46 protein-coding genes (2 of these 46 cut by a window edge) are annotated in these 57,671 nt (G+C 59.5%); 15 read left to right on the top strand and 31 right to left on the bottom strand.

What is annotated here, in order from left to right; translation table 11 throughout:
- A protein-coding gene (locus tag HMPREF2878_RS02425) for a histidinol-phosphate transaminase (RefSeq protein ID WP_016422951.1) crosses the window boundary here: on the bottom strand, positions 1–687 show its 5' portion. 456 nt of this gene lie to the left of the window's left edge; only the first 687 of its 1,143 coding nucleotides appear in the window; it begins with the start codon at positions 685–687; its stop codon lies off the left edge, out of view.
- Positions 687–2,036 (bottom strand): histidinol dehydrogenase, encoded by a 1,350-nt coding sequence (hisD, locus tag HMPREF2878_RS02420; RefSeq protein ID WP_016422952.1) that lies wholly within the window; start codon positions 2,034–2,036, stop codon positions 687–689. The genes HMPREF2878_RS02425 and hisD overlap by 1 nt, the downstream gene beginning before the upstream one ends.
- 296 nt (positions 2,037–2,332) lie before the next feature.
- On the opposite strand from hisD, the gene HMPREF2878_RS02415 reads away from it, so the two are divergent.
- The 3 genes from HMPREF2878_RS02415 to HMPREF2878_RS02405 are packed head-to-tail and all read left to right on the top strand — an operon-like array spanning position 2,333 to position 6,533.
- On the top strand, positions 2,333–4,039 hold the full coding sequence (locus tag HMPREF2878_RS02415; protein ID WP_070652777.1) for a hypothetical protein: 1,707 nt from the start codon (positions 2,333–2,335) through the stop codon (positions 4,037–4,039).
- 41 nt (positions 4,040–4,080) lie between these two features.
- Positions 4,081–5,907 carry a hypothetical protein gene (locus HMPREF2878_RS02410; protein ID WP_246821889.1) on the top strand — a complete coding sequence of 609 codons (1,827 nt, stop codon included), beginning with the start codon at positions 4,081–4,083 and terminating at the stop codon, positions 5,905–5,907.
- Positions 5,908–5,957: 50 nt separating this feature from the next.
- The gene (locus tag HMPREF2878_RS02405; RefSeq protein ID WP_048734664.1) at positions 5,958–6,533 is read left to right on the top strand and encodes a hypothetical protein; all 576 of its coding nucleotides are present in this window, start codon (positions 5,958–5,960) and stop codon (positions 6,531–6,533) included.
- Positions 6,534–6,567: 34 nt separating this feature from the next.
- On the opposite strand, the gene nadC is transcribed toward HMPREF2878_RS02405, so the two are convergent.
- From nadC to bioB, 6 genes are all read right to left on the bottom strand, one after another.
- Positions 6,568–7,449: a carboxylating nicotinate-nucleotide diphosphorylase gene (gene nadC / locus HMPREF2878_RS02400; protein WP_048734667.1), complete on the bottom strand. Its 882-nt coding sequence runs from the start codon at positions 7,447–7,449 to the stop codon at positions 6,568–6,570.
- A gap of 6 nt (positions 7,450–7,455) precedes the next feature.
- Positions 7,456–8,967: an L-aspartate oxidase gene (locus HMPREF2878_RS02395; protein WP_246821891.1), complete on the bottom strand. Its 1,512-nt coding sequence runs from the start codon at positions 8,965–8,967 to the stop codon at positions 7,456–7,458.
- A 58-nt stretch (positions 8,968–9,025) separates the two neighbouring features.
- Positions 9,026–10,102 (bottom strand): quinolinate synthase NadA, encoded by a 1,077-nt coding sequence (gene nadA, locus HMPREF2878_RS02390; RefSeq protein WP_070438948.1) that lies wholly within the window; start codon positions 10,100–10,102, stop codon positions 9,026–9,028.
- Between the two features lie 292 nt (positions 10,103–10,394).
- Positions 10,395–10,973: a hypothetical protein gene (locus HMPREF2878_RS02385; protein WP_070438944.1), complete on the bottom strand. Its 579-nt coding sequence runs from the start codon at positions 10,971–10,973 to the stop codon at positions 10,395–10,397.
- Positions 10,974–11,048: 75 nt separating this feature from the next.
- Positions 11,049–11,351, bottom strand: a complete 303-nt coding sequence (locus HMPREF2878_RS02380) for a biotin synthase auxiliary protein BsaP (RefSeq protein WP_070652774.1) — start codon at positions 11,349–11,351, stop codon at positions 11,049–11,051.
- The gene (bioB, locus tag HMPREF2878_RS02375) at positions 11,338–12,345 is read right to left on the bottom strand and encodes a biotin synthase BioB (protein WP_049193982.1); all 1,008 of its coding nucleotides are present in this window, start codon (positions 12,343–12,345) and stop codon (positions 11,338–11,340) included. Before bioB ends, HMPREF2878_RS02380 begins: the two co-directional genes overlap by 14 nt.
- Positions 12,346–12,538: 193 nt before the next feature.
- On the opposite strand from bioB, the gene HMPREF2878_RS02370 reads away from it, so the two are divergent.
- On the top strand, positions 12,539–13,207 hold the full coding sequence (locus HMPREF2878_RS02370; RefSeq protein WP_224783712.1) for a TetR family transcriptional regulator: 669 nt from the start codon (positions 12,539–12,541) through the stop codon (positions 13,205–13,207).
- Between the two features lie 40 nt (positions 13,208–13,247).
- Here the strand turns inward: HMPREF2878_RS02370 and HMPREF2878_RS02365 are convergent, their stop codons facing one another.
- From HMPREF2878_RS02365 to HMPREF2878_RS02345, 5 genes are all read right to left on the bottom strand, one after another.
- Complete coding sequence (locus HMPREF2878_RS02365; RefSeq protein WP_049193985.1) at positions 13,248–14,612, bottom strand: Na+/H+ antiporter family protein; 1,365 nt, start codon at positions 14,610–14,612, stop codon at positions 13,248–13,250.
- A gap of 89 nt (positions 14,613–14,701) precedes the next feature.
- A complete protein-coding gene (locus HMPREF2878_RS02360; protein WP_016422964.1) occupies positions 14,702–15,061 on the bottom strand; it encodes a biotin/lipoyl-containing protein in 360 nt (119 codons plus the stop codon).
- A 71-nt stretch (positions 15,062–15,132) separates the two neighbouring features.
- Entirely contained in the window at positions 15,133–15,438 is a 306-nt protein-coding gene (locus tag HMPREF2878_RS02355) for a hypothetical protein (protein WP_016422965.1), read from the bottom strand.
- The gene (locus HMPREF2878_RS02350) at positions 15,438–17,051 is read right to left on the bottom strand and encodes an acyl-CoA carboxylase subunit beta (RefSeq protein ID WP_070652773.1); all 1,614 of its coding nucleotides are present in this window, start codon (positions 17,049–17,051) and stop codon (positions 15,438–15,440) included. The genes HMPREF2878_RS02355 and HMPREF2878_RS02350 overlap by 1 nt, the downstream gene beginning before the upstream one ends.
- A gap of 23 nt (positions 17,052–17,074) precedes the next feature.
- Positions 17,075–18,571 carry a methylmalonyl-CoA carboxytransferase subunit 5S gene (locus HMPREF2878_RS02345; RefSeq protein ID WP_070652772.1) on the bottom strand — a complete coding sequence of 499 codons (1,497 nt, stop codon included), beginning with the start codon at positions 18,569–18,571 and terminating at the stop codon, positions 17,075–17,077.
- Positions 18,572–18,845: 274 nt separating this feature from the next.
- Between HMPREF2878_RS02345 and glgX the strand changes: the two genes are divergently transcribed.
- Positions 18,846–20,987, top strand: a complete 2,142-nt coding sequence (glgX, locus tag HMPREF2878_RS02340) for a glycogen debranching protein GlgX (protein ID WP_048734718.1) — start codon at positions 18,846–18,848, stop codon at positions 20,985–20,987.
- Positions 20,988–21,159: 172 nt separating this feature from the next.
- Here the strand turns inward: glgX and HMPREF2878_RS02335 are convergent, their stop codons facing one another.
- Positions 21,160–21,402 carry a HigA family addiction module antitoxin gene (locus HMPREF2878_RS02335; protein ID WP_005510305.1) on the bottom strand — a complete coding sequence of 81 codons (243 nt, stop codon included), beginning with the start codon at positions 21,400–21,402 and terminating at the stop codon, positions 21,160–21,162.
- Between the two features lie 323 nt (positions 21,403–21,725).
- Between HMPREF2878_RS02335 and HMPREF2878_RS02330 the strand changes: the two genes are divergently transcribed.
- The 3 genes from HMPREF2878_RS02330 to HMPREF2878_RS02320 all read left to right on the top strand — a co-directional run bounded on the left by HMPREF2878_RS02330 (position 21,726) and on the right by HMPREF2878_RS02320 (position 27,101).
- Entirely contained in the window at positions 21,726–23,369 is a 1,644-nt protein-coding gene (locus HMPREF2878_RS02330) for an exonuclease domain-containing protein (protein ID WP_070652771.1), read from the top strand.
- A gap of 113 nt (positions 23,370–23,482) precedes the next feature.
- Positions 23,483–25,945 carry a malto-oligosyltrehalose synthase gene (gene treY, locus HMPREF2878_RS02325; RefSeq protein WP_070429576.1) on the top strand — a complete coding sequence of 821 codons (2,463 nt, stop codon included), beginning with the start codon at positions 23,483–23,485 and terminating at the stop codon, positions 25,943–25,945.
- Positions 25,935–27,101: a GTP pyrophosphokinase gene (locus HMPREF2878_RS02320; RefSeq protein ID WP_070429575.1), complete on the top strand. Its 1,167-nt coding sequence runs from the start codon at positions 25,935–25,937 to the stop codon at positions 27,099–27,101. The genes treY and HMPREF2878_RS02320 overlap by 11 nt, the downstream gene beginning before the upstream one ends.
- Here HMPREF2878_RS02320 and HMPREF2878_RS10955 read toward each other — a convergent pair.
- Together HMPREF2878_RS10955 and HMPREF2878_RS02315 are read right to left on the bottom strand one after the other, a co-directional pair.
- Positions 27,049–27,441, bottom strand: coding sequence for an RNA-binding S4 domain-containing protein (locus HMPREF2878_RS10955; protein ID WP_083276350.1), 393 nt, complete (start codon positions 27,439–27,441; stop codon positions 27,049–27,051). The genes HMPREF2878_RS02320 and HMPREF2878_RS10955 overlap by 53 nt on opposite strands.
- Positions 27,442–27,687, bottom strand: a complete 246-nt coding sequence (locus HMPREF2878_RS02315; protein ID WP_005510313.1) for a hypothetical protein — start codon at positions 27,685–27,687, stop codon at positions 27,442–27,444. It abuts the gene before it with no gap.
- Positions 27,688–27,839: 152 nt separating this feature from the next.
- Here HMPREF2878_RS02315 and HMPREF2878_RS02310 point away from each other — a divergent pair, with 152 nt between their 5' ends.
- The gene (locus HMPREF2878_RS02310) at positions 27,840–28,586 is read left to right on the top strand and encodes a helix-turn-helix domain-containing protein (protein ID WP_016422973.1); all 747 of its coding nucleotides are present in this window, start codon (positions 27,840–27,842) and stop codon (positions 28,584–28,586) included.
- 6 nt (positions 28,587–28,592) lie between these two features.
- On the opposite strand, the gene HMPREF2878_RS02305 is transcribed toward HMPREF2878_RS02310, so the two are convergent.
- A complete protein-coding gene (locus tag HMPREF2878_RS02305; protein WP_370449640.1) occupies positions 28,593–29,294 on the bottom strand; it encodes a YigZ family protein in 702 nt (233 codons plus the stop codon).
- 129 nt (positions 29,295–29,423) lie between these two features.
- Here HMPREF2878_RS02305 and treZ point away from each other — a divergent pair, with 129 nt between their 5' ends.
- Complete coding sequence (gene treZ, locus HMPREF2878_RS02300) at positions 29,424–31,340, top strand: malto-oligosyltrehalose trehalohydrolase (RefSeq protein WP_070652770.1); 1,917 nt, start codon at positions 29,424–29,426, stop codon at positions 31,338–31,340.
- On the opposite strand, the gene HMPREF2878_RS02295 is transcribed toward treZ, so the two are convergent.
- The 3 genes from HMPREF2878_RS02295 to dnaE all read right to left on the bottom strand — a co-directional run bounded on the left by HMPREF2878_RS02295 (position 31,337) and on the right by dnaE (position 40,033).
- Positions 31,337–35,017, bottom strand: a complete 3,681-nt coding sequence (locus HMPREF2878_RS02295; RefSeq protein ID WP_070652769.1) for a hypothetical protein — start codon at positions 35,015–35,017, stop codon at positions 31,337–31,339. The two genes, treZ and HMPREF2878_RS02295, sit on opposite strands and share 4 nt — an antisense overlap.
- Before the next feature lie 106 nt (positions 35,018–35,123).
- Positions 35,124–36,419, bottom strand: a complete 1,296-nt coding sequence (gene ilvA / locus HMPREF2878_RS02290; protein WP_049190440.1) for a threonine ammonia-lyase IlvA — start codon at positions 36,417–36,419, stop codon at positions 35,124–35,126.
- Positions 36,420–36,475: 56 nt separating this feature from the next.
- Positions 36,476–40,033: a DNA polymerase III subunit alpha gene (gene dnaE, locus HMPREF2878_RS02285; protein ID WP_016422978.1), complete on the bottom strand. Its 3,558-nt coding sequence runs from the start codon at positions 40,031–40,033 to the stop codon at positions 36,476–36,478.
- Between the two features lie 243 nt (positions 40,034–40,276).
- Here dnaE and HMPREF2878_RS11245 point away from each other — a divergent pair, with 243 nt between their 5' ends.
- The 3 genes from HMPREF2878_RS11245 to HMPREF2878_RS02275 all read left to right on the top strand — a co-directional run bounded on the left by HMPREF2878_RS11245 (position 40,277) and on the right by HMPREF2878_RS02275 (position 43,235).
- Positions 40,277–40,441, top strand: a complete 165-nt coding sequence (locus HMPREF2878_RS11245) for a hypothetical protein (RefSeq protein ID WP_016422979.1) — start codon at positions 40,277–40,279, stop codon at positions 40,439–40,441.
- Positions 40,442–40,521: 80 nt separating this feature from the next.
- Positions 40,522–41,811, top strand: coding sequence for an alanine racemase (locus HMPREF2878_RS02280; RefSeq protein WP_070652768.1), 1,290 nt, complete (start codon positions 40,522–40,524; stop codon positions 41,809–41,811).
- Complete coding sequence (locus tag HMPREF2878_RS02275) at positions 41,808–43,235, top strand: D-arabinono-1,4-lactone oxidase (RefSeq protein ID WP_070652767.1); 1,428 nt, start codon at positions 41,808–41,810, stop codon at positions 43,233–43,235. The genes HMPREF2878_RS02280 and HMPREF2878_RS02275 overlap by 4 nt, the downstream gene beginning before the upstream one ends.
- On the opposite strand, the gene rarD is transcribed toward HMPREF2878_RS02275, so the two are convergent.
- The 4 genes from rarD to lspA all read right to left on the bottom strand — a co-directional run bounded on the left by rarD (position 43,232) and on the right by lspA (position 46,595).
- Entirely contained in the window at positions 43,232–44,200 is a 969-nt protein-coding gene (rarD, locus tag HMPREF2878_RS02270; RefSeq protein WP_049190448.1) for an EamA family transporter RarD, read from the bottom strand. The two genes, HMPREF2878_RS02275 and rarD, sit on opposite strands and share 4 nt — an antisense overlap.
- A gap of 123 nt (positions 44,201–44,323) precedes the next feature.
- Positions 44,324–45,049 carry a hypothetical protein gene (locus HMPREF2878_RS02265; protein ID WP_048734791.1) on the bottom strand — a complete coding sequence of 242 codons (726 nt, stop codon included), beginning with the start codon at positions 45,047–45,049 and terminating at the stop codon, positions 44,324–44,326.
- On the bottom strand, positions 45,046–45,957 hold the full coding sequence (locus HMPREF2878_RS02260; RefSeq protein ID WP_042389388.1) for an RluA family pseudouridine synthase: 912 nt from the start codon (positions 45,955–45,957) through the stop codon (positions 45,046–45,048). The genes HMPREF2878_RS02265 and HMPREF2878_RS02260 overlap by 4 nt, the downstream gene beginning before the upstream one ends.
- 68 nt (positions 45,958–46,025) lie before the next feature.
- A complete protein-coding gene (lspA, locus tag HMPREF2878_RS02255) occupies positions 46,026–46,595 on the bottom strand; it encodes a signal peptidase II (protein WP_016422985.1) in 570 nt (189 codons plus the stop codon).
- A gap of 90 nt (positions 46,596–46,685) precedes the next feature.
- Here lspA and HMPREF2878_RS02250 point away from each other — a divergent pair, with 90 nt between their 5' ends.
- The gene (locus tag HMPREF2878_RS02250) at positions 46,686–47,714 is read left to right on the top strand and encodes a hypothetical protein (protein WP_242458677.1); all 1,029 of its coding nucleotides are present in this window, start codon (positions 46,686–46,688) and stop codon (positions 47,712–47,714) included.
- A 170-nt stretch (positions 47,715–47,884) separates the two neighbouring features.
- On the opposite strand, the gene HMPREF2878_RS02245 is transcribed toward HMPREF2878_RS02250, so the two are convergent.
- A complete protein-coding gene (locus HMPREF2878_RS02245; RefSeq protein ID WP_069359184.1) occupies positions 47,885–48,661 on the bottom strand; it encodes a WKL family lipoprotein in 777 nt (258 codons plus the stop codon).
- 100 nt (positions 48,662–48,761) lie between these two features.
- Here HMPREF2878_RS02245 and HMPREF2878_RS02240 point away from each other — a divergent pair, with 100 nt between their 5' ends.
- Complete coding sequence (locus HMPREF2878_RS02240) at positions 48,762–49,739, top strand: asparaginase (protein WP_069359185.1); 978 nt, start codon at positions 48,762–48,764, stop codon at positions 49,737–49,739.
- A 1-nt stretch (position 49,740) separates the two neighbouring features.
- On the opposite strand, the gene HMPREF2878_RS02235 is transcribed toward HMPREF2878_RS02240, so the two are convergent.
- The 6 genes from HMPREF2878_RS02235 to sepF form a co-directional block, all read right to left on the bottom strand.
- Positions 49,741–50,403 carry a sugar O-acetyltransferase gene (locus HMPREF2878_RS02235; RefSeq protein WP_083310801.1) on the bottom strand — a complete coding sequence of 221 codons (663 nt, stop codon included), beginning with the start codon at positions 50,401–50,403 and terminating at the stop codon, positions 49,741–49,743.
- A gap of 66 nt (positions 50,404–50,469) precedes the next feature.
- Positions 50,470–51,936, bottom strand: a complete 1,467-nt coding sequence (locus HMPREF2878_RS02230) for a DNA polymerase IV (protein WP_049170273.1) — start codon at positions 51,934–51,936, stop codon at positions 50,470–50,472.
- A 15-nt stretch (positions 51,937–51,951) separates the two neighbouring features.
- On the bottom strand, positions 51,952–55,212 hold the full coding sequence (gene ileS, locus HMPREF2878_RS02225; RefSeq protein ID WP_083310800.1) for an isoleucine--tRNA ligase: 3,261 nt from the start codon (positions 55,210–55,212) through the stop codon (positions 51,952–51,954).
- A gap of 420 nt (positions 55,213–55,632) precedes the next feature.
- Positions 55,633–56,646 carry a DivIVA domain-containing protein gene (locus tag HMPREF2878_RS02220; RefSeq protein ID WP_049170271.1) on the bottom strand — a complete coding sequence of 338 codons (1,014 nt, stop codon included), beginning with the start codon at positions 56,644–56,646 and terminating at the stop codon, positions 55,633–55,635.
- A 398-nt stretch (positions 56,647–57,044) separates the two neighbouring features.
- On the bottom strand, positions 57,045–57,344 hold the full coding sequence (locus HMPREF2878_RS02215; protein WP_048731166.1) for a YggT family protein: 300 nt from the start codon (positions 57,342–57,344) through the stop codon (positions 57,045–57,047).
- A 63-nt stretch (positions 57,345–57,407) separates the two neighbouring features.
- Positions 57,408–57,671 carry the 3' portion of a cell division protein SepF gene (sepF, locus tag HMPREF2878_RS02210; protein WP_048731168.1) on the bottom strand. Its footprint extends 258 nt past the window's final position, so only the last 264 of its 522 coding nucleotides appear in the window; the start codon falls outside the window, past its right edge; the stop codon is at positions 57,408–57,410.

Here is a 57,671-nt window from a genome sequence, read left to right as displayed (position 1 = left end):
GAACTCAGCCAGCAGCGTTGTCGCCGACGGCTCCTCAGTGAACTCGGCGTAGGCCTCATCGACAATGACGATGCCCGGCGCGGCTTCAATAATGCGGCGCAGGTCAGCGAGCGTGGTCAGATTGCCAGTCGGGTTGTTCGGAGTCGTGATGAAGATGACGTCAGGACGGTGCTCGGCAATGGCCGCGAGCGCACTATCCATGTCGATGTCGAAGGTCTCCGGGTCGCGGGCGATGCCGATGAACTCCGTCTGCGTGCCGGACGAGAGGATCGGGTGCATCGAGTAGCTGGGCACAAAGCCCATTGCGCTGCGCCCCGGCCCGCCAAATGCCTGCAGCAGCTGCTGGAGAATCTCATTGGAGCCGTTGGCGGCCCATACCTGGTCGACGGTGATGTCCACGCCGGTCTGGCGGGTGACATAATCGGCGAGTGCGCTGCGCAGTGCTACTGCGTCACGGTCCGGGTAGCGGTTGAGGTCAGAGGCGACCTTCTCCACTTGCGCCACCAGGTCGGCGATGAGGTCATCGGATGGCGGGTACGGGTTTTCGTTGGTGTTCAGGCGAACATCGACGTCGAGCTGCGGGGCACCGTAGGCTTCCTCGCCGCGCAGTTCGTCGCGCAGTGGCAAATCTGCCAGCGCCAACTTGGCTACCGACGGCTGTGGCTGATTCTCAGGCTGGTTGCTCATTAGTTGTTCCCCTTTTCTGCGCCATTGTCCTCAGAGCCGAGAAGCGTCTCAAAGCGGGCACGGATGGCCTCGCCGTGCGCTGGCAGTCGTTCTTCGTTGGCCAGGACTACTACGCTGTCGGCAACTTCCTTCAACGCGGCCTCGTTGTAGTCAATCATGTGGACCGACTTGAGGAAGGTGTGCGTTGACAGGCCCGAGGCGTGGCGGGCGGTGCCGGAGGTCGGCAACACGTGGTTAGAGCCGGCCGAGTAATCGCCCAGTGGCACCGGCGAGAAGCGACCGATGAAGATTGCGCCGGCATTGGTAATGCGTTCGGCATCGGCCTGCGCGTTTTCGGTGTGGATCTCGAGGTGCTCAGCGGCGTAGGCATCTGCAACCTGGATGCCGATATTCATGTCGTCGACAAGCACGATGCCAGACTGATCGCCGGTGAGCGCCTCGCGAACGCGGTCGGCGTTCATGGTGACCTCGTAGCGGTTTTCGACCTCGCGGTCGACGGTGGCGGCGAAATCGGCGTCGTCGGTGATAAGCACGCTGGCGGCCATGACGTCGTGCTCAGCCTGGGAAATCAGGTCGTAGGCGACGGAGACAGGATCAGCGGTGTTATCTGCGAGAATGGCAATTTCGGTCGGGCCAGCTTCGGCGTCGATACCGACGACCGAGCGGCACAGGCGTTTGGCGGCGGTAACGAAGATGTTGCCCGGACCGGTGACCATGTCGACCGGCTCGAGGCTCTCGTTTTCATCGCCGTATGCGAGCAGTGCGACGGCCTGTGCACCACCGACGGCCCACACCTCGGTCACGCCAAGCAGCTTGCAGGCAGCCAGGATGGTCGGGTGCGGCCAGCCGTCGTTGTCGGCCTGCGGCGGAGAGGCGACGACGAGGGACTCCACACCAGCTTCCTGAGCTGGGATGACGTTCATCAATACAGACGACGGGTAGACGGCGTTGCCCCCGGGGACGTAAAGACCGACGCGCGAAACCGGAATCCACTTCTCGCGGACAATGCCGCCGGGCAGAATTTCAACAGTCTTATCATTCGGCTTCTGAGCAGCGTGGAACGCGCGCACGCGCCCGATGGACTCCTGCAGAGCAGAGCGGACATCGTCTTCCAGCGCAGCTTCCGCGGCATCGATAACCTCCGCTGGAACGCGCATGGATGCCGGACGAATACGGTCAAACTTCTCGGAGTACTCCATCGCCGCTTCCACACCACGGACTGCCACGTCATCGACGACGGGTTTGACCGTGGGAATCATCGAATCAACGTCTGCCGCACCACGCGGCAACACTCGACGCAGAGTGGCGGTGGTGGGAGTCTGACCGCGAAGATCAATAGTGGACAACATAATTAATTAGTAACCGCCTATTCGCACGATGGATTCATACGTGAGCACTTCAGAGTGACAAAGAAATGACAACAAAGTATTGAAAATCTGGGTCAAAGCCAAAGACTTTATCCACGGTTTTCGCTACTATTCGCCCTTAAAGGCACCCTTGAGTATGAACTAAGCATATCTTTCTCACGTTAGGTTCATACCGATTGCCCCATTTAACCCCTCATACTGTGGCGCAAGTTAGCTCCGCCACAGTGCCCCATTACAGTGTTAAGGAAAGTAGTAACCAGTCGTAGAAAGGTCAGCTGTTGAACCAGGAAGGAAACAGCCCGGATTTGCCGGAGCTCGTCGCAGCCTATGCAGACGCGACCGCAGCCGACAATTCCCTGGCCACGCGCCAACTGGAATCAGTTTTCGCGCATCATTTCTACAACCCACAGCTCTTTTCTGACCCGGAAGCCCACGGCGTTACCGAACACGTCGGCGCGTTTTACCGCATAGTCCGCGAGGTCACCGAATCGCTCGGCATGATGACGGCTGCGCACGATGCCGCCCTGAACTGGATGGTATGGGCATCCGATAACGACAACGTCCCGGAGTACTGGCGCGCCCGGGCACGGCTGGCCGCGGACGAAGCCCGCCGCTACACCACCTTTATCGCCGATGGCCCCACCTCTGCTGCCGCAGAGACCGAAATCCCACTCATCGCACGCATGAGCAGGGAAATCACCTCGTACCGGGCACTCGTGCTTGCCGACGATCTGGATGCCCCAACCAGCAGTCACAGCGCGGTGACCACGGATGCGGATGGGCCGCGGCCGCAGGAATCGTCGGCAAGCGAAGAAGCGGAGGAGCCGTTTAGCCCACGCCAGTGGAAGAAGCGGGCGGCACTGACTGACGCGCTGATTCGGATTGCAAGCGCCCTGCGAAAGGTCAACCGCGAGGACTTGGCGCGGGAGCTGCACGAGATGATTCGTGCACTGCCGAATGAGGATAAGTTTGAGTCGATTGCGCTGGCGAAGACTCTGACGGAGGCATCACTGCTGCACCGAGCCGGGAAAGTCGTCGACGCAGCGCGACTTTGCGCCTCACAGCTCAATGCAATCGGTAACCGCTCCGTAATCGCGGGCCTTGAGCTGAGGCAGAATTTGGCACGGTACTCGATAGAGACCGGTAATAGCGATACCGCGTTCCGAATGCTGTCAAACAACGTGGCAGTCGCGGACCAGCACAGACTGGACACTGACTATATTCTCGCGGTTCGTGAGATGGCAGACATCAACTTCGAGGTGGCACACAACAAGCCCGATGCCGGGGAGATGCTGAAGCTAACTCAGCGCGCCCAGGATGTGTCGGCAGACTACCCCAACTGTGAAGTCACCATGGAAATCGCGCTGCTGAAGGCAACGGCACTGTACGAACTCGGAGATTTCCGTCATGCCGGCCAGGAAGCGGAGTCGGTTGCAAAGTGGTCTGAGCCTACCCAGGATGCCGCACGTACTGATTTTTCCTGTGCCATTGCGGCGGAATCGGCAGTCCAAGAGGGAAATACTGAGCATGCTGCAGTACTCTTCGACGCACTGGCCGATATTCGTGCCGGATACTCGTCCCCGATTTCGCCTGCGGAAACTCTGATGGATGCCGCACTATCACTCAGTAACGTGGGCGCCACAAGTGAGCTGACCGACCACCTGATGGAACGCTCACGTGGCTACGTGGTTGGGTCCTGGGAATCGGCCAAGTGGCACGAAGCACAGGCGCTGTTGTGCTGGTCTGTGTGGGACAACGACGGCGTGTACAAGTACGCCGACGAAGCTGCCGAGCTTTTCTTAGAAGCCCACGCCCCTGCCGACGCCGCCCGCACGCTGACTATCGCGGTGCGTGCTGCTGCTAGTGATAACAATGAGGAACGCGCCCGTCGGTTCGCGATTCGCATCGGCGACCTAGTCGGCCCGGATCACCCAGTGCGCGATGAAGTTCGTGGACTAATGCGTAGCTTTTCAAACCCGGATTAACAGCGCACCCGACTGCACAGGTCTGAAAAACAAGGCAGTTTTTGCATCTTCCCGATGCCACGGGCGAAGATAGTCCAATGGTCTGGTGGGAAGAAGAAAACTCTGAGTCTGGAATTCAAGTTGGCGATTGGGATGCCGGCATCGCTGCCGACTACGCGTCAGGGAATTCAGAAAACGCATCAGCAACGGAGAACTCGTCCGAACCCCTGGACTTTCCTCCCCTGCCCAATCCGCTGAAAGCATTGCCGGACTCACTTCCGGAGCTGCTGGTTATTTCCCGCAGGGCCGGTGCCACGCTCGACCACGTCACCAGTTGGCGCGCTGTCACCAAGTTCGCCCACACGCACTGGTTGGCCGACGCGCCTACCAACTCCCCCGATGTCGTTGGCGAATTCCACGCACTCAGGCACGCAGTCGCCGACCAACTGGAATTAGTAGAAGAAGCCGCTGCTGCACGCGCCGAGTGGCTGCGCTGGGCAACTGAGGCCAACATCCGCCCCGCGATCTTGCACGCACGCTCCTACGGAGCATTCGCCGAGGCAGAGGCCTTCATCGACGCCAACCCAGGTGATGCCATCACCGGCCGGCGCCCCGAGGACTCCGAAATCCCCGAGCTGATCAGTCTTACTAAGGACATCGTCGCCACCACTCCACAGCCCGGCGAGGCCTATTACTACCTGGTTAGCGCGGCTGTTGCCGGCGCCGCAGCATCGCTGGCGCGCCGGGCGGAAATCGCTGGTCAACTCTCTGAATGGTCCGCACGCTGGGCACCAAAGCGAAGCAGTTTCGACGACCGCAAGCTGTTGGAGGCGCAGCTCGCACACAGCCGTGGTGAGCTGCGCAGGGCCGCCCGCATCGCAGCCAGCGTCGCGGCAGCCCCTCAGTCGGAACCCGTCACCACGACGATTGAAGCACGCCAATTCCTGGCTTTCCTCTCTCTGGAAGCTGGTGAGGAAGCGGAGGCAATCCGCCAGCTACGCCCAATCGTGCAGGCTGGTCTCGATGCGGGACTCACGGTCGCGGTGCTTCGCAGCGTGCGTCTGCTCTGTGCGCTTCTCAACGCCCACGGCGATTTCGCGGAATCCGCCGACATTGCCCGCCGCGCGCTCGCCAGCGCCGAGGGCATGCCGGTCAACCCCATCACCATGGATATCCAGCTCGTTTTGGCCCGCAGTCTCCTCGATGCCGATGAGGTTGACGAGGCACTGCGCTTTGCCGAACCAGTTGCGCACTGGTCAGCATTTACTGCCGATGAAGAACGCACCGACGCGGCGTTTTCTATTGCCTCCACAGCCGCGGGGCTCGGCAATAATCCCCGCCAGGCGGCAAAGCTGCTCATCGAACACGGCGAGCACCTTGAACGCAACGGCGATACCAAGGGCGCTGCCAAGGCCTACCGTCAGGCTGCGCGTTCCATCATTCATGTCATTGACCTGGTCATTTCCGAAGAGGGCTCCGAATTCACCGGCGAGATTGTCTCTGAGGACGCTTCCGCCGCCATTGACCACACGCTCAACGAGGCTGAGGACCTTCTGCTGCGTTCTCAGAAGCTCATCTCCGACGACTGGTCACTCGCCGACTGGCACGACGATGCCGCCTACGTCTTCTACTCCGCTGGCCGCGACACGTTGGCTATCAACCATGTGGAAGCCGCCGCGAAGGGCTACCTGCAGTCCGGCGATGGCGAGGAAGCCGCCCGCGCGCTGCTGGCGGGGGTTCGCTACCGTCTCGACGCGGGTGATTCCGACGGAGCCGCCGCCTATGCTCGGCGCGTCGAAGAGCTTCTGCCCCGCGACGTGTGGGAAGGCCATCCTGTTCTCGATGCCCTTGACGTCATCATCATTCAGTCGCTTGACGACGAATACTAGCGCCCCGCCCACTTCGGTACTGGCGGTGACACAAAGTAGAGTGTTAGGTCATGACTACTTCTGGTGATTCCGCGACTTCTAGCCCGCAGCAGCTTTTCGACGCCGCCACGGCATTGGCTGAGGAAAACAACCTCTGGGAAGCAGCCCTAACTCTGATGCAGGGGTTCGAGGAACTCGGCGACAAGGCTGATGCCCCGCAGACCGACAGTCTGGGGCGCCCCATCCGTGGCTCTGCACCAAAGCTGATGGACAAGGCCGCGGATTGGTTGGATCTGCTGGATAACCTGGAAAAAGACGGCTTCGAGCCGACCGCGGACACCCCACCGCGCCACTTGCGCTGGGCGATGTGGCACACCTTGAACGGCCAGGCAGAGATTCGTCGAGGACATCAGGGGCGCGCCATTGATCACCTGGAGTTAGCGGCGGGACTTTTCCAGTCCGACAAGCTCAATATCCAGGCCGTGCCTCTGCTTGCACAAATTGCACAGTGCCACCTGCATTTGGGCGATGTCGGTGCTGCGGAGAAGGCGCTTTACCGCGCACAGGAAACCTGTGATGAGCAATCACGGGAGCGCTGGGGGTCGGCACTAAGCGAGATTGGGGCAGAGATCGCCCGTCGCCTGTAGGCGAAGCTACGAGGCGAAACCGGGGCTGATTCAGCTACTGCTCGTCGAAGTCGAGTCCGACATCGAACACCTTGGCCGAGTGGGTCAGCGCGCCCACAGCCAGGTAATCGACACCACAGGACGCGTACTCACGAGCCACATCGATGGTCAGTCCACCAGAGGACTCCAGCTGGGTGGCCGGAGAAATCTGCGAGCGGCGCTGCACCGCGATCTGGGTCTCCCAGACCTCGAAGTTGTCCAGCATGACGATGTCCGGCTTCATCGGCAGGATTTCATCGAGCTGTGCGAGGGTATCGACTTCCACCTCGCACGGCAGCTCCGGATACTGAGCCCGCACCCTCTTCAACGCACCGGACACGGAACCGACGGCCACCACGTGGTTGTCCTTAATCAGTGCCTCATCGCCCAATGCATAGCGGTGGTTAATTCCACCACCGCAGGTCACCGCATACTTTTCCAGGTTGCGCAGACCCGGCAGTGTCTTTCGGGAATCGCGCACCCGCGCACCGGTGCCAACGATTGCGTCAGCCCACTGGCGCGTCGCAGTAGCTACACCACTGGCGTGCGTGAGGATATTCAGCATTGTCCGCTCAGCAGTCAGCAACCCCCGAGTCGGCGCAGAAATCGTTGCCAGCACTGTGCCAGGACGCACCAGGGTGCCATCTTCAACGTGCTTTTCGACGGTGAACTCACCCGAGATGACCTCCTGCAGCGTCCACTCCACCGCATCGATAGCCGCGATAACGCCCTCTTGCCGGGCCACCAGCCGGGCGCGTGCCTGCGCAGCTGCCGAGACTGTCGACAGCGAGGTCACATCCGGCCCGAAGCTCATATCTTCCTGCAGTGCCGTCCGAATGAGTCCGCGGGTGATGTTTTCGTTCAGCACCCCGCGCAGAGTGTCCTTCTCAAGAGTCATGGCTAGCTAATCCCTGTCCTTTTCAAACCAAGTGTGGCACCCCAAAGTATATGGTCGTGCCAATGCCGCTTCGACAACTTTCCTTGCGGCTACGACCTGAACCGATTGCGGGAGCCGATCGATAACCGCCAAAGCCTGCCGCAAACTCTGCTCATTGCGCGTTACACCAGCACCTTCCTGCATCGCAGTCTGCAACCGGAAAAGCTGGCGCGGTTCCAGTTCCGGCCGTGGCTGCGGCAGGCCTTCAACCGCCGCTGCGAATTCCTCGTCCCCGACCGGCACAGCGTGTGTTTCAGCGACTTTTTCGGCCACCCGCTTGCCGACGACCAGTCCCTCCAGCAACGAATTGGAAGCCAACCTGTTGGCACCGTGCAGCCCCGTCGCGGAGCATTCGCCGGCTGCAAAGAGACCCAGCACGCAAGTTGCACCGAATGGGTCGACGGCAATACCACCACAGGTGTAGTGGACCGCCGGGGCCACGGGTATGAGGTCCTTGGTCGGATCAATCTCCGCTGCGGTTAGGCCCGCTGTAATCGTCGGAAAGCGGACGGCGAAGTTGTCGATGTGACGTGCGTCGAGGAAGACATGGTCCTCGCCGAGCTGGCGCATGCGAGTCGCGATGGCGCGCGAGACGATATCGCGCGGAGCCAGGTCCCCGCGAGGGTCAACGCCGGCGGTCACACTGTTTCCCCGGGAATCGACGAGGATGGCTCCTTCACCACGGACAGCCTCGCTGATGAGATGGCGTCGGCCGGTGCCGTCTGATGCCGAGCGCTCGTCATAGAGCACTGTCGGGTGGAACTGGATAAACTCCATGTCACGAATCTCCGCGCCAGCGTCGGAGGCCATGCCGATAGCCTCACCGCGGGCGCCCGAGGGCGCCGTGGTCGCGCGGTAAATATGCCCCACGCCACCGGTAGCCAGCAGAGTTGCACCTGCGCGAATAGCGCCGCCACCGCGGGGATCCGCTACCAGCGCCCCCAGCACGCGGCCGTCTTTGCCAACGATGAGCTGGCGCGCTGTAGCGTTCTGCAGTACTCGCACGCCGGTAACTGAGGCTTCTAGGGCGCGCTCAATTTCAGCACCAGTGGCGTCACCACCGGCATGAATGATGCGCCGCGCGTGGTGTCCGCCCTCTTTGGTGCGGGAATATACGGCCGGGTTATCCGGCGCCGGGTCAAATGTGCCGCCTAGCCCAATCAGCCACTCGGTCGCCGCAGCGCCGGCACGGATGATAGAAGCCACGGCCCCTTCATCGCAGTGGCCGGCACCGGCATCGATGGTGTCCGCGATATGGGAATCAGTGGTGTCGTCGAACCCATTGGCCACACGGCCGCTGGGGTCGTCGTCAAGCCCGACGACCGCGAGCCCGCCCTGTGCGAGATTCGTGGCGGCATCGGCGAAACGCAGCTGTTTGCGGGCACCGACCCGCCACTCGACGCTGTCGATAACCAGCACGTCGAGGCCGAGCTCAAGGGCCCTACGCGCAGCACTGAGCCCTGCGACTCCCCCGCCGATGACGAGGAAGTCACACGTCAGTGTCCAACTGTCGAATGATGGGCGCAGACCAAACGTGTTACTCGCCCCCGCCTGGATTACCGATGGCGATCATGCGCTCGACCGAGGCGCGCGCCTTGTCGGCGACCTCAGGGGCGACGTCGACCTCATCGGTGCCCTCAACGAGGCAGCGCAGCAGAGCCGCCGGGGTGATGAGCTTCATGTACGAGCAGGAAGCGCGGTCGTTGACTGGCTCAAAGTCGACATCCGGTGCGGCCTTGCGCAGCTGGTGGAGCATGCCCACCTCAGTGGCCACGAGCACCTTGCCGTTGGGCTCGTTCTCCTTCAGCTTCTGCGCCTCGGTCAGCATCTCGCCGGTGGAGAGCATCTGCACGCGCTCCGGCTCAATAGTGCCTTCACCCGCGAGGTAAATCGCAGAGTTCGCGCAACCGCACTCCGGGTGGATGAACAGCTGCGAATCGGCGTTCTCCTCCGCGCGGTGCGCGAGTTCCTCACCGTTGATGTTGGCGTGGACGTGGCACTCACCAGCCCATACCTTGATGTTGTCGCGGCCGGTCTCACGGCGAACGTGTGCGCCGAGGAACTGATCCGGGTTGAACAGGATCTCTTGGTCTTCCGGGATGGACTTGACCACGTCGACGGCGTTGGAGGAAGTACAGCAGATGTCGGTCAGAGCCTTTACGTCTGCCGTGGTGTTGACGTAGCTGACCACCAGTGCGCCGGGATTCTCAGCCTTCCACTCGGCCAGTTCGTCTGCAGTGATGGAGTCCGCCAGGGAGCAGCCGGCGCGCTCGTCCGGAATAAGGACAGTCTTCTCAGGGCTCAGAATTTTGGCGGTTTCCGCCATGAAGTGGACACCACAGAAAACGATGACATCGGCATCGGTTTCCGCAGCGATGCGGGAAAGCCCGAGGGAATCGCCGGTGTAATCGGCAATATCCTGAATCTCCGGCAGCTGGTAGTTGTGCGCAAGAATTACGGCATTGCGTTCGCGGGCGAGGCGCTTAATCTCCTGAGCCCAGCGCTCATCTGCAATTACGCCACCGTAGCGGCCATCTTTATCGACTACCGATTCATACAGATCCGATTCAAGGCGCGGCAGGCTGGAAGCATTGGCCGCAAGGCTGGTATTCACGGAAAACTACGTCCTTACTTCAATGGGCTGTGGCTACGACCGGAGAAAACGCCGTCACCGTTACCGGCAACGATCCCCGGAGGCATTCGCAGCGGACTCAAACGGGCAAGTGCAAGAGACCTAAGCTCGCCACACAATATCGAAAATGCCCCTAAAACGGGGCGAATACCGGCATCGAGGACGAGCCTATTTCCCAAAATTGTAAGGCTTGTATAAGCCTATTTCCCAATAACTACCCCTGTTCAGTAGGAAGTAGTGCTTTACGACGGCCCCCGCGCAGAACCTCACTGTCTCACTTAGTGACCGAATCTGCGTCCGTAGCATTGTCCGCAGCGCTCTCGTTGCCTTCCGTGAAGTCCGTTTGGAACAACACCCGGGACCACAGTGCGAGCATGGCAACCAGTGGCGCGACCAGCAGTGCTACATAGGTTTTGAAGTCCGGAATCACCGCGAACTTATCGCCCGGCTGCATTCCCGCCAGATCCGGCTGGAGCAATGCCGCAACCGACTGACCGACAAGGTACGTCACTGCTGCGCTCATCAACGCGGAGAAACCTGCCCATCCAATTGCTGTGAGCATCTGTGCAGGGGTCGTGATGGCACGGTTTCGGAAGGTAGTGATTCCCAGCACCAGGCCGCTGAGGGCAGTGACAGCAACAAACCAGAGCAGCCCAATAAAACCAGCGTCAACGGTTTCCTGAATAATCGCTAGTTGGTTATTGGGGAGCATTTGCACTTGCTGCTTGGGTCGCAGAAACGCCCAGGCCACTCCCGTTATCGCTCCCGTTACAACGGAGAAGAGAACAATACCCGAGGCCATTGCCACGCTCTGCTTTTCAACGTGTGGGACTCGGGTATTTTTCATAGTCATAGTTGACAAACTTACCTCACGGCGCACATCCAGTACTAGCGTGCCCGAATGGCGCACTAGCACAACCAGCACCTTTTATCGCTGCTCCAACATAACGGAGTCCACTTCGCCGTGGCGCGAGCACTTTGCAGTCCAGCCGTCCGGACGCACCTGCACCACCATCCGACGTCCACAGAGCTGGCAGAACCGAGGTGCCTCCAATCCAGCTTTTGCACCATAAGAGCGTTCGCGCACTTCACCAGCTTGGAGGTCGGCGCCGGTAAAAGGATCGAACTTGGGCTCGTCTCCCAGCACCATGGCCTGGAGCAGCTCCGTGGAGTCGACTTTCTTACCCCGCGTCGCACGCGGGCTAGATGGCCGAGGCTTAGACAGTTGCATTGAGGGCCTTAATTGGAAGTCGTACCTTGCCAAGCATGTCCAGATCCTGCTCCGCCGGACGACCGAGCGTAGTCAGGTAGTTGCCGACAATGACAGCGTTGATACCGCCGAGCAGCCCCTTTTCTGCACCCAGGTCTCCCAGGGTGAGCTCACGACCACCAGCAAAACGCAAGATAGTCTTCGGCAGTGCCAAACGGAAGGCACCGATGGCACGCAGTGCATCCTTAGCTGGCATCGGCTCGCGACCGGCGAACGGAGTGCCCGGGCGCGGGTCGAGGAAGTTCATCGGCACCTCGGTCGGGTTGAGCGCCGCCAGGTCCTGAGCAAACTCAGCACGCTGCTCAAGGGTCTCGCCCATACCCAGGATGCCGCCACAGCAGACTTCCATGCCAGCTTCGCCGACCATGCGCAGGGTGTCATGGCGCTCTTCCCAAGTGTGGGTGGTCACGACCTGCGGGAAGTAGCTCTTGGCGGTCTCAAGGTTGTGGTTGTAGCGGTGAATACCAGCCTTGGCCAGGCGATCCACCTGTTCCTGCGTCAGAATGCCCATCGATGCGGCCACATTAATGTCAACCTCTGCCTGAATGGCGGCGACGGCCTGTTCCATCTGGCTGAGCAGTCGCTCATCCGGCCCCTTTACTGCAGCAACGATGCAGAACTCAGTCGCACCAGACTTTGCAGTCTGCTTGGCGGCGTCCACCAGAGCCGGGATATCCAGCCATGCCGAACGTACCGGAGACTCGAACAGACCCGACTGCGAACAGAAGTGGCAATCCTCTGGGCAGCCGCCAGTCTTCAACGAGATAATGCCTTCAACCTCGACCTCTTCGCCGCACCACTTCAAGCGCACCTCATGAGCCAGCGCCAGCAGTTTCTCGATGCTGTCGTCGTCGAGGTTGAGAACCGCCAGGGTCTCCTCGTAGTTCAGCCCCTCTCCGCGGGCGAGCACCTTTTCGCGGGCGAGTTCCAAAATGTCCTGCTGCTGTTGAGTCATGGGGGGGTGACGCTCCTTGAGGCTGGGGATAAAACTTGAACACCGTTTCAGAAGTTGTACAGTTATCAAACTTAATACCGCAGCTACAGAATGTCGAACAGGGTTCAATTCCCGTCGTGTCGCGGATTTACGCTCCCCATTTCAGCCTTGAGACATCTTCCAGATGATTCTTCTTTCGTCTACGGTAGGCAGTGTGCAATTGACCAAGGACATCATTGTCGACGCAGCTCTCACCATTCTCAACGAGTACGGACTCGGCGATCTCACGATCCGCCGCCTGACTCGCCACTTGGGTACCGCCGCTGGCGCAATGTACTGGCACTACCCTTCCAAGCAGGCACTGCTGGGCGCCGTCGCTGACCGCATCTTGGCTCCCTGCACAGAGTTTTCCGCCACAGGCGATTGGCGTGCCGACATCGAAGCCGTCGCCGAGCTGCTCTACTCCTGCCTCACCGCTCATCGGGATGGCGCCGAGGTCGTCTCGGCCGCGCTCGCTACGGGCACCGCCACGATTCGCCCCGAACAACTGCTTGCCGACGTCCTGGAGAACGCATCCGAAACCTCCATCAGCACCCCATCAGCGGCTGATACCGCGTCTGTCCTCGTGTACTTCATTCTCGGTGCGACAGTCGACCAGCAGACAGCCATCGCGCTTAATCTAAATGGCGCCAAGGGCGTTTCCGACAATGGTGATGCCAGTGGCGAGAACACCGCCGGTAAGGACGCTGAGGTCGAGATTTCCTCTGAAGATACGGCTACACAGACAAAAGAGCTCGGCCGCCAGCGCATTGCACTGGGAACCGAGCTCTTTATCGCCGGAATTGCGGGGGTTGCGGAGACTAAGGGGATTGCAGGTCAGTAAGCCCCGCTGAAACAATCACGCTCACGGTCAAGCCCCGGCGCTAGAGCACCAGAGCTGCTACCCAACCAGCTGCCAGCAGCGGCAGGTTGAAGTGCAGGAAGGTCGGAATAACCGAATCGCGAATGTGGTCGTGCTGCCCGTCGGCATTGAGACCCATCGTCGGGCCGAGCGTCGAGTCCGATGCCGGCGAACCAGCATCACCTAGAGCACCTGCAGTACCAATGATGGCGACGGTAGCCATCGGCGAGAAGCCCAGCGACAGACACAACGGCACATAGATGATGGCGATAATCGGCAACGTCGAGAAGGACGAACCAATACCCATCGTGACCACCAGACCAACGACCAGCATGGCGAATGCAGCGGCAGGCTTGTTGCCCGCAAACAGCTCTGCAGTAGCGGTCACCAGCGGCTCGATCTGGCCGGACTCCGACATCACCGAGGCGAAGCCCTGTGCAGAAATCATGATGAAACCAATCAGGGCCATCATCTTCATACCGGCGGTGAACACGTCGTCCGCCTCACGCCAGCGCACGGCGCCGGTGAACATGAAGATTGCCAGACCAGTGAGTGCACCAATCAGCAACGGATCGGCATCGGTCTCCATAGAATTCATCACAATCTGGACGACGAAAGTCACCACGATTGCAACGAGAGCAACGATAACTCGGTACTTCGACACCGGTTCGTCAGACTGGGTTTCTGCGTGTGAGGACTGGGCAATCGGCCGATCTTCGTAATGCCGCGGCTTCCGGTAGGAGAAAAATACGGCAATGGCCAGACCGGCCAGCATGCCGAGAGCCGGGATGCCCATCGTCATCATGATGTTGATATTGGAAACATCAAGGCCAGCATTCTCGATGTTCCCCAGCAGGATGTCGTTCAAGAAGATGGAACCGAATCCGACCGGAACCCACATGTAGGTGGTGACCAAACCGAAGGTCATCACACTGGTAATCATTCGACGGTCGATGTTGAGGCGGTTAAATACCGGCAACAGCGGCGGAATAATCAGCGGGATAAACGCAATGTGAACTGGGATGAGGTTCTGCGACATGATCGCCATGGCCAAAATGCCGGCGACCATGCCCCACTTGGTCCATGCCTCTGCCTTAGATTTAGCGCCTTCATCCTCCGTGCCGATCTTGGCAATCAGCCAATCGGCCAGCAGTTTGGGCAGCCCGGAGGATGCCACTGCCATGGCAAAGGCACCCAGCATGGCATAGCTCAGGGCAATCTTCGCACCACCAGAGAGGCCTTCCTGGAAGGCAACCATTGTGGCATCGAGCCCCATACCGGCGGAAAGACCACCGACTAAGGCGCCAATAAACAGCGCTAGCACAACGTGTACCCGGCAGACCGCCAGGATTAGCATCACCAAAACGGCGAGAAGAACGGCATTCATAAGGAAAATATTAAGGCAACCTTAAGTATTTCCAGCAACCGGGGCTAGAAAGATTTCACCCCAAAATCTTTACACCCCGGCTAATGCGGCTAATCAATCGAGACGAGTCCCTGGCCGCCCTGCACTGCGTCGCCGACTTCAACATGAATAGAGCCGACGGTGCCTGCAGCCGGGGCCGTAATCTCGGTTTCCATCTTCATTGCCTCGAGAATGAGCAGCACCTCCCCAGCCTCAATCTTCTGGCCTTCCTCGACCAAAATCTTGCTGACCGAACCTGCCAGTGGCGCCACCACCGAATTGGCGGAGACACCCGAGACACTAGCGGTGGCCGGCTCAACGGAAGCGCTCGACGATCCACCCAACACGATGGGCGAAAGACGCTTGGGCTCCTCAACTACTTCAACGTCGACATCGTAGGCAATGCCGCCGACAGTCACTTTCAATTTCATGGCTCAACAATCCTCACGTAACAAAAGTCAATGAGTCAGACTCAATTAAGTCGGTTATCGAAAATTTCCAACTAACGCAGGTTGCGCTGCTGCTGGATCTGGCGTCCCTGCGCAGCCCACGTCTTATGGCGGTTGTATCGAATTGCCTTCACCTTGCCGCGATTGCCCAGGTACGCAGACACCGCTGCCGAAATGGCGATGACAGTATCCTCGGGGATATCTGCGTCCACGCGTTTGCGCAGTTCAGCCAACTCGCTCTCTGCCTGATTCAGTCGTGCCGTGGCCTTCTGCAAGCTTGTCGAGGTCGCATCCAACCGGTCGGTCAGTTCAGCGACGAGCGCTCGCAGCTCCTTAATCTCACCGATGCCGTCAGACATTACTGTGGCCCCAATCCGTGCTTCTTGGCCGGGCGAACCTCGCGCTTGTTACGCAGAACCGACAGTGCGTCAGCCACACGCAGGCGGGTTTCCGCCGGGTCAATCACGTCGTCGACCAGTCCGCGCGAGGCGGCGACATACGGCGTCGAGAAGCGTGTCTTGTATTCGGCGATACGCTCGTCGCGCACGCGCGCCTGCTCTTCCTCGTCGCCCGCGGCGGCAATTTCCTTTCGGAAGACCACGTTGACCGCGCCCTCTGCGCCCATCACCGCAATTTCCGCGGTCGGCCATGCGAATACGTAGTCCGCACCGAGGTCCTTCGAGCACATCGCCAGGTACGCACCGCCGTAGGCCTTACGCATGACGACGGTCACCTTGGGCACAGACGCTGCGGAGTATGCGTAGAGCATCTTTGCGCCGTGGCGGATGATGCCGCCATGCTCCTGGGTGACGCCCGGCATGAAGCCAGGAACGTCAACCAGGGTGACCAGCGGGATGTTAAAGGCATTGCAGAAGCGGATGAACTTTGCGCCCTTGTCCGAGGAATTGATGTCCAGCACACCGGACATCACGTTCGGTTGGTTGGCGACAAAGCCCACGGTACGGCCCAAAACTCGACCAAAGCCGACAACCAGGTTGGTGGCAAAACCCGCCTGGCACTCGAGGAAATCGCCATTGTCGGCGATACGGATGATGACCTCGCGGACGTCGTAGCCCTTCTTGCCATCGACGGAGACGATGTCGCGGAGCTCTGGATCCGGCTCGGCGTCGAATACCGGATCCACGATTGGCGGCTCTTCCGTGTTGTTCTGTGGCAGGAAGCTTAAGAGCTTCTGCGCAATCAGGATGGCCTGCTCGTCATCGTCGGCAACGAAGTCAATATTGCCGGCCTTGGCCATGTGCGCATCAGCGCCACCGAGCTGCTCGGAGGTGACTTCCTCGCCGGTCACAGACTTAATAACGCCCGGGCCGGTGATGAACATCTGTGCCTTGCGAGTCTGAATGATGAAGTCGGTCAGCGCTGGCGAGTAGGCAGCGCCACCAGCACATGGGCCTGCAATGATGGAGATCTGCGGCACCAGACCGGATAGCCACACGTTGTTGTAGAAGACCTGGCCATAGCCCGACAGAGAGTCAATCCCCTCTTGAATGCGAGCACCACCGGAGTCGTTGATAAACACGAACGGAGTGCCGTTGTCGGCAGCAGCGCGCATGGTGGCCGCAACCTTGCGGGACTGCGTTTCACCAGCGGAGCCACCCATGACCGTGAAGTCCTGGGAGGCCACGTGCACTGCCCGGCCGAGAACCGCGGCAGTGCCGGTGACCACACCGTCGGCAGGCGCGTCGGCAGTATCCATGCCGAAGTCGGTGGTGCGGTGAGTCATGAACATGCCGGTTTCACGGAAAGTGCCCTCGTCGACGAAGTTGTCGATACGCTCGCGGGCAGTCATCTTCCCACGTTCGTGCTGCTTGGCCTGGCGGGCTTCACCGCCACCGGCCTCAACACGGCGACGCTGAGCATCCAAAAAATCCAGGCGCTCCGCCATCGAGGCATCGACTCCCGGCGCGACGGCATCCGCCGAATTCGGCTGGTTTGCTGAACTTTGCGACATTGCTATCTCTTCTCCCGATGTTCCTAGGCGGGTTCCACCTGGACGGTCTGTGAGCGACCGCCAACGGTAACCTTGTAGCGAATTGGCTCGCGAATGACATTGGCAGCACCAGAGGCCTGCTCCGCCTCGCGCTTGAGCTGTTCGGCAGTCTTACCGACGTTCTTCGGCCCTTCGCCGCGCGTGGTGAAGAATCCCGGTGCGACGGATGGGAACAGTGCGTTGGTCAGGACGTCTTCGGCGGTGCCGTTGTAACCGTCGAGCTCCTTGGCCTGCTCGACCAGGTCGTCCCACTCTGGCTCGAGAAGATCAGCCGGGCGAACCGTGATTTCTTCCTTCTTGGTCTGTTCCGCTGCCTGCTTAATCAGCTCTGGGTTGCGCTCACCCGGGCACTGCCCGTAATAGCCGAGCATGAGGTCAGCGAACTCAGCCGTCATAACCTTGTAGCGTCCCATCAGCACGTTAAACACAGCTTGCGTGCCGACGATCTGCGAGCTCGGAGTCACCAGCGGCGGGTAACCGGCGTCCTTGCGGACAATCGGTACTTCACGCATGACCTCTTCGACGCGGTCGCCCGCGCCCTGGGCCTTGAGCTGGTTTTCCATGTTCGACAACATGCCGCCGGGGATCTGCGACATGAAAATGTCGGTATTGACCAGGGTTTTCGACTCGAACTCTGCGTACTTCGGGCGCACCTTGCGGAAGTGGTCACGAATGGTGATCAGGTTATCCATGTTCAGGTCGGTGGTGTAGTCGGTTCCCTCCAACATTTCCACCAGCGACTCGGTCGGGTTGTGCCCCGGGCCCAGCGACATCGACGAAATTGCCGTGTCCACGACATCCGCACCAGCTTCGATGGCTTTCATCAAAGTCACCATCGTGACACCGGTGGTCGAGTGACAGTGGACGTTAATCTGGGTGTCCTCGCCGTAAGTTTCCTTGATGCCGCGGATGATGTCGTAAGCCGGCTGAGGTTTCAGCAGCGCTGCCATGTCCTTCAACGCAATGGAGTCCGCCCCCATATCCAGTAGACGACCAGCGAGCTTAACGTACCCGTCGACGTCGTGAAGCGGAGACGTCGTATAGCAGATCGTGCCCTGCGCATGCTTGTCGACGTTCTTGACCGCGCGCATGGCGTGCTCGAGATTGCGTGGGTCGTTGAGCGCGTCGAAAACACGGAATACGTCCATACCGTTTTCAGCGGACTTCTCGACGAACTTGTCAACCACCATGTCCTCGTAGTGGCGGTAACCGAGAAGATTCTGGCCGCGCAGCAGCATCTGCAGGCGACTGTTCGGCATCAGCTTGCGGAATGTCCGCAGGCGCTCCCAGGGATCTTCATTAAGGAAGCGGATGCAGGCGTCAAAGGTTGCGCCGCCCCAGCACTCCACACTCCAAAAACCGGCCTTGTCCATTTCTTCACAGACATCGACCATGTCTTCCATAGCCATTCGCGTTGCCATGAGGCTCTGATGAGCGTCTCGGAACGCTACTTCCGTTACACCAATGGTTCGTGGACTCATAACTCCAAAAGTAAAGGCCTTTGGGGATCTTCGCGCGTTGGTGACCGCGAATATTGGGGATTCGGCGCCCGCCAAGGTGCGTTTAGAGTGTCAAATTGCCCACTTGCAGGGTTAAATACTTATTTTCACGCGAAGTTTATGCTCTTAATCGTTCGACTCGAATTTTTCCTTGGGGGTCGTTTTTGCGAATTGCGCTCGACAGATGGGACGGATGGCGCGCCCACACGGGACCGAAAAAGGCTCATGTTTTTTACAAAACGGTTAAGGTAGTCACATGAACCAAGCAAATACAGTCGGCGATTATCAAGTATGGCCGGGTGAGCCTTACCCGCTCGGATCTACCTACGACGGCGCTGGCACCAACTTTGCACTCTTTTCCGACGTTGCGGAAAAGGTTGAGCTTTGTCTGATTAGCGCCGAAGGCGAAGAAACACGCATTGAGTTGGAAGAAGTCGATGCGCATATCTGGCACTGCTACATCCCGTCCATCATGCCGGGCCAGCGCTACGCCTACCGCGTACACGGCCCATTCGATCCGGCCAACGGTAAGCGTTGCGACCCCAACAAGCTGCTGGTCGACCCATACGCCAAGGCTTTCGACGGCGAATTCGACGGTCACCCATCACTGTTCAACTATGACATTCATGACCACTCGAAGCGCAACACCGAGGACAGCCTGGGACACACCATGACCTCCGTGGTCATCAACCCATTCTTCGACTGGGGCGCTGACCGCGCACCTCGCACGCCGTACAACGAGACCGTGATTTACGAGGCCCACGTCAAGGGCATGACCATGACTCACCCGGATATTCCGGAGGAGCTACGTGGTACCTATGCCGGTCTCGCGCATCCGGCGATTATTGACTACCTCAAGGACCTTGGTGTCACGGCTATCGAACTGATGCCGGTCCACCAGTTCCTCCAGGACGACCACCTGCGCGAAAAGGGGCTACGCAACTACTGGGGCTACAACACCTTCGGTTTCCTAGCACCACATCAGGACTACTCGGCTTCCCAAAAGCCAGGCGGAGCAGTCAGCGAGTTCAAGGGCATGGTGCGCGCATTTCACGATGCCGGCATTGAGGTTATCCTCGACGTGGTCTACAACCACACCGCCGAGGGCAACCACATGGGCCCAACCATCTGCTTCCGAGGCATCGACAACGAGGCCTACTACCGCCTGGTCGAAGGCGATCGCCAGCACTACATGGACTACACCGGCACCGGTAACTCCCTGAATGTGCGCCACCCGCACTCGCTGCAGCTCATCATGGATTCGCTGCGCTACTGGGTCTCCGAGATGCATGTCGACGGCTTCCGCTTCGATTTGGCATCCACCCTGGCTCGAGAATTCCACGATGTGGATCGCCTCTCTGCCTTCTTTGACTTGGTGCAGCAGGATCCGATTGTCAGCCAGGTCAAGCTCATCGCAGAACCGTGGGATGTCGGCGAAGGTGGCTACCAGGTCGGTAACTTCCCACCGCAGTGGACTGAATGGAACGGTAAGTACCGCGACACTATCCGCGACTTCTGGCGCGGTGAGCCATCCACGCTCGGCGAGTTCGCTTCACGTATCACCGGTTCCTCGGACCTGTATGCAAACAATGACCGCCGCCCAACTGCGTCGATTAACTTCGTGACCGCGCATGACGGTTTTACTCTCAATGACTTGGTCAGCTACAACGAGAAGCACAATATGGCCAACGGCGAGGACAACCGCGATGGCGAGTCCCACAACCGTTCGTGGAACTGCGGTGTGGAAGGCCCGACCGACGACGAGCGCATCATTTCGCTGCGCGCTCGCCAGCATCGTAACTTCCTGACCACTCTCCTGCTGTCCCAGGGCACTCCGATGATTAGCCACGGTGACGAAATGGGACGTGGCCAGAAGGGCAACAACAACGTCTACTGCCAGGACAACCGTTTGGCCTGGGTCGACTGGAATCAGACTCGTACCAACTCTGAACTGGTCGAATACACCCAGTTCCTGACTGAGCTGCGTGCGGAACACCCAGTCTTCCGACGCCGCCGCTTCCTGCGCGGTGGCCCGCTCGGTGCGGAAACCGACGATCGTGACATTGCCTGGCTGACCTATGAGGGTCGTGTCATGACGACCGATGACTGGAACTTCGACTTCGGCAAGTCGTTGATGGTCTGGCTCAACGGCGATGCCATCACTGAGCCTGACCGCCGAGGTCACAGGATTGAGGATGACTCCTTCCTGCTGTGCTTCAACGCCCACCACGAGGACATCATGTTCCAAATTCCGGGCACCGAATACGCACACAGCTGGGAAGTCATCATCGACACCACAGAGATCACGGGTCGCCCGACCCGCGAGCGCATCGTTGAGCCAGAAGGCGAGCTCCGCGTGCCAGCCCGTTCTACCATCGTGCTGATCGAGCGACACTAGCCGCGTCCGCGTTGGGTGTAGGGGCCTGGGCCTGGGTTGGTTCCTACACAAAAATCCCCTGTCGGCGGAAGGCTTTTCTTCCACTGACAGGGGATTTTCGGCTCTGAGTTCAACTCAAAACAGGGTTTGGGTCAACACAGCACTGCGGGAGCCGAGCTGGCGTGAAGTCTTCTTACGCAGATGCGCGCATATTGAACTCCGCCTGAGAGTTCAACCAGTACTCCGGCTCGGTGTCAAAGTAGTCGGACAGTCGATTTGCGAGGTCAGTAGTGACCGCAGTGCGGCCGGTGCGAAAGCGCTCCAGAGTTGAGCTTGGCACGCCGATGGCAAGAGCCAGTCGGTAGATAGAGAGGTGTCGCGGCTCGAGGAAATTATCGTTCAAGATAGAACCAGGGTGCACAGGATGCGTGCTCAAAATGTTTACTCCTTATTTCATCGCTTCACTGGCATACGTTGTTTCCGCTTTGCCCTACGCTTGAGCTCGAAAGCTCGAACGACCAGTTACCGCCGTTCGTCGAAAAGTATAAGGAGCGCCCGCTCAAAATGCATCCGGACATTTAACCCCCCAAAACATGTGGTTTTCAGGGGTACAGACACCCCCACTGTCCGAACGCTCCATAAATATTCCTATTTTTGTGGGCATTTCCACATTGTCGGAAGCCATGTGTACTCGGCGAGAACCGCAGGTACCGCAGCCTCTATGGGGCTCAATCCGCCATCGGCGCTACCATCTAGTGCATGACTACGACCACGCCATCCTCCGAGCCCGCCGTCGTCTTCGAGCTCACAGGCGACACGGTGACTATTACCGCAGATGGGCTCCGCCTTACCCACACCATCAACACGGCTAGCACCGACCCCGCGAAGCCCCTCCCGCTTGCCGACGTTGCGGAGGTCGCATCGGCAAGTAAAAACGGTGTCTACACTCCGGCCAACCGCTTTTTCCCCGGCACGGTGGACCTCGGAGTAGCTTTGCCAAAGGCCCGTGTGATGCCTCATCGTCAGGCAGCAGCGCAGTTGCTGGCAGACCTCGTGGCGGAGATGGCCAAGAATCCGGAGTTCTACAACTCAGCAGATGCTTTTACTTCCACGTTGATGCCGTGGGTGGCACAGCGTGCGGCGGTCACCGAAGGCGTGAGTGTGGTTGAGGGCGCGGGCGACGTCGTAAAGCAGTCTGTGCCTTTTGCACCGCTTCCTACGGGGGATGAGGTTGCGGCGTCGGACATCGCACCGTTTGCGGCGTTCGATGTAGAGACAGCGAACGAAGACACCGGCTCGATTATTCAGCTTGGCGTTGCGGTCGTGCGTGGCGGGAAGGTGACGGAGCGTTATTCCTGGATGTGCCGTCCGCCAAAGGGGCTGGAGTATTTTGATGAAGCCAATGTCGCGATTCATGGCATCACGGCGGCGGATGTGGCCGGTGAGCCGTCATTTCCGGAGCAGCTGGCGAAGTTTGTTGACGTCGTTGGGGATTTGGACGTAGTTGCTCACAATGCGCGGTTTGATTTCACAGCCCTGTCGCGGGCGTGCCGGACGGAAGGCATTCCAGCACCGAAGTTGAATTTTGCGTGTACTTATATGTGGGCTCGGCAGATGCAGTTGGGGCTGCCCAACTTGAAGCTGCCGACGTTGGCGGAGGCCGCGGGGGCGTCGCTGGAGAATCATCATGATGCGACGGCAGATGCGGTCGCATGTGCTGAGGTAGCGCTGTGGTTGATGGAGCAGCAGCGCGCAACATCGGTGGCTGATTTGAGCCAGAAGGTCTCGCTGAGCTTGGGCCAGATTGGCAGTGGACGAGTGCGGATGGTGCGCTATGACCCGGCTGGCGTCGCCAGCACTGGTGCCGGGACCAACGCGGGAACTGGTGCTGGTGCTGGTGCGCAGTCCGGCAGTTCCGCGCCGTCACGTCGGCCGCGTCGCAATGCGAAATGGGATGCGGCAAAGACACCGGACACCATTCCAGACCCGAATCCGGACGCGGATCCAAGCGGCCTGCTGTACCAGCAGCGGGTGACACTGACCGGCGATTTTGCACCGTATGACAAGGGTTTTCTGTGGGATAAGATCGCCTTTGCAGGTGCGAATATCAATAAGGGTGTCACGAAGAAAACGACCATTTTGGTCGCCGGTCCGTGGGATTCGGTGACGTCGAAGGAGAAGAGGGCTCGACAGCTGCAGGCCGAAGGCCAGGAAATCCAGATTTGGACTGAGAAGGAGCTCTTCACCGCACTCGGGCTGAATCCGGAAGAGGATGGCGCGTCCGAAGCGGGAGACACTGCGGAAGGAACACCTAGCGCCAGCACCGGGGACAACTCCAGTGAGTCGGTTCCAATGTTTGGTTCCACTTCCCTGCCGGGCGATGACGGAATGCCACCCTTCTAGGCCACGTTCACGAGAAAAAATTCGCATTCGGACGGCGGGTGCAGACTCTGGGGCTAGCTGCTGCCACAGCGGTCAGGCAGCAGCTTTTCCTGGTGGGCGGTATAAAGGGGAACATGAGTCGCCGACCAATTACGTCCACCTACCGTCTCCAACTCCGTGGCCCCAAGGCCGACCCAAACGGGCGCGCTTTCACGTTCGCTGACGCGGCTGAACAGGTCGGCTACTTGGCAGACCTCGGAATTTCACACCTGTATCTGTCGCCTATCCTCACCGCCGTACCGGAGTCTAACCATGGCTACGATGTCATCGATCCGACGACAGTGAACCCGGAGCTCGGCGGCATGGAAGAGCTGCAGAAGCTCGCGCAGGTGGCGCACAAGGCCGGTCTGGGCATCATTATCGACCTGGTACCGAACCACCTCGGTGTTGAGGAGCCCAAGCTCAATGCCTGGTGGTGGGACGTTCTGACCTATGGCAAGGATTCTCAGTTCGAGCCATACTTCGATATCGACTGGCACGAGGACAACGGTGCCAACGGCAAGATGGGGTTGCCGGTTCTGGGATCCCCGGAGGATATCGACAAGCTGGAGCTCGACACCTCTGGCGACGAGCCACTTCTGCGTTACTACGACAACACATTCCCGGTGCGCCCCGGCACCGAGGACGGCACCCCGCAGGAAGTACATGATCGCCAGGCCTATCGCCTGATGTACTGGAAGGACGGGGTCATTGGCTACCGTCGATTCTTCAGCGTCAACGGCCTGGCCGGCATCCGCCAGGAAAACCCGGTGGTATTCGAGCACACACACCGCATCATCCGCGAGCTGCTAGCTGCGGACATCATTGACGGTGTCCGCATTGACCACCCAGATGGCCTCAGCAACCCATTCGGATACCTCAGTGAGCTGCGCCGTCTACTCGGCGATGACAAGTGGCTGGTTATCGAGAAGATTCTGGGTGCCGAAGAGCCACTGGATCCGAGGCTCCAGGTTGACGGCACCACGGGTTACGACGCCCTGCGTGAGTTCGACAATGTCTTCGTCAACCGCGACTCCCGAGACGCCATGAGTATGTTGGCTCTGCAGCAGTCCGGCTCAACCTGGGACAAAACTGCCGTGCAGGCAACTGCGCAGGCTCTCAAACACGATGTCGCAGCGCACGAGTTGGCTGCAGAAGTCCGTCGTCTAGCACGTGCCCTGCGCCGCGATAACTGGTCTATCAGCGGTACCAGCGTCAGCGATGAGGTACTTATCGACACCATCTGCAAGCTGGTCGCTGCCATGCCTGTCTACCGTTCGGACTATGTCTCCCTGTCACGAGTGGCTTCCACGGTCATTGGTGAAATGGCAGCGCGTTTCCCCTCGCGTGTCTTTGCTCTCGACCTCATTTCGGCAGGTTTGGTAGCCGGTGGTGAGGCCGCCACGCGGTTCGCGCAGGTCTGTGGTGCGGTCATGGCAAAGGGTGTCGAAGACACCACCTTCTACCGCGCCTGCCGCCTGATCAGCCTGAACGAAGTCGGCGGTGATTTGGGTCGCTACGGCATGTCGGCGGCGGAGTTCCACCTGTTGCAGTCGGAACGTGCTCGCCTCTGGCCACGAACCATGACCACGCTGTCCACGCACGACACCAAGCGCGGCGAAGATGTCCGAGCCCGCATCCTCCAGCTCTCCGATGTCTCCGGCGACTGGGCTGAAAATGTCCGCAACTGGATGGCCATCACCCCCGCCCCTGACGATGCCACCGGCTACTTCCTGCTGCAGAACATCATCGGAGTCTGGCCGACCGACGGCGTAATTACCGATGAACTGCGTGAACGCCTCCACGACTACGCCATTAAGGCCATCCGCGAGGCAGATGTGCACACCTCCTGGACGGAGCCGGTCGAGGAGTTCGAACTCGGCATTCGCAGCTGGATCGACGCGCTTCTCGACGGCCCCCTGACCGACTCCATCACAGAGTTCGTCCGCTCCATTGCGCCAGCTGCCCTGACCACGTCACTGTCGCGCAAGCTCCTCCAGCTTGTCGGCCCCGGCATCCCCGATACCTACCAGGGGACGGAGTTCACAGAGGACTCCCTGGTTGATCCTGACAACCGCCGGTTCGTCGACTACGATGCGCGCGTCGCGGCGCTGGATAAGGTTGCTCGCGATGAGGTCACGTCGGTAACTAAGAGTCCAGAGCACCCAGCTGAGCTGCCGGAGGACTTTACGGATGCCGATGCGGACGTCGCAAAGCTGATGGTGACTCACCACGGAGTGAAGCTGCGTGCGGAACGCCCGGAGTCCTTCGTCGGCGGCGCCTACCAGCCAGTATTCGCCGTGGGTGTCGGCGAGCGTCATTTGGTCGGTGCAGCACGTGGACCGAAGGGCGAGCCGGAAGATGTTATCGCGCTGGTGACGCGCCGTCCGCTGGGGCTGCAACGCGAAGGCGGTTGGGGCGACACTACAGTGACACTTCCCAAGGGATTCTGGACCGACCGTTTCACTGGCCATACTTGGTCCGGCACCATCGCCGTGGCTTCTCTGTTCAGCTCCTTCCCAGTAGCACTGCTGGTACGCGAGGACGATGACGACTAATCGAATGAAGGATTCGCTTCCCGACGATTCCCGCGACCAGACCCGCAAGACTCAGTTGGCGGAGGATCGAGAGGTTACACGTGCACTGCAGTCGAAGTACGACTCGTGGGCAACTCGGCACCCCACCGCCGCGCAGGACTTTGTCGATGCGATTAAAGAGATTCTCTCCGATGCCGGTTTGGCCTTTGACAATGTCACGGCGCGGGTGAAGTCTTTCCGCTCATTGCGGCAGAAGGCCCTGCGTCGTGAAGCGGACGGCAACTACGTCTACCCTGACCCGTGGCACGGTATCCACGACATCATCGGTGTGCGTGTAACCACGTACCATTCGACGGAGATTCCCGCGATCATGGATGCGCTGGGAGATTCGCTGACTGTGCTGCGTAGGATTGACAAAACCGCGGAGACACGAATCAGCGGCCGGTTGGGATACGGCTCCCAGCACTTGATCTGCAAGGTGTCGACGGCGGCGCCGTCAGAGCTAGCTCCATATGCGGATATGCAGTTTGAGGTGCAACTGCGCACTGTGCTGCAGCATGCGTGGGCGGAATTTGAGCACGATATTCGCTATAAGGCCCCTGAGGGAGCGACAGACCCGCGGATTGATCGAGCTTTTGCGCTGGCCGCTGGCCTTATTGAGCTCGCGGATCAGCAGTTCGACCAAGTCGTTGCCGTGCTGGAGGAATCCACGCCGGACGATTCCGCGCAGGGAGAGGGCAAACAGCCCTCAGCTCCGGCAAAGACCACAGCCGATGACATTGTGGTGACTGAGGAAACCCTACCCGGCGTGCTGACGATGCTGCTTCCAGATGCGCCCCGATCGAAATCAGAACATTACGGCTGGGCAGAAGAACTGCTGGAGCGCAATGGCATTCGCACTGTCGGGCAGCTGCGAGAGCTACTTAATCCGCAGCGCCTCAGCGCGGTAAGCAAGGCCATGAAGTACCGCTTTAACCCAGGCCATGTGCGTGTTATCGATGACCTACTACTAGCGGCTCGCGGTGAAAAGCACATCAAGGCCACTGCAGATACCAGCCATAACCCGAAGCGTCGACCAGCCCGTTTGCGCGCACGGTTGCAGCAACTAGCGGAGGCCGGGATGCCTATGAGCGACGTCCCCGAAGACGATCGAGCTGACGGCGATCGCTCTTCGTAGGCCGCCCGGCACCGCGGTCGCGCGTCGGCATCGATGCGAGAATCTCCCTAGGGGGCGGCGGCGGAGAGTGGTCGATATAGCACTGCCTGGCCACCGGAGCTCCGACCCGCTTCTTCACCGTCTTGGTGACCTCAACAATGTGTTCGCGGTGGTTTGCCCACAGTCGCACTCTATCCCCTGGAACGACCAGAACTGAAGGTTTCACGGCTTCGCCGTTGACTTTGACGTGGCCGCCACGGCACGCATCTGCGGCCAATGAGCGAGTTTTCAGCAACCTGACCGCCCAAATCCAGGCATCAATACGCACTGGCTCGGTAGACAATTGCTGCTGAGCAGGCATTTACTGCGGATCCTTGTAGTTCACAATCCGCTGAACCTTTTGCCAATTGAGAAAACCACCGACCAGGCCGACTACTGCCAGGATGAGGAATAGAGACATGCTTCCGGCTAGAAGTCCGAGCACTGCACCGCCGACGACACCACTGCCTGCCCATACAACGGCATTGCGGGAGTACTTTCGCACCGCGTTCTTGCGGAGCTCAATGGGGTTCTGAGGTTGGGGCTGAAGATAGCTCATGGAGTACATATTAGAGCGTTCTGGTCGCCCTGACGCATCGCATAGGTCGATAGGGCGTACAATTCGGGAAAAATTTCTACAGCTATAGCAAACCTGCTAGATATTCCTATTTGGGTAGGTAATTAACACAATGGCGTAGGTTGATTGCTAGTGTTAGTCCTATGACAGAAACTGTCCGCCCCCGCCACCGCATGGTCGACCGCGTTGCGGCGATCCTCGAACTCGTTGCGCGCTCTAACGAAGGTCTAACCCTCACTGACATCGCCCACACGCTGAACTATCCGCTCAGTACCACGCAGGGCCTTGTCAACGGTCTGACTGTGACAGGTTACCTTGACGAGTCCAACAAGCGTTACACGCTCGGCATGGCGCCGTTTCTGCTCAATGTCATGGCCGGTCGTCGCATGGTCAACGTTCCGACGGCTGAGCTCGAGGCGATTCACAACGAAACTGGCTTGATTACCGTGCTGGCACTGCCGGTTGGTGGCAAGCTTTTCTACCTCAAAACCGTCGGTGAATCCATGCGCTACCAGTACCTGACGGAGAACTTCCTGCCGCGCTCGCTGTTGCGCACCTCTGCAGGTTGGGTTTTGATGAGTCGGTTTGAAAAGCGCGAACTGTGGTCCTACCTGAACTCCGCGCGGCCGGAAGACCAGGTCTATGTGGATGATTTCCTCCGCCAGGCCGGGGAAATCGCAGAGACCGGCGTCTGTGCTGCCCCGGGTATTGCCGAAGGCGGTGGCGTTGACGGTGTCTCTATCGCAGTGGAGGAAGACGGTGCTACTGTCGCGGCAGTCTGCGTCTTCGGTCGGCCAGAAAAGATTGCGGAAAATAAGGACGAGCTGGTGGAAATTCTCAAGCGCCATCGCGGCGCACACAACGGCGAGGAATCCCCGAACCAGGGTTAGTGGCTGTTAAGCGCGCAGCTCCCACCAGATTTCGCCACCGTCCGTAGACGGCTCGCTAGCTCCCTTAGTCAGCGCCTGCATTTCGCCGTCAAGCTGGGCAATCCCATCGGCAGTCACCGCGATGGAAAACTCCACGTTCTGGCCCCACCGCGTTTCCACGATCTCATAACCACGAGCACGCAATTCCGCTTCGATGCGACCGGCATCTGCGGCGGAGACACTCACTACTCTCAAGGCTCTTTGCACGCGCCGCATGCGCGTGACTTTTTCTAGACACTCTGAGACCGAATCCGAATAGGCCCTCACAAGCCCACCCGTGCCTAATTTGATGCCGCCAAAATAGCGGATCACTACGGCGGTGACATTCGTCATTCCAGAGCCCTGGAGCACATCGAGCATTGGGCGCCCTGCCGTGCCGCCAGGTTCACCGTCATCTGAGGATCGCTCCACCCGATTCCCTCCGACGACCTCATGAATGTATGCGCTGCAGTGGTGGCGAGCATCCGGGTACTCCGCCTTGGCCAAATTGATGACCTCTCGGGCGCTGTCTTCGTCGTCAGCACGCGCGATCCACGTGATGAAGCGAGATTTCTTAATCTCGATTTCATTCGTGACGATGTCACCGCCGGCGGGGACAATCAGCTCGATGTCGCGCTGCTTCTGCGTCGCTTCGGTCGAAGTGGATGGCTCGGTGGTCATAGTGTCCATTGTTGCGTATGGGCTTCGTGCACACCCAATCACCGTCGCTCGCTACTATCTCGACTTCACCTTGGACTCACCTCAAATACGCGGTGTTCGAAAACGGTTCCCCTGTGCCAATCCGCTGACTGACCTACCATGGTGCCCATGAGCAACTACCGAGTCTGGGCCCCGTACGCTTCCGAAGTCCGTCTGCTGTTGGGCAATCCTGACGCGCCAGCGATTTTTGATATGCATCCAATCGCTGACGCCACCGATGGCTACGGCGCCAACTCTGGTTGGTTTGAAGCTGATGTGGCTCGTACACCGGGGGATCGCTACGCATTTTCGCTGCGGGCACATGCGGGATTCGGCGCGCCTGACGACGAATCGGGGGACGGCTCCTCCCCTGCTGTCGGTGACTGGACAATACCGCTGCCAGATCCGCGTTCCCAGTCGCAGCCGGATGGTCCGCATGGTTTCTCCGAGGTCGTTGACCTGGGTGCCTATAAGTGGAAGGACTCGGCCTGGTCGGGCCGGATTCTGCCAGGAGGTCTGATTTATGAGCTGCATGTGGGCACCTTCAGCGATTCTGGTGATTTCGAAGGTTTGGTGGAACATCTAGACCATCTGATTGAGCTGGGGGTAACACATATTGAGCTGATGCCAGTGCAGCCTTTCGGTGGTGACCGTAATTGGGGCTATGACGGTGTGTCCTGGCACAGCGTGCACGAGGGCTACGGTGGCCCGCGGGGTCTACAGAAGCTGGTTGATACGTGCCACCGAAAGGGTTTGGCTGTCATCTTGGATGTGGTCTTTAACCACTTTGGTCCAGACGGCAACTATGTGGGATTTTTCGGCCCCTACACCGCTGGTGGTTCGACGGGTTGGGGTGAGGTTGTCAATCTCACTGGCGACAACTCTGATGAGGTGCGTGCGTATATTTTGGATGCAGTGCGCCAATGGCTGGTGGATTACCACGTCGACGGTCTTCGTCTGGACGCAGTCCATGCCCTGCATGACGAGGGGGCATTCCACATTCTGGAGCAGATGCAGGTTGTCGCAGACACTGTCGCAGCCGAGACTGGTATTCCGCGTTCTTTGATTGCAGAGTCCGACCAGAATGATCCGCGTTTGGTCCGCCCGCGCGCTGCAGGTGGCTTTGGCCTCAACGCTCAGTGGGATGATGACGTCCACCATGCACTGCACACGCTGGTCTCTGGCGAGGACCACGCCTACTACTCAGACTTTGGGTCGGTGGAAGCGCTAGCTAGTGCTTTGGAAACTGGCTTCTGGCATACGGGCACAATGTCGACGTTCCGTGGTCGCACTCATGGTCGTCTCTTCGACCTGTCTGTACAGCCCATGCATGCTTTCGTAACGTACACGACCACACATGATCAAACGGGAAACCGCGCTGTCGGTGACCGTCCGTCGATGAACCTCACTCCGGCGCAGCAGGTTTTAAAGGCAGCAGTTATCGCCTGCAGTCCTTTCACCCCGATGCTCTTCCAAGGTGAGGAATGGGGCGCCTCTACCCCGTTTGCTTTCTTCTGTTCCCATGAAGATCCGGAGCTGCAGCGGCTCACGCGCGAGGGACGCCTACGTGAGTTTGCCCGTGCTGGGTGGGATCCGAAGGAGGTATCCGACCCATCGGATCCAGAGACCTTCCACCACTCGAAGCTCAATTGGCAGGAGGTCTCGGAGGGCTCGCACGCCACTATTCTGGCGGCCTACCGCGATCTCTTCGCGCTGCGGAAGTCCCACCCGTCGCTTCGCACTCCCTGGTCGGCATCTGTGGTGACTGAGTATGACGAGGACAATCGTTGCCTCGTCGTTGTGCGCAGCCAGGATGAGCGCGAAATGGGTGCCCGGAACTCGGATGCCTTTGAAACTGTCGCTTTGGTGGCGAATTTCTCCGACGCCGAAACCAGCGTCAGCCTGGATTCCGAGTTCGGTTCCGCCCACCTGCTGCACACTTTTGAAGACGCAGCAGCCAGCATCGTCAATGACGAAGCTGCCGGTCCCGAAATCTCGCTTCCAGCGTGGGGCTACGCTGTCGTCTCGCTCAGCTAGTCAGCCGGACTTTCAGCCTCGGTGTCGGACTCTTCCTCATCCGCCGCACCCGACTCGGGTGCTGGCCACGGCAACTCGGTGACATCACCGTGGAGGACGTGAGCCACCAACGCGTCTGCGATGAGAATATCGCTCATCACCAACGTCGGAACCAGGTCCGCCAGCTGAGCCCACATCGGAATCAGCTCACGGACAGCGGCGACACTGGCATCAGAGTTCTCAGCCTGAGTACGAGCCAATACGCGGGCAGCCACTGCAATAAGCAGTGACGTTCCCGGCACCAGAGTCCAGTGCAGCGAAGGATCATCCGCATCGATGCCGTCGAGCTTGTGGAAGCGCACATTGACCGCCTTGCGCAGTCGTGGAGACGCCTTCGACACCGTCTTAAACAACACTCGAGAGGCGGCGGCAAGCTGGGTCATGACACCGGATTCCACAATCTCAGCACGATTGCGTACCACTTCATAGATTGCCGTGAAACGAGCGTCATCGTCGGTCAGCGGACCCGGGACCATGCGGTAAGGATCAAAGACCTGCGACAGAATAGCGCTGGCCTGTGCTTCCGGCAGCGAGGTAATCTGCACCGAGCTCTGGTCGATAGTAGCGGACTCCAGGGTGGTGTCCTGGCCGCTGGCAGCAATGTCCAGCAGTCCCTGGCCACCAGTTGTGCGCAGGTAATCCAGCTGACGAGAACGGTCCACGCTCTCATCAGTGAGATCCGCTAATGCTGCCAATGCACCGAGCCACGGCACACGGCGACGCCCCGGCACTGGCTTAGTAGCGCTGAAGTCTCCCAGCACGAGTCCGGAGGCGATAAACATACCCGGCTGATCGTCGAGCGCGATGACTGAACGGTTCAACGCTGCCAGTCCGGCGCGTGGTTCGGCACACAAGATCGCACCCAACCTAGGTGCGGCCAGCAGCGGATTCGCCTGCGCCATGTCGGTTGCACGACCAGCGCGCAAGGTCGCCAGTAGCGTCCACAAACGTGCGAGCTGATCCTGATTTAGCTCGCCCCACAGTTCCTGCGCGCGAGCAACGGGATCGGTGTCCTCGCCATCGAGGTCGATAGCCTCTGCATCATCGACATGATTCAGAATGGTCGACCCGGCCGCCGGCCACTGCGGGTGGCGTTCCTTTTCCACACCGAGAGTCACCTGCGCGACGAATGGGCCGAGGCCGCGGAGTTCGGCGGGAAGCTCGCATTCGCCCTCTACGACTTCCAGGGCGACGGGTTCGCGCCACGGTTGACCGGCGGCCCAGAGCCACAGGGTCATCGGCAAGTGCGAAACGTCGTCAGCGACATCAACCTCGATGATGTCAGTGGCTTCATCGTTGAAGGCAATCTGGCGGATGGCATCGCGGGAGGAGGCCTCCACCAGCGGTACAGACAGGCGCTTCCGTCCCGTCACACGTGTCCAGTCCAAACTAATGCGCAGGGCCTTCAGCAGAGAGATACGGTCGGCAAACTTGCCGAACTCCGCGTAGCCAGTATCGCCGAATCGCTTGATGGGGACGCGGCAGATGTCGCGCTCACCGCTGGAAACTGCAATATGCGCATGGCGCAACTCGCCCGGGGCATTGACGACAATCTTGCCGAAGGCATCGACACGCTTCGGGCGGGTGACCAATGTAGTGGTGCGGCGGGCGACGGATTCGTCGGCAAGCGGAACCTCAAACTGCAGCGTGCCTGGCGTGACCTGCAACTGCAGCCATGCGCCCTCGTCGGTGGAAAGCTCGACGGTGCCTGTGACTTCGTCCGCCCCGAGGCGCACGATAGCGGGCTCGGCGTCAAGCGGCTTGTCACCCGAAACAACGCGGATGTCGGCGGGGCTCAGCCCGTCGATGGTTGGGATGCGGAAGCCGTCACCACCACCGCTGTAAGTGATCGTGAGGTCTGCCTGCTCCGCAATGGCGAAGTGCTTCTGGAAGCTGCGGCCACGCGGATTGACCAGACGAACCACGAACTCGCCGACCCACGGGTAATCGTCATCGGTAAGAATCTCAACCTCGCCACCCGCGGCGGGTACCTCGAGGTCATAGACCATGACGGAATCCGTGGTAAACGCACCATATCCACCAAAATCGGTGACGATAGCACGCCAGGACTCGTCCTTACCGGACAGCGTCGGCGGGAACACAGCGACCGGACCACCGGCGTAAACCGGGGTGCCGTAGGCAGACACCGTGCCGTCGAGACGCGCGTGAGGCATGGTCATTCGCGGTTGACGCTGCGGGGATGCCGACCGAACCTCGCCGGCCGCCCCGGACCGACGAACCTGAACTGCATGAACATCGCGGAGATCGATCTCAGCGACTTGCCACAGCTCCCAGTTAAATGGGCGCGGGTCCGATAGCAATGGCACCTCAGCGCCTGTGACGGGGTCAACGAGTGTGGCATCAACCGGGTAGACCACCGTAGCGGACGTCGAGTGTAGCGAGACCTTGTCTGTGACTGACTGACCGTCGGCACCGAAAATGAGAATCGGGTCCTCAGTGCTAATCGCAGGGACTCGCCAGTGCTTCTCATCGCCGATTTCCACCAGCACATCGCGCACCGGCTCATCGATGGTCACCACTGGACGCGGCAGCGAATCCTGCAGGCCCACCACCGGCGTCGTTGCTACCGTGCCGCCGAAGGTGACACGCCAGGTCCGTCCCGCCGGATCCAGCGGCGTCGGTAGCTGTACGCCAACGGTCTGCGTCAGCTCATCGAAGTACAGCTGCGGGCGGCCGGTCGTTGCCACCACGCCCACGGCTTCACGACGATTCGCAGTACCCGCCGGACGCATACGCAGCTCTTCACGCGCAGCGGCCACCAGAATAGGCGGCAGCCCCGCATCGAGCTGGCCGAGTTCTTCCCGAGCCTCCCAGTTGGCCGGATCAGCGGCGGTGGCAATGGCATAGCCGAGGGTTGCCTTAAACAACTTGTGCGCCTGACGAGGTGCCGTCCTGGCCAACTGACGCAGCGCCAGTGGGTAGACACCATCTTCCGCCTCTGCGATTTCGGTCAGCAGCTCCTCGAGCAGCGGATGAACCTTCGACAGCGCCTGTACCAGGTCATTTGATGAAGGGTCGGATAGCTCCGATACGCCCGCAAGCTCCTCACAGCGCTCGATAATCAGTGGCATCACTGATAGCTGCACACCCGCGTGCAGAAGAAGCACCTGCGCTGCCCGCTGCAGCGGATCCGCGTCGGCCTGGCTGCTGTCGACGTCGTTAGGCAAACCAGCATTGGCCAGCATTGTCGGCACTGCGGCGGCGAGGTGCTCGATGAGCGCGCCGGTAGTGTCAGCGTCTGGATCCAGCTGCAGAGCGGCTGGCCAGTCCAGCCACATTTCGCTTGCCGACGCAACACGCGCGGCGCGTCCTACCAGCGAGGCAAGGGTGACCAGCGGGTGATTGTCAACGACACTCTTCGCAGCTTCAATATCGGCAGCAGTACCACCCACCAGATGATGGGCCAGGAGCGTTCCCAGGAAGCGGTCGATACGCTCAACCTCGTCCATCGCCAGCCCTGACCAGACAAACAGTGGCTCAACTTTGGCCTGTGTGGCGGATTCCAGCAGACCCGGAATCCGGGTGGCCAGGTCCTGCTCTGCGGCAGCCAGCCACATTTCGACAATCACGGTATTTTCCACTCGGACACCCTGGTCGACACTGCTTGCCCCAGTCATAGTGGGTGGACGCTCCCCTTCGCTACAAAGCTTGCTCGAAAAGATTCATTTAATTAACGGAGCTGGGAGGACTTCCTCGGAGGTTTCCCAGCTGGACCCAGCAAGTCTAGGTCAAAAAGTCATACTCTGGTGTGCCGGGTACCAGTCGGCGGCACTTCAGCGGCGAGGCATCCATGCGTGCCAGCAATTCCTCGAGGTCAGAGGCACGACGTAGCTCAATACCGACAAGAGCCGCGCCAGTTTCGCGGTTGTTGCGTTTGAGGTACTCGAACTGCGAGATGTCGTCATCCGGGCCGAGAACATCGCTGAGGAACATGCGGAGCTGGCCGGGCTTCTGCGGGAAGTTGACCAGGAAGTAGTGCTTGAGGCCGCGGTAGACCAGCGAGCGCTCCATGATCTCGGCATAGCGCAGCACGTCGTTATTACCGCCCGAGATGATGCAGACAACAACCTCGTCCGGTTCAAACTGCATCTGCTCCAGAGCTGCCACAGACAGCGCACCGGCCGGCTCAGCGATGATCCCTTCGTTCTGATAGAGATCCAGCTGCGCCTCACAGACCGCGCCCTCCGGCGCAATCATCGGATGAACGCGGTTGCGGTTGGCCTCCAGGATGTGCCATGGCAGGTCACCGAAACGGGCCACCGCGGCGCCATCGACGAACGGATCGGTGTGCCCCAGCGTAATCGGGCCGTTGTTCTCCAGGGCTGCGCGCATGCAGGCCGCACCCGCAGGTTCCACACCCATGACCTGGGTGTTCGGCGACATATCCGACAGGTAAGAGGTGACACCGCTGAGCAGACCACCGCCACCGACCGGTACGCAGATGGTATCCAGAGTCAACCCCTGACCGGAGAGCTGCGCAATAATTTCAGCTGCGACAGTGCCTTGTCCGACGATGGTGTTGAAGGAGTCGAATGGCTCCACCATGGTGGCACCAGTGCGCTGTGCGTCAGCACGCGCCGCAGCGGCGGCCTCATCGAAGGAGTCCCCGACAACGACAATCTCAACGGCATCGCGGCCGTGGTAAGCGATACGGTCGCGCTTCTGCTTCGGCGTGGCATTGGGCACATAGATGCGCCCCTTAATACCCAGCTGACGACAGGCATATGCCACGCCTTGAGCGTGGTTTCCTGCAGATGCCGCAACGACGCCTGCTGCTCGCTCTTCGTCGGTGACCTGAACCATGGCGTTGTAGGCACCGCGAATCTTGTACGAGCGCACGTCCTGGAGGTCTTCCCGCTTGAGGAATACCTTAGCACCGGTGATTTCGGAAAGACGTGGGCTGAACTGCAGCGGAGTGGCCGCAATAACCGAAGAAATTCGTGCCTGCGCAATCTGAATATCGGCCGCGTGGACAAGTCGGCGTTCGGTCTGGGAAGCAGGCACAGAATTCTCACTCATGAGCTATGACTCTACTCGGTCATACAACCGGTTGCGACAATCAGGGCCACGATAAGCTACCCCAAAATGCTGGCCCCAATCGTCGCCTTCAGATCACCAATCAAGCTGGCGTCCCGGTCGACCCGCAAGTGCTCGCCGAGAACCAAAGTGGTGTGGGAATCGCCGTCGACAAGCTTGAGGTAAACGTCGGAGTCGCCTGGGTTGTCCAGCAGTACTGACTTCAGCTTGGCAATCATCTCCGGAGTGCACTGATCAGTGCGCATGGTCAGACGCAGCGGCGCCGAAGTGGAGCCATTACGGCCAAGATCCGGCAGCTTCAGGTCATCACAGACCACACTCATGCGGTCATCGCGGTACTGAACGCGGGCACGAATAAGCACGATGGCGTCTTCAGCAATGCTGGTGGCAATCATCGCGTAGGTTCTCGCAAAAGCCATAACTTCCACGCGCGCGCCGTTGTGGTCCTCAATACCGATAATCGCCCAGGGCTGGCCGTTCTTATTCACGCGACGGTCAACGCTAGAGACAATGCCACCAATAGTGATTTCGGTGTTGTTAGCGACTTCCCCACCGACGACCGTGGTCAAAGCGGTATCGGTCTGCGCGGCCAGCGATTCTTCGAACCCATCGAGTGGATGACCGGAGACATAGAGGCCCAGCATTTCTCGTTCCAGGGTCAGCTCGTGCTTGCGATCCCACTTTTCATCCGGCACACGGATTTCAAAGATGCTCTCCGATCCGGTGTCCTCTTCCCCACCGAAGCCCGCAAACAGGTCGAACTGTCCCTTGTCTGCAGCCTTCTTGGTCGACAGCACCGAGTCAATGGCCTCTTCGTGAATGAGCGCAAGGCCCTTTCGTGGGTGCCCCAGCGAGTCGAAAGCGCCGGCCTTAATCAACGACTCGGTGATGCGCTTGTTACACGGCAGCGTCTCAATCTTGTCCAGGTAGTCCGAGAACGACGTGAACTTGCCCTTCTCCTCGCGCGTCTTCACAATCGACGCGACCACATCATGGCCGACGTTGCGGATAGCGCCAAGGCCGAAGCGAATATCCTCACCGACCGGCTCGAAGTCCATACCCGACTCATTGACATCCGGCGGCAGCACCTTAATGCCAAGGTGGCGACAGTCCGACAGATAAATAGCCAGCTTGTTCTTATCATCCGCCACCGAGGTCAACAGCGCCGCCATGTACTCAGCGGTGTAGTTGGCCTTCAGATACGCGGTCCAGTAGGACACCAGGCCGTAGCCCGCCGCGTGAGACTTGTTAAACGCGTACGAGGCGAAGGGCAGAATAATATCCCACAGCTTCTGGACAGCATCCTTGGAGAAACCATTCTCCAACATGCCGCCTTCGAAGTTCACGAACTCCTTGGCCAGCACCTCGGGCTTCTTCTTACCCATGGCCTTACGGAAACCATCTGCTTGGCCCGCGGTGTAATTCGCCAGCTTCTGCGAGATCTTCATGATCTGCTCCTGGTACACGATCAGGCCGTGTGTTTCTTCCAGGATTTCTTTCAGCTGCTCATCCAGTTCCGCGTGGATGGCGTTATAAGGCTTGCGACCATTCTTAATATCCGCGTAGTCAAAGTGCGCGTTCACACCCATCGGCCCCGGACGGTACAGCGCCAGCGATGCCACGATGTCGTCGAAGCCCGTTGGCTGCATGCGTTTGAGCAGCTCACGCATTCCGCCACCATCGAGCTGGAACACACCGAGGGTGTCACCGCGCGACAGCAGCTCATAGACCTTCGGATCATCGGTCTGAAGGTCATCGAGCAGAACTGTCTCGCCTCGGTTGGACTTGATGTGCTCAATACAGTCACCGATAACCGTCAGGTTTCGAAGACCCAGGAAGTCCATCTTCAACAGACCGATGGCCTCACACGCCGGATAATCCCAGCCAGTGATAATCGCGCCGTCAGCCTGTCGCTTCCACATCGGGATGTGATCCAAGAGTGGCACCGACGCCATCACCACGGCACAAGCGTGCACGCCGGTCTGCCTAACGACGCCCTCGAGACCACGGGCTGTCTCGTAAATTCGAGCCACATCCGGGTCGGTTTCAATAAGCTGACGAACCTCGGCGGCCTCGCCGTAGCGTGGGTGCTCCGGGTCGACGATGCCGCTCAGCGGAATGTCCTTAGCCATAATCGCAGGTGGCAGCGCCTTAGTAATGCGGTCTGCAATCTGGTAACCCGGCTGACCGAACTGCACACGCGCCGAGTCCTTCAGAGCCTGCTTGGTCTTCACCGTACCGAAGGTGACCACCTGCGCCACCTTGTCTTCGCCCCAGCGATCTGCCGCGTAGCGAATCATTTCATCGCGGCGGCGGTCGTCGAAGTCGATATCGATATCCGGCGCGGACGGACGCTCTGGGTTCAGGAATCGCTCGAAGAGAAGACCGTGCTCAATCGGGTCGATATTGGTAATCCACGTCGCGTACGCAACCAGGGAACCGGCAGCGGAACCACGCCCCGGACCGACCTTGATGCCCACCTCACGGGCATGGCGGATCAACTCCGCAACGATAAGGAAGTACGACGGGTAGCCCTTACCGTCAATAACCTCAATTTCGTACTCCGCGCGCCGGATGTACTCCTCCGGTACCTCGCGCCCTTCAAAGCGCTTGCGCAGCCCCTCCATCACGTTGTGATGCAGCCATGTCGTCGGCGTCTCCCCTTCCGGAACGTCCGCCTTCGGCATGCGATCGTGCGGGTGCTCTTCCCACAGCTCGTCGTAGTCCTCAACGCGCTCTGCGATGAGCAGCGTGTTATCGCAGGCACCCGGGACTAGGTGATCCCAGGTCGCGCGCATTTCTTCGGCGGACTTAATAAAGTAGCCGTCACCGTCGAACTTAAAACGGTCCGGGTCATTGAGCGTCTTACCCGTCTGCACACAGAGCATGGCCTCGTGAGCCTTGGCCTGGTCACGGGTGACATAGTGACAGTCATTCGTAACCAGTGGCGGCAGGTTCAGCTTCCGGCCAATCTCCAGTAACTCACTTCGCACACGGGTCTCAATATCCAGCCCGTGATCCATCAGCTCAAGGAAGTAGTTTTCCTTGCCGTAGATGTCCTGCCACATTCCGGCGGCCTGCAGAGCCTCGTCGAACTGCCCCAGACGCAGACGCGTCTGCACATCACCCGACGGGCAACCAGTGGTCGCGATAATGCCCTCGGCGCGTTCCGCCACCAACTCGGCATCCATACGCGGGTACTTACTAATCTGCCCCTCATACGACGCCATCGACGACAGGTAGAACAGGTTCCGCAGACCCTGCGCATTCGCAGCCAACATGGTCTGGTGCAAGTAGGAACCGCGACCCGAGACGTCATCTCGACGCTGATGCGGCTCACCCCACTGAATGCGCTTTTTATTAAAACGGCTCTCCGGCGCCATATATGCCTCAATGCCGATGATTGGCTTGATGCCCTTGGACTTCATCTGCCGATAGAACGCATTCGAGCCAAACATATTGCCGTGGTCGGTGACACCGACCGCAGGCATTCCCTGTCGCGCAACCTCGTCGGCAAGCAAATCAATCTTCGCCATACCGTCGAGCATGGAGTACTCGGTGTGATTGTGGAGGTGCACGAAGGAGGAGTTAGCCATGAGTCCAGATTGTAGACAATCCCCCGGATTGAACACGATTCCATCGAACACCCAAAATGAAGCAGCCCCTTATGCCTGCACAGTTATAGCTAAAGACGTGTGCAACATCACTCTTACTTTTCCTTTACTTTTCAAAACCAGTTGACAATACTCGACATCACAGTTCGTGAGGAAGTCCTCATATTTCCTCGCGACCATAGAGAAACACACTGCCCTCGAGCAAAGAACCAAAGGAGCAATACAGTGTTCGCACCACTTTCCGATGGCCACTTCACCTACTTCCCCAAGCCCGAGCTTGACGAGGTTCTTGCAACCATCGACCGCCGCCCAGTTGCCGCCGGCTACCTCATCGATGGCGATGTCATCACCTCCAACATGGATGCCGCCCGCTACAGCTGGCTGGTCTAAAAGGGCGCAGACCTGGAAAATTCTGACTTTCTTTTCAAAATCAAAGACAGTACAGGTTTTCAATGATTACGTTTTAGGGCATGAAACTTTCTCGAGCTTCTGCCCCGGAGTCCTCGGACACATCCCGCCCGGCTCCGACATCGATGTCTCACCTGCCTGAAGCGCTGTCGCCACAGACGCCCCAGACAGCCCGCCCGCCACTAGCTACCGACACGCTGCTTAACTGCACTTCCCTTCCTGCAGTCGTCGTCGACCTCGCGGCGGTCGAAGCCAATGCCCGCGATATGCTCCGCCGTGCAAACGGGATGCCTATCCGCGTGGCCTCGAAATCGATTCGCATTCCACAGCTTATTTCGCACGTCCTGGCCTTCCCCGGTTTCCAGGGCGTGCTGGCATATTCGCTGGCAGAGGCGCTGTACCTATTCCGAGAAGGCATTAGCGACGACATCGTCGTCGCCTACCCAACACTTGACGCCCGCGCTATCTCAGAGCTTGCCGACGATGATGCAGCGCGTGCCGCCATCTGCGTCATGGTTGACCGTCCCGAGCATCTGGAGGCGCTGGCGTCGTCGGCAAGCGAAAATGCGCCAATCCGCGTGTGCATGGACGTCGACGCATCCTTTCGTCCCCTCCCCGGCGTGCATATCGGTACGCTGCGCTCCAGTCTGTTCTCACCGAAGCAGGCAGCGGCGTTTGCCAAGCAGATTATTGCCCGCCCGGAGCTGCAGCTGGCGGGAATCATGATGTATGAGGGGCACATTGCCGGAGTGGGCGATGCCGGAAACTCTCTGCGTGCGCGCGCAATTCGAGTGATGCAGGCCGTCTCAAAGAAGGAATTGGCAAAGCGCCGCGAGAAGGTTGTCACTGCAGTCGAGAAAGTGGCGGGGCCGCTGGAGTTTGTCAACGGTGGTGGCACGGGGTCGCTGGAGTCGACGTGCGCCGAGGCCGCAGTCACCGAGGCAGCGGCGGGGTCGGGATTCCTGGCACCAACCCTCTTCGATAACTATCGCGCATTCAATCTGCGCCCGGCGTCCTGGTTTGTGTTGCCGGCGACGCGACGTCCTAAGAAGGGCGTGGTCACGGTGTCCGGCGGTGGTCGAATTGCCTCTGGACCGGCGGGAGCTGACCGGCTGCCAACCCCCTGGTACCCCACTGGCCTGCGCTACGCGGCGGAGGAAGGACCAGGTGAGGTGCAGACTCCGCTGCTCGGCAAGACCGCCGACGCAATTTCGCTGGGAGATCCCGTGTGGTTCCGCCACGCCAAGGCCGGCGAAATAGCCGAGCACACACAAGAAGTCATTGCAGTTCGAGATGGCACCATCATCACCCACTGGCCCACGTACCGAGGAAAGGGATTGATCTTCACATGAGCAATTCACACAACAACGCCCGCTTCACAGTCTCTACAGTTGAGTCCCGAGTACCACGCGTACGTCGGCGTGCGCAGGCGAAAGCCGTCGCCAACTCGCATTGGAGCAATTGGGCGCACACGCAATCGTGCACCCCGTCCTACACTCATCAGCCGCACGATGATGAGGGCGTTATCTCGGTAATTAAAGCGGCGAAGACCGAAGGAACTACGGTGCGCCCGCTGGGGGCCGGTCATTCTTTTACTTCCGTGGCCACCACCGATGGGCACCGCATTCAACTCGATCGCTGCTCTGGTCTGGTCGAACTCGACGCCGCCAACCAGACCGCCACGCTGCGTGCCGGCACTCGCTTGCGCGACACTCCAGGTATTCTGCGCCCGCTCGGTTGGGCACTTCCCAACCAGGGCGATGTCGATCCGCAGTCGCTGGCCGGTGCTATCTCTACTGGCACACACGGCACCGGGCTTGGATTCACCGGCTTCGCAGGCACCGTGAAAGGATTCAAGATTGTCACCGCGGATGGCGTCGTCAGGCACTGCCATCCGGACGCTGAGGGAATCGACGGCGAGCTCTACCGCTTCGGACGGCTGGGACTGGGTGTCTTCGGCGTGCTTACGGAGGTCACGATGTCCGTCGTGCCAGCGTTTGATCTGCACGCCGACGAGCACCGCGAAGAGTTTGATTCCCTGCGCAAGAGTTTCGCCGAGCGCTGCAAAGAAGCTGACCACCTGGAGTTTTTCTGGTTCCCGGGACAGCGCGAGACGCTGGTCAAGCACAATACTCGCATTGAACCGCAGCGCCACCGCCGCCCGAGCCGCAATAGCCTGAAGCAGCGCCTGGGCAGCGCGCGTACGTATCTTAACGACGAAGTCGTCAACAACATGGGACTCTTGGCGTGCTGCGAGATTGCTAAGGCCATTCCCGCTACGACCGATACCATCAACCGGATTGCCACCAACACCGTGCCAGAGCGCAGCTACTCCAATGAGGCGCACAAGGTCTTTGTCTCGCCGCGCCGAGTGCGTTTCTCCGAGATGGAGTACTCCGTCCCGCTCGAGGCCGCTTCCGATGTCCTCGGGGAAATCCGCGACGCGATTGCCCGCAAGAGGATGAAAGTCTCCTTCCCCATCGAGGTGCGCTCCGCGAAAGCCGATGATGTGGCCCTGTCCACTGCGTACGGTCGCGACAGTGCCTACATCGCCATCCACCGCTACTGGAAGGAAAATTACCGAGAGTACTTCAACCTCATCGAGCCGATTTTCAAGGCCCACGAAGGTCGCCCGCACTGGGGCAAATTGCACACGCTTCGCGCGGAGGATTTCGCGGAACGTTATCCGCTGTTCGGCGAGGTCCAGGCACTACGGGAAAAGGTCGACCCGCAGGGAATCTTCCTCAACGAGCACCTGCGCGAACTTTTCTGCTAATTATCTGCCGGCTTTACGACGTCCCGGGTAACCGCCCCATCCGTCTGGTCGGCGGCATCGTCGGAAACCGCGGCCGGTTCAACACCGGCCTTGTGGAGTTCCCGGCGTACCCGACGCTGCCGGCGCATCTTCAGGATGAGGTCGCAGATGAACAGCGCGACGGCACCCCAGATGATGAAGAATCCGATCCAGCGCTCCGGTTCGAGCTGCTCGCCCAGCACAGTGACTGCCAGGGTGATTTGGAGAACTGGAGTCAGGTACTGCATCAGGCCCAAGGTGGCCAGCGGCAGGCGTTTGGCACCTTCGCCGAAGAGAAGCAACGGAATGGCGGTAGCAACACCGGCGCTCATCATGAGCAGCACGTGACCAGTTCCTTCGGAGGTAAAGGTGCTCTGTCCGTTGTAGGTCAACCAGAGGATGTATGCCAGCGCAATCGGTGTGATTACGGCGGACTCGGCCGTCAGCGAAGCTGCGGAGGAAAGCGATACCCGCTTCTTCATTAGTCCGTAAAAACCGAAACTGAACGCCAGCGCCAGCGCACCCAACGGCGGATGTCCCACACCAATTGTGAGAACAATGACCGCAATGGTTGCCAGGATGACACTGCCGAGCTGCAACCGCGAGATGCTTTCACGGAAGAAAATCATCGCCAACAAAACGCTGACCAGCGGGTTGATGAAGTAGCCGAGCGCGGCCTCCGCCACCTGCCCATTGTTGACCAGGTAGACGTACACACCCCAGTTGACGGAGATCAACAGTGCGGCAATAAAAATAGTGCCCCAGGTCTTGGCACTCGCGGCCTTCAGCTCTGGCCATGCGCGCATGAAGCTGAGGGCAATGACCATAAAGACAAGGGTCCAGACGAATCGGTGCGCCAAAATCTCTACGGCCCCTGCTGGTTCCAGCAAGGGGAAATAGAGCGGAAACAGCGCCCACAAAAGGTACGCACCGAATGCCTGAATCACTGTTGACTGACTCCTTTTCGTTCTCGTTGAAACTGACTGCGTACTGGCGGCAGAGTTCTAGCCGCTTCATCCTAGTCGTTTGGATTTGGGCACTCAGTTCTGGCTTCTATTAGTTCTGACCGCTTAGTTCTGGCTCAGCCCCGGCGCAAAGAGCGGATCTTTATCCGTGAAGCCGGAACTCAGCACCGGGCGAATACCAAAACGGCCACGCGCCGCATCTGATGGCAGCGCCTCGACAGCTTTCACATCGGGCATTTTCTTGACATCCATCAACGATTCAGCGTCACCATAGACCAGTAACCCGTTGAAGCCGAGCCGTTCGTCGTCAATCGCGACGTCTGCGTAAGCAGCTGCTAACTCCAGCTGATCTTGCAGCAGCTTTTCTTCGCTCGCTGTTTTACTCGGCTGCGGCAAATACCGGGTGCTCACACCGCCGATGATTGCAGTCGACACTCGCAGAGAGGGCTCTTTTTCATAGACCTGTGCCGCTTCTTGCGCATCGAGCAGCCGGTCAAAAGTCACCATCGCCCAGAACTTCGGGTCCTCCACGACTGGCTGGCCGGTCTTTAGCCGGTAGTCCTCTTTCTTCATATTCGCGAGGGACTCGTCGGCACGCTCTACGTACTGCTCGGTTGCTTCCCACGGGTCCGGGCCGAGCGCATCGCCGTTGAGATTTTGCGGCTTGCTTACCCGATCGGAAGTCGAAGCGACTGCTAAAACAATCACCAATATGACAACACAGAAACCAGAGATCAGTGCCATCACTGGCGAAATACTGCCGTCACCAGTGCTTTTCGCACGAGTTTCACGGCGTGGTGGGTTCTTGGATCCCGATGGGGTCTGCGTCATGCGCTCTGCCTCAAAACTTCCAATGCGTGGTTCAAATCATCTGGGTATGGACATTCGATTTCCATCCAGCGCCCATCTGCCGGATGGTGGAAACCAAGCGAGACCGCGTGAAGCCACTGGCGGTTGAGCCCCAGGCGCTTGGCCAATGCCGGATCGGAACCGTACATGGGATCGCCGCAGCATGGGTGATTCAGCGCAGAGAAGTGCACGCGAATCTGGTGCGTGCGCCCAGTCTCTAGATTCACCTTCAGCAGCGTTGCTGGGGCGAAGGCCTCAAGCGTTTCGTAGTGCGTCACAGCATGCTTGCCATCCTGGCGGACGGCAAAGCGCCAACCCGCCGAAGGATGACGGCCAATCGGCGCATCAATTGTCCCCGACAGCGGATCCGGATGCCCCTGAACCAGAGCGTGATAGGTCTTGGACACCTCACGGTTTTTGAACGCCCGCTTGAGCACGGAGTAGCCCCGTTCGGAGCAGGCGACAACCATCACGCCAGAGGTGCCAACATCGAGGCGATGCACGATGCCTTTTCGCTCGGGCGGACCGGAGGTAGAAATGCGGAAACCAGCAGCCGCCAGTCCGCCGATAACCGTTGGGCCTTCCCAACCGACCGACGGATGTGCGGCCACACCGACAGGCTTGTGAACAGCCACCAAATCGGAGTCGTGGTAGAGCACGTCCATGCCCTCGACGAGTTCCTCTTTGGGAACCAATGGCTTTTCCACCGGCGGCAACAACACAGAGAGGAAAGCGTTTTCTTCCAATCGGTCGGACTTACCAACGCTCACGCCATCGACCGTGATGTCCCCGGCCGCTGCCAAATCAGCCACCGCTGTGCGCGAGAGCCCCAGCAACTTAGCCACACCGGCGTCTACCCGCATACCGGCCAAGCCCGGTGGAACGGGCATCTGCCGGGTTTCTCGGTCGGGCTGGTGCGCTCCCCCGAGTGCTGCACCGGTATTTACTGCATTGTCGTTCACTGCTGTCCTCCCTCCGCCGACTGCTTCTGATCCGTCTGGGAAGATTTCTTCTCCGCTGCAATCTGATCAGCGAAGAGATCCGGCTCCTTGGAAAAAACCATCCAGATAACGAGGATAATAACGCCCACTGTAATCGCGGAGTCCGCGATATTAAATACGGCAAAACCCTTAACCGACAGGAAATCGACGACGTGGCCGACGTAGAAACCGGGTTCCCGAAACAGCCTATCGATGAGGTTGCCCAGCGCACCACCAGCAATAAGCCCCGCCGCAGTCGCCGATATAGGACTGCGCAACCAATGGGAAAAGCACATCACAGCCAGGATGTAAACCAGCTGCAACGTAGTAAAAACCCAGGTGGCGTTCGTGCCAAAGGAAAAGGCTGCACCGGGGTTAAAAACGAGCCGCAACTCGAAGAGATCGCCAATGACCTGCACCGCAGGACGGCCATCGAGAGTCTTCAAAGCGATAATCTTGGTCAGCTGATCGATAATCGCAACTGACACAATAACCGCAGCGAGAATCCCCCGCCGCGGGAAATATGTCCTCGTTTCCTTCTTAGTCACTGTCCCATAATGGCCTAACAAACCCATATTCAGCCAACTGACACCGCCCGGGTGGTTCCTATCCACCGCGAAACCGGTACGCTAACCGGTGTGACTCGACGTTTCCAATCTCAGTTTGTTCCGGCCTCCACTGCTTTACGACGTGCAGGAGACACCACCTCCTCGTGGTTCCGTCGACCTAGCCGCAGCGACCAGCCTGGTCACACCAAGCATGGCCTGCTGGCGAGGGTCGGCACCGCTGTTGTTGCCGCTACCACTATGGTGTCATTGGCCGCGTGCTCGTCGGAAAGCTCGGTGGAAACGCAACCCGTGGACGTTGCACAACCCAAGGTCGAATTGACCAGTGCTGGTAGCGGTGAGCTGGCGAGCGTGCGCTGGAAGGACGACGGTGCAGAGCAGGAGTCGACCGTGGCGGTGACGCAGGGCTTCGCGCAGCGTGGCGGAAACGCCGATAGCGACCAGACCTTCCCGGACACCCGCCTGGAAATCCCCCTGACTAGTACTGTTACCAGCGATGACGATACTCGTGTGGTGACGTCAGAGGTGGGTAAACCCCACGGCTCCAACGATGAGCTGAATGAGGATATCGCGACCGCGCAGGGCTTCATCTCTGATTGGTCAACAACGGCCACTGGTGAGGTCAAGGAACTCAAACTGGGAGCGCCGGAGAAGGCGACCGACACCGCTCGCGCTGGCGTGGAGATGGCGCTGCAGCAGCTGCATTCCGTACCTATCGTCTTCCCCTCCGAGGACATCGGAAAGGATGCGACCTGGACGGTCGAAAGCGAGGTCGAAGGCCAGACCACGATGACGCAGAAAGTGACCTATACCCTGCTCAGCCGTGCGGGCGACATTGTTAATTTGAAGGTCGATGTCAAGCAGGTTCCGACAGTCACCGAGTTGGACACTGGCGGCGAGGGTGCACTGAAGGTTGTCGAGGCCACGACTGACATGCTTGCCGACCGCGTCACCATCGACCTGACTAAGCCGCTTCCGATGAAGGGCAACATCGACTTTGTGACCTCCGTGACCTACGGCGACGGCAACTCCGATGTGCGCATCACTCAGCAGACGCACCGCGGGCTGGAGTTTAAGGACGGCAGCGGGTCGAAGAAGTAGCCCAGAAGAAATAGCTCTGGCCAGCGCAAGGTTAGAAGACGAGAAAGTGTCTAGGTTTATGTCACTTTTCTTCCCAAAAAATGGGCGGAACTGTCATAAACCTAGACACTTTCTTTTGTCTGCCCAGTGCACCCGACCGGACTAGGCTGTGATACCTGGCCCGACGGCGCCTAAGCCGGTGGAGGCGGAGGAGGCGCGTCCTCCGCCGGAGCCGGAGCCGGGGCCGGCGCAGGAGGCGGGACCTCCTCAGCCGGCGGTTCAGGTGCAGGAGGCGGAACTTCCTCAGCGGGTGGTTCGGGCGCCGGAGCCGGGGCTGGCTCCTCGACCGGTGCTGGGGCCTCCTCAACCGGAGCCTCTTCAACTGGGGCTTCTTCCTCCGGCTCAGGCGGCGGCGGAGGGGTTTCGCCCGGCGCGAGGCAGAACCCAGGCTTGTGCTCCGGATCAAGCGTCGATGCCAGGTTGCAGGCCCATTCCTTGCTCAGCATCCAACGGCCATCCCTGTAAATGAAGTCCACCTGATCCACGAGCATCGGATCTTCCTCCGGGCGGAGGATATTGACACCGGCTACGGCCTGCTTCGTCGTGAAGCCGGGCGTGATCGGATCAATGACATCAAAGCTGATTTCCTGCTCATTGGCACTATTGGTGACAATGTCGAAGAAATCGCCGGCAGTATCTCCGTCCTCGATGGTCAGCGCCTTTTCCTCGATAGGTAAATCGGGGTTGATAAGGCGTGCGAGGACGTCGTTAAGCTCTGCGCGCGTCGGCAGCATGATGACGGGTTCCGCCGAGCTGGATGTCTTCGATTCAGTCGTCGGCGCTGCAGTATTGCCGCCACCGCAGGCAGCGAGCCCAAGTGCGCTGACCGAGACAATCGCCGCTACTGTCACACCACGCGCTGTGCGCCAACGCATTCCGCTAACGCGCTGGTTGCAGGGGACTTTCATATGTGCACTACTCCAATAAAATCTGCATGAAGATTCGCTGGCTTCACGCCTTCCATAATCCTACACAAGGCCAAAACATCGCCTAGGTAAGATGGTGGACATGTCGACTCAGGATCATTCCCCGGCTAGCTCGGCCTCGTCTAGCACGGTCTCCCCTCGCCGAATCGTTGTCATCACCACCGGCGGCACCATCGCCTGCACCACGGACCGCAGCGGTGCGCTAACCCCGACCATCTCGGGCACGGAGCTCGTCGCAGCGGTCGCGCAGCGTTATCCAGAGGGCATGTTAGAGCTGGAGGTTCGTGAGCTCGGGATGCTGGACTCGTCGAATCTCGCGTTCACCGACGTTGACCGTGTTCTCGCCGCTATTCACGAAGTGCTTGATGACGACTCCGTGGACGGTGTCGTCGTAACTCATGGCACGGACACGATGGAGGAAACGGCCATGGCTGCCGATATTTTCCATGCTGACTCGCGTCCGGTTGTCTTTACTGGTGCACAACTTCCCTATGATCATCCGGAAACCGACGGACCGGGGAACCTCTTTGAGGCCGTGACCATTGCTTCCGATGCCTCTGCGCAGGGAATTGGCGTTCTTATTGTCTTTGGCCACGCAGTCTTGCCGGTACGAGGTGCGACGAAGTGGCACACAACCGATCCTTTGGCTTTTGCCACTAATGCACCGGAGGAGCCGGTTCGTCCAGATCCGCTGCCTCTGGCGGCTTTGGCGGGCTCGAAGGTAGAGATTATCCCCGCCTACTTGGGTGCAGATGGATCACTGCTGGATTCGGCAGTCGCCGCCGGTGCACGCGGCATTGTCGTAGAGGGCCTGGGGTCGGGCAATGTCTCCGATGAGTTTGCCGCTGCCATTGACCGGGCCATTGCGGCTGATGTGACCGTCGTGATGGCAACGCGCGTTCCGCGCGGTGATGTCCACGCCGCCTACGGCGGTGCCGGTGGCGGTGCGACGCTGGCTCGGCACGGTGTGATTAGCGCTGGTTGCGTGCATGCACCGCAGGCGCGCATCATTCTCGCCGCCGCGCTGGCTGCGAATGTGCATCCGCAGACGCTGTTCTAATTCACGCCTCGATGATGCGGATGATTTTCGCCGGGTTTCCAGCCACAACTACGCCCGCGGGAACGTCCTTAGTCACCACGGCACCCGCGGCGACCACAGAATTGTCGCCGACGTGAACACCGCCCAGGATGATGGCTCCGCCACCGATCCAGGCATTGCGTCCGATGATGATTTCATCTCCAGACTCTAGATAAGCGGCGCGGGCCTCAGCTCCCAGTGGGTGTACTGGTGGAAGCAGCTGTACGTTGGGCCCGAGCTGCGCATAGTCGCAGATTGTCACCTTCACCACGTCAAGTGCGGTGAGCCCAAAGTTGATGAAAACGTTGTCGCCGATGTGGATGTTATCGCCGTAGTCCAGGTAGATCGGCGGGCGAACGGTGCTGCTCTCTCCGAAAGACCCCAGTGCCGGTGCTAGCACTTGCTGTGCTGCCTGCTGGTCTTCGCGGAATGCGACCTCAAATTCAGCGGCCACCTGGCCAATTCGCACGTTCAGAGCCTGTGATTCCGGATGATCGGCGATATACCACTGACCGTTCAGCATGCGCTGGCGGTTATCCAGACCGTCGTCGGGAAGTGTGGTCGACGGATTCGGATCTCGATCGGTGTTGCGCAACGAGGCGCGGCGAGCTGCCTCGAGCTCTGCAATGCGGGATTCGGTAGTCATAGTGCCCCAGTTTACGGACAGCGCATAAACAGAGCGCCGCGAACGGCATCGAGGCAGTCAGCCATATCAAGCATCCGCGTCGGGGCCGAGTTCGTCTTCGCTTTCCCGTTCAGGTTGCGGCAAGTCGAGAGCTGCTGCTTCGTCGGATGCCAGCCACTCCGGCCAGTCCAAACTGCACACCGCGGAGCACGGGCGCAGCTCCGGGTCGTCTTCCTTCAGCGTAATCATGCGCCCGGGGCCACTGGTGCGGCTTTCAAAGCGGACGGTCACAATCCCGTGCCCCGAACCCTGTACCCAACCATGTCCATACTCGCTGTGGTGCACATCCGAGGTAGGTGCCCACTTGGAATCGGAAAGCCGAACGGTCGGCAACGCACCGGTTCCGGATAGCTCGACCAGGCCGGCGGGAGCGTCGGAAAGCGCAGGTGCTGGCACTCGATCTTCGACGGTGATAGCGCGGTCGAGCTCAGGAAACAGGACTTCTTGTATGTGCGAATCCAGCCCGGAGAAACCGACGCCCACCAGTCGCACTGGGCCGACCTCCGCGGGCGTGAACGCGATTCGGTGCGCCACTGCCATGAGGGTGTCGAAATCCTGTGTGGCGTAGGCGAGCGTCTCAGATCGGGTATGGATGCTCAGGTCAGACAGACGCACCTTGCAAGTGATGGTGCGAGCACCACGGCCATCTTTTTTGAGCCGTCGAAAAGCGGACTCACCCGCGCGATCGATGGCGGCGTGGAGCTGGGCCTGCGACTCCAGATCCTCAGGATAGGTGTACTCCGCCGATACAGACTTGGCGACATCTCGCTCCTTAACCGGCCGATCGTCCGTCCCCTGCGCCAGCTGCCACAGCATCACACCGGTTTTGGATGTCAGCGAAACCTCGACATCGCGCTGGGACATGGCGGCAAAATCACCGATCGTCTCCACACCCAGCGTGTGCAATTTTGCAGCGGTGACAGGGCCGATGCCCCAGAGCTTCTCTACCGGCAATGGGTGTAGAAGCTCGTGATTGCGTGCGGGGTCCAGCACGTACACGCCATCGGGTTTCGCCAGGCCTGACGCAATTTTCGCGAACTGCTTGCCCGCGCCCGCGCCTATCGACGAGGCCAAGCCGGTCTCCCGCCGGATATCTGCCCGCAGTTGCTCCGCCCAGGCAATGACCTGCTCCTTCGAGGCTCCCTGAAGCTCTTCGGGTTCCATGAAAGCCTCGTCAACGCTGAGCTGCTCGACCACGGGCACGCGCTCGCGGATTACAGAGAACACGCGGCGCGACACCGGCCCGTAGATGCCCTTGCGCGCGCTGACCGTCACTGCGGTCGGTGGCATGAGACGACGTGCGCGAGCCATCGGCATAGCCGAGTGCGCGCCGTACGCGCGGGCCTCATAGGAGGCACCGGCGACCACACCTCGACCACCCAGCCCGCCGACGAGAACTGGCCGCCCGCGCAGAGTCGGGCGAGTGAGCTGCTCGACGGACGCGAAGAACGCGTCCATGTCGATGTGCAGAACCCACCGCCCGGAAGTCGGCATAGAGATTACTCTCCCCTACTGCTTGGCAATATCCGCCGAGCAGCCGTCCGCCACATCGTAGCTCAGGGACTCTCCGCCAGCGACGACCTCGAAAGCGGTTGCGAGAACTTCCCGGGCGATGAGGTCAGCGTGGCGGTTGGCCCACTCCTCACGCTCGGCCGGCACCTGCAACTTCACCGAAATGCGGTCGGTGAGCTCAAGGCCAGCGTTCTTGCGGGCATCCTGCAGACCACGGATGCGGTCAGCGGCCCAACCGCGGGACTCCAGGTCCTCGTCGAGCTCAGTGTCGAGCACAACCAGGCCATTGACGCCGTCGACCTCAGCGGTGGAATCTGGCGAGATCGCGACCAGGTTGCGGGTGTACTCACCCTCCTGCAGCGGAATACCATCGGCGACAACCGTGCCGTCGACAACCTCGTAGTTGCCAGACTTCACAGCCTTAATGACCTTCTGGACGTCCTTACCCAGGCGCGGACCGGCCACGCGAGCGTTGACGGAGACCTCGAATCGTCCCACCGAGTCCACGTCGGAGGTGAACTCCACCTTGTCGACGTTGACCTCGGAGGAAACGATGTCGGTGTACTCACGCAGACGCTCGGCATCCGGGAATGCCAGGGTCAGATTCTTCAGCGGCAGGCGGTTACGCAGCTGGTTGGCCTTGCGGATGCGCGATGTTGCCGAGCAGACATTGCGGACAATGTCCATGGACTCAACGAGTTCGTCATCGGTCGGCAGCTTGTCGACGTCCGGCCAATCCTCCAAGTGCACCGAGCGGCCGCCAGTGAGCGAGCGCCAGATGACCTCGGTGGCCATCGGCAGCAGCGGAGCAGCCACGCGGGTGAGAACCTCCAGCACCGTGTACAAGGTATTGAAGGCCTCTGGGTGCTTGACATCGCCGGCCCAGAAGCGGTCGCGGGAGCGGCGCACGTACCAGTTGGTCAGTGCGTCACAGAACTGACGGACCTCATCGGTGGCAGAAGCAATGTCAGTGTTGTCCAGGCACTCAGTAACAGCACGGACGGTTGCTGCAAGCTTGGCCAGGATGTACTTGTCCAGGATGATGTCGGAGTCTACCGACCACTCGGCCGGTTTGGAAGCGTAGAGCTGCAGGAACGAGTATGCGTTCCACATCGGGAGCAGCGCCTGGCGCACGCCCTCGCGAATGCCCTGCTCGGTGACAATCAGGTTGCCGCCGCGCAGAATCGGGCTGGACATGAGGAACCAGCGCATAGCGTCGGAGCCGTCGCGGTCGAAGACCTCGTTGACGTCCGGGTAGTTGCGCTTGGACTTACTCATCTTGTTGCCGTCATCGCCCAACACGATGCCGTGGGCGACGACCTTCTTGAACGCCGGGCGGTCGAACAGTGCAACCGACAGGACGTGAAGCAGGTAGAACCAGCCGCGGGACTGGCCGATGTATTCCACAATGAAGTCGGCCGGTGCGTGGGACTCGAACCACTCCTTGTTCTCGAACGGGTAGTGGAACTGCGCAAACGGCATGGAACCGGAGTCGAACCAGACATCCAAGACATCCGGGACGCGGCGCATCATGGACTTACCGGTCGGGTCGTCCGGGTTCGGGCGAACCAGCTCGTCAATCTCCGGGCGGTGCAGTGTGGTCGGGCGAACGCCGAAGTCCGCCTCCAGCTCATCGAGGGAACCGTAGACGTCGACACGCGGGTACTCGTCGTTGTCGGAAACCCACACCGGAATAGGCGATCCCCAGTAGCGGGTACGGGAGATGTTCCAGTCACGTGCGCCCTCGAGCCACTTGCCGAACTGACCGTCGCGGACGTGCTCCGGCATCCACTCAATCTCGTTGTGGTTGAGCTCCACCATGCGCTCGCGGATCTTGGTAACGGACACAAACCAGCTCGGCAGTGCCATGTAGATCAGCGGCTCGCCCGAACGCCAGGAGTGCGGGTAGGAGTGCTCGATGGTGCGGTGCTGGACGACGCGGCCAGCGGCCTTCAGGTCACGGATGATGTCCTTGTTGGCGTCAAAGACCAACTTGCCCTGGTACTCCGGCACCTGCGAAGTGAACTTACCGTCCATGTCCACCGGAATGATGACATCAATGCCGTATTCATTACAGGTGTTCATATCGTCTTCACCGAAGGCCGGCGCCTGGTGGACCACACCAGTACCGTCCTCGGTGGTGACATAGTCGGCCACCATGATCTGGAAAGCGTTCGGGTGATCTGCGAAGTAGTCGAAGATCGGCTGGTAGGTCAGACCTTCCAGGTCAGCACCAGCGAAGGTAGCCACGACCTCGTGTTCCTTGCCCAATTCCTTGGCGTAGGCACCAATCAGTGCTTCTGCCAGCAGGAAGTTCTTACCTGCAAACTCCGGCACGGAGGAATCCTCGCCGACCTTAACTACGGCGTAGGTGACCTTCGGGTTCACGGCCAGACCAAGGTTGGACGGCAGCGTCCACGGCGTGGTGGTCCATGCGATAGCCGCAGTGTCAGCGAGCACCGGGTTATCCGCCAGCGTCTTCTCCGCTGCCGAGCCTGCCTTGGCGCCGGTGAACGGGAAGGTCACGGTCAGCGTCGGGTCCTGCCGCATCTTGTAGGAGTCATCCAGGCGGGTCTCCTGGTTGGACAGCGGGGTGTGCTCTGCCCAGGAGTACGGCAGCACGCGGAATCCCTGGTAGACCAGGCCCTTGTTGTAGAGCTCCTTGAAGGCCCAGATCACGGACTCCATGTAACTCATGTCCATGGTCTTGTATCCGCCGTCGAAATCAACCCAACGCGCTTGACGAGTGACATATTCCTTCCACTCGCCCGCGTACCGCAGCACCGACTCAGCGCAGTACTTGTTGAAGTTAGCCAGACCCATTTCCTCGATCTGGCCCTTGTCCTTAATACCGAGCTGCTTCTCTGCCTCCAGCTCAGCCGGCAGACCATGGCAGTCCCAGCCAAAGACGCGACCAACCTGGTAGCCACGCATGGTCTTGTAACGCGGAACAATGTCCTTGACGTAACCGGTCAGCAGGTGACCGTAGTGCGGTAGACCGTTGGCGAACGGCGGGCCATCATAAAAGACGTATTCGTCAGCACCATTACGCTGATCGATAGAGGCCTGGAAAGTGCTGTCCTTGCCCCAGTACTCCAGAACCTTTTCCTCCAGTTCCGGAAACTTCGGGCTGGAGGTGTACTTACCAAAGTCAGCAGTGCGCGGATACGCGCCACCTGCCGGAGTGGCCTCAGCAGAGGCATTTACATCGTTCGAATTAGACACCGTTTCTACGTCACTTCCGTGGTCGAACATCATTAATACTCACCACGGGGACGCATGCCTAGCCCCTTCAGCGTTGTTACTGGTGACGCTGAAAAGGAGTCTCGCGCGGTACCACCCCGCTTGGCATCACGCTTTACGACGGTTCTTGCGAACAAGAACCATGCGGCTTCACGCGATAGCCCGCTTATTTAATAAGGCTTTGTAACGGTGCCAAACCGTTCGGTTCTACTGGGCCCATTTTCTACTGGACTGTTCTTCCGAAACGCTCCCCGGTGATGGCCGGCTCATTGCGCGTATGGGTGTCAGTATAGCAGTGTCTCAGGCAACTACTACAACCCTGACCGGAACAAAGAATGCGATTGGTTCACAGGGAAAGATAGCAAAAACCACCGCGCTCTGCCTCCCCTCCCTGGGGAGCCGAGCGTGGTGGTTTTCTACGTGTTGGCTACGTAATTAGTTGTTGTAGCCGTCGGCCGGGGCAGCCGACTCGCGAGAGTTCAGGTCGTCGAGCTGGGACTCCAGGAAGGTCTTCAGGCGAGTGCGGTACTCGCGCTCGAAGATGTGCAGCTCCTCGATGCGCCCCTCCAGAGCGGTCTGCTGCTCCTTGACGGTGGTCATGATCTCGTGGTGCTTGCGCTCTGCATCGTCCTGCAGCGCGGTTGCCTTCTGCTGCGCTGCGGTGATGGTGGCGTTAGAGCGAGCGTCTGCGTCGCTGATCATCTGCTCGCTGCGCTGGCGAGCGTCAGTGAGGGTCGACTCAGACTCGTTACGGGCATCAGCCAACAGCTGCTCACTGCGCTTCTTGGCATCAGCCAAAGTTGCTTCTGCCTCATTGCGAGCGTTGGTGATAGTGCGCTCGGCCTCTTCATTGGCCTCTGCCACGGTGCGGTCAGCGTTTTCACGAGCCTCGGTGACAAGCTTGTTGGCCTCAGCGTCGGCGTCAGTGGTGACGCGATCAGCGGTGTCCTGAGCAGCCTGCAGGATACGAGCAGCGCGGAGGCTAACTTCCTGCGACTCGGTGCCGGTGCTTGCTGCAACTGCCTGCGGCTGCTCCGCAGCTGCGGAGGAAGCCTGCTGTGCAGAAGCCTCTGCCTCAGAAGCACGCTTCTCAAGAGCATCCAGACGATCCTGGTAGTGAGCCTCAATCTCCTGCTGCTGAGCGCTCAGGCGCTCGTTGTACTCAGCGCGCAGCTCCTGCTCAATTTCCTTGCGCAGCTTGTCCTCATCGACAGCCGGCGCCGCAGCGGCAGCACCGGAAGCAGCGTAGTCTGCGCCGCCACCCTGCTCTAGCTGACCCTCAAGGTCCTCAACCCGCTGGCGCAGCTCAGCGTTTTCATCCTGGAGCTCACCCAGTGCGTCCTCCACGAGGTCGAGGAACTGATCGACCTCGTCCTCGTTGTAACCACGCTTGCCAATCGGAGGCTTGCTGAAAGCCACATTATGCACATCAGCCGGAGTCAACGGCATGGTGAGTTCCCCTAACACTTTGAGCGGACAGTTCTTAAGAAATCTTAAGAGAATTATTTCCAGTAGTACTGTTTACCCGGCCAATCCTACCTGCTCTAGTCACAGTCCTCACCCCATTTATTTTGGGCAGGACTCTATCCCCCACGTTCTAACCAATGGCAAAGTTCTAGTAAAACGTTAAACCTCGCCCTTACCCTGCACCTTTAGCCACAGAACTTTACCCCCGACACAATAAAAACCCATTGGGGATTACAATCCCCAACGGGTTCCTATTGTTGCCCCCGATTAACACCCCCGGCGGCAATTCAATGCCCGAGAACATCGCATTCGGGACAGTCAAAACAACACAGCTCCACCGAAATCCACATTGTGGATCCCAAGCAAACAGTTAGCGATATTTACGCCACCGCGCCGAGAGCTACCTGCAGCACCATTCGCAGAATCATAAGGATGAAGAACAAAACAAGCACAGACATGTCCACCATCACGTTGCCCATCGGCATAGGCGGGATGAGTCGGCGCAACAGCTTCACCGGCGGGTCGGTAATGACAAAAACAACTTCGCCAATCGACGAAAACACCCTGCCTGGTCGCCAAGAGCGAGAAAATGACTGAATCATTTCAATCACAATGCGAGCCAACAGCAGATAGGTGAAAAGCTTCAGCAGGATTAGCAGAACTAGCAGTAGTGAAGACACGAATAAACAGTCTAGCTAATTAATCGAAATACGAAACACTAACAGGCCATGCGAGCCGGCTGACTAGCCAGACATCCGGTCGAACTGGCCCTCGTTGACATCGCAGCCATGCGGGTACAGGGTGAACACGGAGCCGTCAGCCTTGATTCGACCGCGCAGACCGAAAACCAGTCCAGCAACGAAGTCGACATAGCGCTTAGCCTCAGATGGGTCAAGCTCACTCAGATCGAAGGTGACAATGTCACCGTCGCGGAAGTGCGAACCGATGTCCGGAGCCTTGGAGTACTTGTCCTGGAAACCACTTTCCGGCTTGATGAAGACCTGCTC

This window comes from Corynebacterium sp. HMSC065H09, assembly GCF_001812845.1.
Taxonomy (GTDB): Bacteria; Actinomycetota; Actinomycetes; order Mycobacteriales; family Mycobacteriaceae; genus Corynebacterium; species Corynebacterium jeikeium_D.
This window is presented reverse-complemented; position numbering and strand designations above follow the sequence as displayed.

Bases quoted from the DNA above. Each gene is read 5' to 3' on its own strand.
- hisD (WP_016422952.1), bottom strand. From the start codon at position 2,036: ATGTTGTCCACTATTGATCTTCGCGGTCAGACTCCCACCACCGCCACT.
- HMPREF2878_RS02405 (WP_048734664.1), top strand. From the start codon at position 5,958: ATGACTACTTCTGGTGATTCCGCGACTTCTAGCCCGCAGCAGCTTTTC.
- nadC (WP_048734667.1), bottom strand. From the start codon at position 7,449: ATGACTCTTGAGAAGGACACTCTGCGCGGGGTGCTGAACGAAAACATC.
- HMPREF2878_RS02385 (WP_070438944.1), bottom strand. From the start codon at position 10,973: ATGACTATGAAAAATACCCGAGTCCCACACGTTGAAAAGCAGAGCGTG.
- HMPREF2878_RS02380 (WP_070652774.1), bottom strand. From the start codon at position 11,351: ATGCAACTGTCTAAGCCTCGGCCATCTAGCCCGCGTGCGACGCGGGGT.
- bioB (WP_049193982.1), bottom strand. From the start codon at position 12,345: ATGACTCAACAGCAGCAGGACATTTTGGAACTCGCCCGCGAAAAGGTG.
- HMPREF2878_RS02365 (WP_049193985.1), bottom strand. From the start codon at position 14,612: ATGAATGCCGTTCTTCTCGCCGTTTTGGTGATGCTAATCCTGGCGGTC.
- HMPREF2878_RS02360 (WP_016422964.1), bottom strand. From the start codon at position 15,061: ATGAAATTGAAAGTGACTGTCGGCGGCATTGCCTACGATGTCGACGTT.
- HMPREF2878_RS02355 (WP_016422965.1), bottom strand. From the start codon at position 15,438: ATGTCTGACGGCATCGGTGAGATTAAGGAGCTGCGAGCGCTCGTCGCT.
- HMPREF2878_RS02350 (WP_070652773.1), bottom strand. From the start codon at position 17,051: ATGTCGCAAAGTTCAGCAAACCAGCCGAATTCGGCGGATGCCGTCGCG.
- HMPREF2878_RS02345 (WP_070652772.1), bottom strand. From the start codon at position 18,571: ATGAGTCCACGAACCATTGGTGTAACGGAAGTAGCGTTCCGAGACGCT.
- glgX (WP_048734718.1), top strand. From the start codon at position 18,846: ATGAACCAAGCAAATACAGTCGGCGATTATCAAGTATGGCCGGGTGAG.
- HMPREF2878_RS02330 (WP_070652771.1), top strand. From the start codon at position 21,726: ATGACTACGACCACGCCATCCTCCGAGCCCGCCGTCGTCTTCGAGCTC.
- treY (WP_070429576.1), top strand. From the start codon at position 23,483: ATGAGTCGCCGACCAATTACGTCCACCTACCGTCTCCAACTCCGTGGC.
- HMPREF2878_RS02320 (WP_070429575.1), top strand. From the start codon at position 25,935: ATGACGACTAATCGAATGAAGGATTCGCTTCCCGACGATTCCCGCGAC.
- HMPREF2878_RS10955 (WP_083276350.1), bottom strand. From the start codon at position 27,441: ATGCCTGCTCAGCAGCAATTGTCTACCGAGCCAGTGCGTATTGATGCC.
- HMPREF2878_RS02315 (WP_005510313.1), bottom strand. From the start codon at position 27,687: ATGTACTCCATGAGCTATCTTCAGCCCCAACCTCAGAACCCCATTGAG.
- HMPREF2878_RS02310 (WP_016422973.1), top strand. From the start codon at position 27,840: ATGACAGAAACTGTCCGCCCCCGCCACCGCATGGTCGACCGCGTTGCG.
- HMPREF2878_RS02305 (WP_370449640.1), bottom strand. From the start codon at position 29,294: ATGGACACTATGACCACCGAGCCATCCACTTCGACCGAAGCGACGCAG.
- treZ (WP_070652770.1), top strand. From the start codon at position 29,424: ATGGTGCCCATGAGCAACTACCGAGTCTGGGCCCCGTACGCTTCCGAA.
- HMPREF2878_RS02295 (WP_070652769.1), bottom strand. From the start codon at position 35,017: ATGACTGGGGCAAGCAGTGTCGACCAGGGTGTCCGAGTGGAAAATACC.
- ilvA (WP_049190440.1), bottom strand. From the start codon at position 36,419: ATGAGTGAGAATTCTGTGCCTGCTTCCCAGACCGAACGCCGACTTGTC.
- dnaE (WP_016422978.1), bottom strand. From the start codon at position 40,033: ATGGCTAACTCCTCCTTCGTGCACCTCCACAATCACACCGAGTACTCC.
- HMPREF2878_RS02280 (WP_070652768.1), top strand. From the start codon at position 40,522: ATGAAACTTTCTCGAGCTTCTGCCCCGGAGTCCTCGGACACATCCCGC.
- HMPREF2878_RS02275 (WP_070652767.1), top strand. From the start codon at position 41,808: ATGAGCAATTCACACAACAACGCCCGCTTCACAGTCTCTACAGTTGAG.
- HMPREF2878_RS02265 (WP_048734791.1), bottom strand. From the start codon at position 45,049: ATGACGCAGACCCCATCGGGATCCAAGAACCCACCACGCCGTGAAACT.
- HMPREF2878_RS02260 (WP_042389388.1), bottom strand. From the start codon at position 45,957: ATGCCCGTTCCACCGGGCTTGGCCGGTATGCGGGTAGACGCCGGTGTG.
- HMPREF2878_RS02245 (WP_069359184.1), bottom strand. From the start codon at position 48,661: ATGAAAGTCCCCTGCAACCAGCGCGTTAGCGGAATGCGTTGGCGCACA.
- HMPREF2878_RS02240 (WP_069359185.1), top strand. From the start codon at position 48,762: ATGTCGACTCAGGATCATTCCCCGGCTAGCTCGGCCTCGTCTAGCACG.
- HMPREF2878_RS02235 (WP_083310801.1), bottom strand. From the start codon at position 50,403: ATGACTACCGAATCCCGCATTGCAGAGCTCGAGGCAGCTCGCCGCGCC.
- HMPREF2878_RS02230 (WP_049170273.1), bottom strand. From the start codon at position 51,936: ATGCCGACTTCCGGGCGGTGGGTTCTGCACATCGACATGGACGCGTTC.
- ileS (WP_083310800.1), bottom strand. From the start codon at position 55,212: ATGATGTTCGACCACGGAAGTGACGTAGAAACGGTGTCTAATTCGAAC.
- HMPREF2878_RS02220 (WP_049170271.1), bottom strand. From the start codon at position 56,646: ATGCCGTTGACTCCGGCTGATGTGCATAATGTGGCTTTCAGCAAGCCT.